Here is a 57671-nt window from a genome sequence, read left to right on the forward strand (position 1 = left end):
TCTGTATCTTATACGCCGATTGTATCAGTCTCAAGGGTTCAACAGACCCGCACTGCCAAATTCCGATATTTTGTCGCTGGAGTGCCAGTTGCGCTATCATACGGCCCAAACCGGCGAGCGGGCCCCGAACTGATCTCTCGCGTCTCCTGGCACGAGGGGAGTGCCGAGTTTACAGCCAGTCGTCGCCCCAATCGTCGAGCGCGTCGAACACTGGACAGAGGGCGTCGCCTTTCTCGGTCAGCGCGTAGTAGCTCGCGACCGGAGATTCGAACTCCTTGTGGTTGTCCACGAAACCTTCTGCTTCCAGGTCGTCGAGCACACGCGAGAGCGTGTACGAGCTGGCCCCAGTCGAACGCTTGAGTTCGTTGAACCGTTTCTCACCATCTCGCAAGTCGTTGAGGACGATGAGCTTCCACTTCGCCCCCATCTCCTCGACAGCACCGACGACATTACAGACGTCTGCATTCCGCTGCTCAACCTCGGATTCTTCGCCGGTGTCAGTGGTTGGTGGTTGGGTCGGCATTACTTGGTCATACTATTGTTGCCTGAGCTATAAATAGGTTTGGGAACAAACTAGGTAATGTAATGGAACTACAGAACGCGACGGTACTCGTAACCGGTGCCACTGGGAACGTGGGACCGTACGTGACGGATTCGCTCGTTGAACACGGTGCTGAAGTCGTCGGTACGTACGTCACCGACGCTAAGAGAGACGCAGTCGAAGAGAGTGCTGAGCACGCTGATGCGGTGTCGTACTACCAGGCCGATCTGACCGATCAGGCAGCAGCCGAATCCCTTGCGGAGCGGGTCGCAAACGAACACGGACGGGTCGATCACATCGTTGGCCTCGCCGGCGGGTTCTCGATGGGCAACGTTAGCAACACCGACGCTGATGCCTTCCGAGCAGCGTTAGATCGCCACGCGACGACGGCGTTTCTGACCGTCAAGGCCTTCGCGGATCAGCTCAGCCCGAGTAGTGGTGTCGTCCTGTTCAGCTCCGACCGCGCTATCGATCCTGTCGGTGGCACGCTCGCCTACGATGTCGGAAAGGGAGCGGTCCGGACGCTGGCTGAATCGCTCGATGTCGAACTCGAGGGTCGCGTCAATGCGATCGCGCCATTCCTCGTCGACGTACCGGGGAACCGCGAAGCGATGCCTGACGCCGACTTCTCCGAGTGGACCGCGCCCGAGGCGATCACCGATGAAGTAGTCCACCTGCTTTCGAACGAGGGCGTGCGGGGACAGACCGTCCAGATGACCGGTGGCCAGCAGGAGGTGGCGAACTGATGGCCCAGGCCGCATCACGTGAACAGTCATCCACAACGGCTGCACGGTGGAGTCCGACTATCGTACGCCTCGCCCTCGGGATTCCGATGGTTATCTCAGGTGTTGGCAAAGTGTTCGGAGTCGGTCCGAAACCGATGGGTCTCTCTGGCTTCGCGGGATTCTTGACGAGCCTTGGCGTTCCACTTCCTTCGGTTGCGGCGCTGGGTGTCGGAGTTGTGGAACTTGTCGGCGGCATCTTACTGCTGGTCGGCTTGGCCGTTCGTATTACGGCAGCATTGATCGCTATCGACATGCTCGTCGCGACGGTCCTATACCACCTCCCTAACGGGTACCCGGCCACTAGTGGTGGTATCGAATTGACGCTCACGCTTGCCCTGATTGCGCTCGCACTTCTTGTGAGTGGTCCGGGACCGCTCTCCATAGAACGTGCGCTGTTCGATCAAGGGGACCATCCCGCTGACTCTCACTCGAGCGGTACAGACGTGTAACCACTGCAGGAATGGATTGAAATGACACTAATGAACTCAGACGTACTCCCTAAAGAGACCCACATCGGCCGGACCGCACTCCGTGTCGCCGACCTCGACGAGCTGACGGAGTTCTACCAGAACGTCGTCGGCCTCGAAGTGCTACGCACAGCAGACACAAGGTCCGTACTGGGAGCTGCGGAGACACCACTCCTCGTGCTGGAGGCCGCTGAAGATGCTCCCGACCGACACCGATCAGGGGCCGGACTGTATCACAACGCGTTCCGGGTCCCCTCACGCGAGGCCCTCGGTGATGCGCTTGAGCGAATCCGAGAGCACTGGCAACTCGGTGGTGCCTCCGATCACTGGGTTAGCGAGGCGCTGTATCTCACAGATCCGGAGGGGAACGGCATCGAGATCTATCGGGATTACCCCCGCGAGGAGTGGCCGCTCGCTGACGACGGTCGTGTTCGGATCAGCACCGAACCGCTCGATCTCGACAGCATCGAAGCCGCTGCCACAGGTGGGAGTCAGGTGCCGCCCGGAACTGATGTCGGACACGTCCACCTCGAGGTCTCCTCGCTGGACTCGTTTAGAGAGTTCTACGTGGATGCCCTGGGATTCGAGGTACAGACAGCCCTGCCTGCTGCATCCTTCGTGTCTGCAGGCGGGTATCACCACCATCTCGGGGCCAACACGTGGCATCACCGGACTACACCGAGCAGTGGACGTGGACTGTCATGGTTCGAGATAGTTGTCCCCGAGTCCAGTATCCTCGAGGCAGTCCGAGAACGGCTTACAGACCATGGAATCTCGGTTTCGGAGAAGAGCGACCATATCGCAGTGACTGACCCGGATGGGATCGAGGTTCGACTTCGAGCGGCCTCAGGTCGGTAGCCGCTCACCGAAGTACTGCATCGACGTACTCACTGGCCGTCCGCCGTGCCGTTTCGAGGGCCCCGAGATCATCCAGCGCAACTGCTCTGGTTCGTGCGCCATCGACGATTGTCATCAGTGATCGAGTTACGTGGTCAGCGTCGACCTCGTTGAACACGCCCTCGTCTATCCCGTGATTGACCACTGCTTTGAGCATATATCGAATGTACTCGTCGTTCTGCTGGAAGCGTTCGCTGAACGCCTCCTTGTAGGGGGCCTGGCTCCGCATCTCCAACAACGCTATCGAGAGGTCGGGGTTCTCCTGTGGTTTGACGAGGAGTTCGTCGAGCAGCAAATCCAGACGTTCTTCCGGGTCAGTCGTCTCCACGTCGCGTATCGAAGTGACGAACTGTTCTAACAGGTAGTCGAGGAATGCAGCGAGTAGTTCGTCTTTCGTATCGTAGTAGTAGTGCACTGCAGCCGTGGATTTCCCGTATTCGTCGGCGATCCGCTGTATCGTGAGTTCAGCGTATCCGTGTTCGCGGAGGGCACGGTAGGTTGCCTCCATGATCGCCTCGTCTGGGCCCGAGAACGTCCGGTCCGATGGCTCGTCCATTAGGTGTCGGTTTTAGCTATGCTTGGATAACGTTTGTGACCCGGCTGACGAATTTTCCCATACTAATCAATTAGTTAGTTAGCTATTGAACGCTCAATTCCCCTCACAATCAGAGATTTGATAGACAGTCAGTGCTTCCGACAGGTTCTTAACTAACTAGTTAGTAAGTTAGGGTAGTAACCGAGATGGACGATGATACAGCAACGAAAATTTTGGAGGCGACGTATCGGGCCCTCTGTCAGCACGGGTACGCAGATCTCACTATCGCAAACATCGCTGACGAAGCAGGGCGGAGCAAAGCATCTATCTACTACTACTACGACAGCAAACAGAACCTCTACGTCGAATTTCTCGACTATCTCTACGAACGCTACACTGCACAGCTTCCGGCAGTAGACGGTGGAACACCTCATGAACAACTCGATGCGCTCCTGGAGACAGCCTACATTGACCAGGCGGAATCCCACGACCGAGACTTTCGCACGGTACTACTCGAAGTAACAGCGCAAGCGCCGTACAACGATGCAATCCAAGCTCGACTCGATGACTTCGAAACCGTACTCTCCGAGCGAGTGAGAGAGATCATCGCTGCTGGCGTCCAGACGGGCGAGTTCGACGAGCGGATCGACCCAGACGCTGTTGCCGAGTTCATCGTGACGGCCATCATCGGCTCCCATATCCGCCGTATCGCCCTTGACCATTCAGATGCCCACCTCCACGAGACGATGGCACGGTACAATGAGAGCTACCTCCTCGCAGACGAGTTCTCGGAGGCGACTCACTGATGGGCGTTCGAGCCCGCATCCGCTCCCTGTTCAAGGGCCCCGAAGAATTCGACTTGACTTCGGGTGACATCGGAAAGCCACTGTTCTTCCTGGCGATGCCCATCGTCGTGACGAATCTCTTCCAGACGGCGTACAACCTCGCGGACACGTTCTGGCTCGGCCAGTACAGCACTGATGCCCTGGCAGCGATCAGCTTCGCGTTTCCGATGGTCTTCCTGCTCATCTCGCTGGGGATGGGCATCTCCGTCGCGGGCAGCGTGCTCGTCGCACAGTTTACCGGAGCCGACGAGGAACGCGAAGCCGAATACGCCGCCTCACAGACGATGATGTTCGCCGTCATCGTGTCGGTCGGTCTCGGCGTCGTGGGCTACTTCAGTGTCGAATCGCTCCTGACACTGCTGGGCGCGTCGCAGGACGTCTTGCCGATGGCGACGAGTTACATGGAGGTCATCTCGCTGGGCTTGCTGTTCATGTTCGGCTTTCTCGTCTTCATCGCGCTGATGCGCGGGTACGGCGATACGATCACGCCGATGCTCGTGATGTTCGGGTCGGTCGTGTTCAATATCGTCATCGACCCGTTCCTCATCTTCGGGTGGACCGTCGTGGAGAACGCACCGCTCGTGGGGACACTCGCGTTCCCCGAACTCGGTATCCAGGGCGCGGCCATCGCTACGGTGATCTCGCGTGGCCTCGCTCTCCTGGTCGGCGTCGTGATTATGTTCCGCGGTAACCGCGGCGTTCAGATCCATCTCCATGACATGGTCCCGAATCTTTCGTATCTCCGCCGTCTGGTCCGCATCGGTCTCCCAGCATCTGTCGAAGGAACTGGACGGGCAGTCTCGATGAACCTCTTGTTGGTTATCGTCGCGATGTTCCCCGATACTGTCGTTGCTGCCTACGGAATCGGGACGCGTGTCTTTTCGGTTGCGTTCCTCCCTGCTCTCGCAGTTGCCCGTGGCGTTGAGACGATGACCGGCCAAAACATGGGGGCGGATAAGCCAGAGCGTGCTGAACAGGCAGCACGGTTGGCGGCGAAAGCCCTCTTCTGTCTTCTCACACTTGCTGGCATCGTCGCCTTCCTGTTTCCGGACCCCATCGTCTCGGCCTTCGTCAGTGCGGACCAACCAAACGCCGCTCAGGTGGTCGAGATCGGAGCGGAGTTCATCCGGTACGTCGCGCTCACGTTCGGATTCATGGGAATCATGCGGGCATACACCGGTAGTTTCCGAGGTGCTGGGAAGACGCTCACTGCCGCCGCCATCTCCGTGGTCACGCTCGGTCTGGTCCGCTTCCCGATTGCATGGCTCACTGCTGGCCCGCTCGGAGAACCGGGTATCTGGCTGTCGTTCGGACTCTCGAACGTGGCCGGAGCGATTATCACCTACGCCTGGTACCGTCGTGGCACGTGGCAAAACAGTGATCTGACCGAAGCCAGAATCGACCTCGACAAGGCAGGTCTCGAAGCTTCAGTGGATGACTGATACCGAGATCTGACTCAGCGGGTCAGTTACCCACGACTGAAGTCGTGGACTTCCTCCTTACGTCTCTGTGACAGAAAATCGTGGAAGGCCGCTGATTTCGGCCGGTATCGCGTTCGTATGGCGTATTTACACATCGATAGTGGGGGGGCTATCGGCTTGCCTGCTGTACCTTTCAGTATCAAATCGAATAGTGTGAGCACGGAAATTATATATCTCAATTCCGAACTTCGGTCACTGACTGTGGTAGGGCTGATTGGCGGCAGCCTTGTTGGGCTATCAATCGTATCAGGTCTTGTGAGTGGCGGGTTAGCGGTGTATCTATCCAGACACCGTGGGCAACCTGGTGGAACGTGGTTCATGATCTCGTTGACCGCACAGGGTATCTGGGCAGTCGCCTACGGGATCGGCCTCACACTGACTGAGCCTGAGCTCCGAGCGGCCCTCGAAGCGGTTGCCTGGGTAGGGATGAACTGTACAGGGCCGTTCTTTCTCGCCTTCGCACTCGAGTATACCGGACGGAGTACATTGACACGGAGTCGGTGGCTCCCTGTACTGCTTCTCTCCCCGGTGGCGACGCTGACACTCGGGGCAACACAGCCACTCCATACCTTGCTCTGGCGAGACTTCCAGTTTGCACCGGTATTCGATCTAGCCACGGTCCTGTACTCGATTCAACCACTGGGATACGTGACGGTCAGCCTGAGTCTCGCGATGGCGGGCATTGGTGTGCTCCTCCTCGTCGAGACCATGCTGGCATACGGGAAACTCTATCGCCGTGAGACCGTTGCCATCGTCCTCAGTCCCATCCCAGCGTCGGTACCGCTGCTCGTCTGGCTCGGACAGATCGGTCCATACCCCCAACTCAATCTCACGCCTGCACTGTTGCTCACACACGTTGTACTCGACGCGTATGCGTTCTCGAGCACGTCGATATTCGAGACCAATCCGGTGACACGGCGAGCAGCCGAACGCAGTGCTGTGGATGACTTGGATGACCCGCTTCTGGTAGTCGATACTGAGGATCGCGTTGTGAAGCTCAATGACAGCGCTCGGGACCTTTTCGAGACGTCGGGAGATCAGCTCCCGTGCGGATTTTCGTCCCTCGTCGGCACCGAGTTGACGTCACTCCGGAACGACGGTGACCTCTCATTCAACTCGCGAACCTATGGCGTCTCGTATACGCCATTGGAAACTGCCGATATCGGCTGTGTCGGGGGAATCGTTGTTCTGTACGATATCACGACAGAACGGAGGCAACGACAGCAATTGTCTGTACTCAATCGGGTGTTGCGGCACAACCTCAGAAACGAAATGACCGTCATCAGAGGCCATGCCGACTCGGTACAATCGAGGTGGACCGAGCAACAACTGGTCACACAGATGAATTCTATCATCGGAGCGAGCGACCGATTACTTTCGATTGCCGAGCAGATGCGAGAGTTCGAACAGATCGTAGACGGTGATCTTCAACAGCAGGAGATCGACTGTCGGGACTTTCTGGACACCGTCCAGGTAGAAATCCGGGACACATATCCCGAGTCGAGTGTGACCGTCGTGGCCGACTCGGCTCCCAAGTACATTCGGACCGATCCGACAGTCCTCTCGCTCGCGGTGCGCAGTCTTGCTGAGAATGCGATTCGGCATTCCGACGACGGCGTTCCAACCGTCGAATTGTCCTGTGTTGCTTCTGATGACCGCGAGACGATCGTCTTCGAAGTTCGTGATACCAACGACCAGATCCCCGAGATAGAGCTGGAAGCACTGGGTACAGATGAGGAACAGCCGCTGCAACATGGTCGCAGCATTGGCTTGTGGATCGTCGACTGGTCCGTCACGGCAGTCGGTGGACGGCTTGATTTCCAGTACGACGGAGGAAATGTCGCTACTATCACACTCCCTGCGGATTTTCATGCAGATTGATGTCGGTTTAGACACCGGGCTCGTCATCCGGTGAGTCGGATGCGCCTGATCCGTCCACTCGGAGATCTCGCGCTCATAGCAGTCATCATCGCTCGGGCGATCGTCTTCGAGTTTGTAGTAGCTGGTGTCCGGTCAATTGAATCTGGGAGATAGTTCAATCGCATTGCTTCTTCCCGCCCAAGAATGGCTTCGACAGCGTCGTAGTCGACACAAGCAAACGAGAAGCCGTCCATGTCACAAGAGAGCCAGCAATGGAAGAGGTGGTATGTATTAACCAACGTAGTCCGCCAACTGTTGGTTAAATTCAGTTAGCCAGTGCACCGATGCACATCGGGTTCCGATGATCATCGGCTTAAGGAATTCCCTTAATTTGGGGGGTACCACACACCACTGTTTCCGAAGCTTTCGCTCTCAATTGGAGTGAGCTATTATCACATTCACCCACCTCGATTCAACCGGAGATAGATGTCCCATCCACACACCACAATTTCCGGAGTAAATAGAGCTCATTTCGGCTGAGAAGGGTAGAGAAGGGGAAATCAATTACATCGGAAATTGTGGATTTGACCGGGTGAGACACACCACTGTTTCCGAAGCTTTCGACCGCATTGAGGTTCGGAAGTGTCGGATTCACTCTGGCCCGAAACGGCCAGCCATCTCCTCGGATCTCTGTAAATGGGGCTGTCGTGATCAGCAGGATCCTGAAATATGGAGATTGTAGGGTGAGAGAGTCAGGACGTGTCGTCACCGGTGACGGGGGTGGAGAACCCTCCACCGTTTCCGAAGCTATTGTAGCCCGGAAGTTGAGCTACCTTCAGACCTACCCTCACACCACTGTTTCCGAAGCTATCGGACAAATGTGTGGGGGGGAGGGGATAGGTTGCAGCAGCAATTGCCTAGTTCTGTAAGATCTAGTCTCTATAGACACCTGCTTCTCTAGCTTTTCTCTGTTTCCCTAGCTTTTCTGGAATGCTGATATTTCTGTTATACTATATTATACTGTACTACGGGTTAGGTTAACCACCTTAATAAATAAATCTTTTGTAGTTATACACTAGAATAGAATACCTCACCCATGCTGATATCGTGTAGCTTCGGAAATAGTGGTGTCTGTGTGTTATATAAACTATCGAGCTTAGGAAACCATGGTGTGGGAAGTGTTTATATACTCGTTAGCTCCGGACGCTCCGGAAGCTTAGGAACCGGTGGTTTTATGATATCATGCTGTGAGTGGATTTCACATGGGGATGTTTGAACGGGATCAGCAAGTGTTTGCTAATGCAGCTCCCCTCGACGACTCTTACGAACCTGAAGATATCCGGGAACGGGATGATGAGCTAGAAAAGTATCAACGGGCACTCCAACCGATTATTGATAACCGGCCGACATCCAACATCTTTCTCTACGGCAAGACCGGGACTGGCAAAACCGTCGCGACGAAGTTTATGTTATCCCATCTCGAGTCTGACGCCGCAGCTTACGACGACGTCGACCTGTCGACTATCTGGGTGAGTTGTGAGAACCTCTCTTCATCCTACCAAGTGGCTGTTGCACTCGTGAACGAACTGCGTCGTGGGCAAGGGAAAGATCGGATCAGTACGACTGGCTATTCACAGCAACGAGTATTCGATCTCCTCTACGACGAATTGGATTCTCTAGGTGGCACTGTCGTGATCGTACTCGACGAAATCGACAACATTGGGCAATCAGATGATATCCTCTATGGACTGCCGCGCGCTCGGTCGAACGATTACGTCGACGACGTTCGTCCCGTTATTGTCGGCATCAGCAACGATTTCCAGTTCCGGGAGAACCTTTCGCCGAAGGTCAAGGACACACTTGCGGAGAAGGAGATCTTGTTCCCACCGTACGATGCCAATCAGTTACGATCGATTCTCCAGCCCCGGGCTGAAAAAGCGTTTCACGATGACGTAATCGAGGAGGATGTCGTCCCGCTCTGTGCAGCGTTCGCCGCTCAAGACACCGGTTCAGCAAGACAGGCGATTCGGCTTTTACGTGAAGCGGGTGAAATCACGCAGGCAGAAGAAGCTGATACCGTGACGGGTGATTTTGTTCGCGATGCCCAGGACGAACTCGAAAAGAACCAACTGTACGAAGGCATGCAAGAACTCACGACACAGGGACACGCTGTCCTGTGTGCGCTGGCATACCACCAAGCACTTGCTGAAGTACCGGTCCGCTCTCGTGACCTCTACGATCGGTACATCAAAATATGCGACCGGCTGGATGCCGACAGCGTGAGTGAGCGGCGTGTGCGTGATCATTTGTCGGATATGAATATGCTCGGACTCATCAGCGTGTACGAGCGCAACGAAGGGCTGTCGGCTGGCCGCTATCACGAATACGAACTCGATGTCCCACTCAAAGCCGTTCTCGATGTCTTGCTGTCGACCTCGCGATTCGAAGACGTCGCGAATATCATCCAGTCGACGGCTGAAGACAACAACTTGCTGCAGACCAATCTCTCGAATTACTGAGTGCTCGCTGTCTCTCTGACTGACACTCCCGGAGTCATCTTGAATCCCTGTCGTCAAAAGCTTCGGAAACAGTGGTGTGTAGCTCCGGAAATAGTGGTGTGTTTCAGTTCGGTGTTACCGAGTGCAAATTTTCGATACCGTCGTGCTTCGAGTGACGCCAGATGGTCATAGAGCAAGCACCGATATCAACTCCGGCATCTGTGTCTCTGCAAGTTCGCGACAAATCCTCGACCGATTCCGAAGATTACGACGATGTTCCAAGTGGGGACTTCATCACGGTGAAGACTACAAAGGAGAGCGGTGACAAATCGTACCGAAATTTCTACTACCCCCCGTCATCGATGTGTAATTCCAGACGATTGTTGCAGACGATAGTTACAGACGATAGTTACAGACGATAGTTACAGACGATAGTTACAGACGATAGATGCAGACGCATAGTACAGTACGTCGAGTGTTCGGCCACGGATTCGGTTGCTGAAATTGTATCAGACAGTCCACAGATCGGCTTCGACCGGTCAGAGAATACCGGCCATCGCAGCGACTCCCACGAGGATGACTAGGCTGCTGACATTGACATCCTCCGCGCCTGTTCAGTGTATAATGATGCCCTTGGCTACCGTTCTCGACGGCCAGAAATCGTCGTCACGCCTACCACCATCTAGTGGTCAGAACGGGAGTCCACCGACAAGCTCTGCCCTTCAGGGCTGAGAAGGTGACAGGTCTGCGGAGGATTCGATCACTGGTGGCCGCTGGTGACGGCAACCGACGGGGGCCACTGACTGTGGGGGAGCGAGAAAGGGAGTGGACCGCCAGATATTGCATGCAAGGGACGCGGCCTCTGTATTGACAATCTTCAATACAGTGCGTGGGATTGAACGACACATCGCTGACTCTCATATGGACGGGAATGCTGCTGCCCCACGGACGGCCCAGCTCGACAAGGACGAACGCGAGCATCTCGAAGCTATCGTCACCGAAATGCGCGAGCGGTGTGAGGCGAACGTTCGCTACCAGCTCGAAGCACACGATCTCGAAGACCGTCCGCACGAGGACGTGTCTCTGAGCGACGACGAGGAAGCCCTCGTCGAGGCAATCGAACTGGAAGCCGTCGACGGGAACGACTGGGAAGAGGGGTACGAACAGTACGTCACCGGTGTGGGGTACACCATCGTCAATCGGCTGGCCGCCCTCCGCTGTATGGAAGTCCGGGACTTCGTCGACGACGAGGTGACGGTCTTCCGCGAGGACGGTCTGACCCCCGCCGCCGACCGGCTGGTCACGGAGGAGTTCATGCTCGAAGAAGAGGCCGTCCTCGAAGCCTACCGGAACGCCTGTGACGACCTCGCCGAGGAGATCGAGATCCTCTTCGACCGCTCGACGGCCTACAGCCTCATCGACCCCGACGACGACACCTACGAAGACCTCTGTGGGATGCTCGACGAGGTGCCCGACGAGGTCTGGCGCGCCGACGACGTCCTTGGCTGGGTCTACGAGTACTACAACGTCAAGCTGCTCGACGACCTCCGGCGGAAGGGCGACCGCGAGGGGCTGGAACCGGACGACGTGCCGCCCGCCAATCAGTTCTACACCCCCCACTGGGTCGTGCGGATGCTCACCGACAACTCGCTCGGGAAGCTCTATCTCGAAGACCGCGGCGAGCTACAGGACGCCGTCGAGCGACAGGATGCCCTCTCGCCGGACGAGCGCAAGAACCGCCCGCTCTCGCCAGACGAGTCGCCGGATATCGCCGATTTCTGTACCTATCTCGTACCCGCCGAAGAGGAAGGCGAGGCCCCCGCGTTCGACGGCCCCGAGGACATCCGGGTCATCGATCCCGCCTGTGGTAGCGGCCACTTCCTGCTCTATGCGTTCGACGTGCTGGAACGAATCTGGCGGGCCGAAACGGACCTGGACCCAGCAGCGATTCCCCGCGAGATTCTGCGACACAACCTCTACGGCGTCGATCTGGACATGCGGGCCTGCCAGCTTGCGGCGTTCAACCTCTATCTGAAGGGGCGCACGCGTGCCGAGGCCGAGGGTGCCAGCGGCTTCGAGATGCCCGAGGTCGGCATCGTCTGTGCCGATGCGAAGGTCGCCGACGTGGAGGGGGTCGAGGCGGTCTTCGACGAGGTGGCCGACGGCAAGGACGACGTGGAGGACGCCCTCCGGCGGATTCTCGACGCCTTCGAGGAAGTCCACGGCCTCGGGAGCCTGCTCGACGTGCGTGGGACGCTCGGCGACCTGTTCGACGACGAGGTCGATCAGGAGAGCGTCCAGATCACGCTGGAGGACGACCCCCGCGAGGATCATACGCTCGGCCAGATTCTCCACAGTCTTCGGGAGGCCGTGGATCAGCACCGCGACGACGATTCGTTCCTCGCGCAGGACTTGCGGAGTTTCGTTCGGTTGCTCGACCTGCTGGCGCAGGACTACGACGTGGCACTGATGAATCCGCCGTATGGTTCAAAAGGACGGATGCCGAATGTCGTCCAGCAGTATGTCAATTCGAGATATGAATATTCAGCTGAATATTATGTGAATTTCTTCGAAGTTTGTGACGAAGTTTGCAAGTCACAAGGTAGAATCGGTATGTTAGTTCCTCGAACATTCATGTTTAAGCGACGCTATAAAGATTTCAGGAGAGACTTCATAGGCGAGAAAGGGAGTTTTGATTTCTTAGCCGAATTCGGTCTTGGGGTTCTGGATAATGCAACTGTTCGAACTGTAGGGACTGTTGTTCAGTCTGGAGCGGCGCAGTCTCCAGCGGGGGATTTTATTCGATTACATGATCTTGAGGGTTCTGAGAAGGAGTCTGCATTTTTAAATGTAGTAACGAAACAAGCAGCAGACCAAGACCGACTTTTCCGAGTCGAACTGGAGGAATTCTTGGAGGCACCCTCCAGTCCTATTTGTTACTCAACTCCCGCTGAAGTTAGACAACTACATGAGAGGGATATTAAACTGGATGCCGAACAGGCGGAGACAGAAGGCAAATCTCTCTGTACTGCAGTGCCGGGGCTACAGACCTCTAATGATGACAGATTTGCAAGGTTCCATTGGGAATCAAACGACAACACCACATTTCAGCCGATCTCCAAGGGTGGAGAAGACGCATGGTTGTTGCCTACTATCAAGGAGACTGTTGAGTGGGACGAGAATGGAAAAGCAATACGCCGGTCTGCCAAATCTGTCAGGATACGGAATGAAGAATTCTACGATACACCCGGCCTTACTTGGACATATGTGAAAGCCACTGGAAGGAGGTTTGGTTACTATCCCGGAGGTCTATTTGGGCACGCAGGCGCGATGATGTTCCTGAAGGACGACGCATCTACGTCACTTTGGACTCTCATGTCTGCTCTAAATTCAAACCTCTATCATACCCTGTTTCTCTCTCAAACAACTGACCGATTCTGGAACGCAGGTGAGGTTGGAAGCCTACCTTGGTTATCCGAACTTGAAAATGCAGAGAAGCTTGACGCCCTTGCAAAAGAACAGTTCGAAACCAAGACAAAGCTTCAATTTGATAATCCGATCAGCCCCTATTATGTAGGTTCACCACTTCTACCGAGAGAATATAACTCTAGCTTCTTTCATAACCACCCACATAATGAAGATTCCAGATCAGAAATCACAATAGGAAGATCAAACCTCGATAGCAGCATCAACGAGCTTGCGCGACAGAGTGAAATCCAGAAACGCAAAAGAGCGAATCGTCTTGAACAACTTTCTGATGAGGTCGAGCAAATTGTATATCAAGAGGTTGGAATCTCTGACCAGACTAAATATGAGATTCGAAATGAAATCTTCCTCAGAACCGCTGAAGACCCCGAAGACCGCGAAGTCCCAGACCCGGAATCTGTCCCCGAGGTACCCGACAACATCGACGAGCAGGTCAAAGACCTCGTCCACCACTTCGCGATGGCGGCCGTCCGCGAGGAGTCGGATGGCATCATCCCACTCGACGGCGCGGACGAGCAGGCCGATATGCTCGACCGGATCGTCGAGCGGTTCGAGGACGCGTACGGCGAGTACGCCGAGAATCGCCTCGTCGAGGTCGACGACATCCTCGGGACCGAGTCCGCCGCCGACGAAGCCTATCCCAACCTCCGGGCCTTCGTCGAGGACGACCTGTTCGCCTACCACGTCGAGCGGATGGAGAACACGCCCATCCTCTGGAAACTCAGCACAGAGCGCCTGCTGGCCGACGCCGCGGGCGAGGGCTTCGCGTGCTTCGTCGACTACCACTCGCTCGACGCCAGTCTCTTCGACCGCCTGAGCAACACCTACCTCGAACCCCGGAAGGCCGAACTGCGCGAGCGGCGGTCGGCGGCCAATCAGCGTCGCAACGACGAGTCGCTGTCGACGGGCGACCGGGCCGACGCCACCGAGACCTTCGAGTTCTGTACGAGCGCGCTGGAACAGATCGCCGAGTTCGAGGACGTACTGCAGGACCTCGGCAGCGTGCGCGAGCGGGACTTCGACGCCGACGACCGCGAACTGGCCGCGACGCTCGCCCCGAAGGTGGCCGCGTTCCGCGAGGAGACCGCCGAGCGTATCGAGACGCTGGAAGCGTTGCGGGCGGAGAACGGTGCGGAGTGGTTCCAGGACACCTTCTCGGATGGGTTCTGGGACAAGGTCGACGAGTGGCGCGAGGAGTGGCTCGACGCCCTCGCGGAACTCGAACACGCCTGCGAGGAGTACGCCAAGCCCAGCGACGACCCCGTCGAGGCGCATCTGGCCGACCTCTTCGACTACTTCACCTGGCGGCTCAAGGGCTCGGATCACTACTCCAGCACGGGGATTCTGTTCATGACCTACTACTTCGAGCGCGAGGGGGGCGACCTACTGGACGACGACGGCGAACCACACGACACTCTGACCGACGACGAGCGACTGCTCGCCTCGCTGGCGACGGGGCTGGACGACGCGTCCGTCCTCGACGGCGCTGTCGACGGCGATGGGCTGGCGGAGTTCAAACAACTCGCCGAGGAGATCGAGGACCGCTGCCAGACCATCGACGGGCGTCTTCCCTCGGACTGGGCGGACCGGGCGCTCTCGGAGATCACGACCGCCGGCTATCAGCCCATCCACAAACACGGGGTTGCGATCAATATCACGCCGCTCGCCGAGCACCGCGTCGTCCCGGAGATCGTCGCGGACAGAGTGCTATAGGGCCGGCGCGTCTGCCGGCACCTGTTTGTCACTGGCGAGCGCGTACTACTGGTCGGTCGAGGACTGCAGCGACGCGAGCTGAAACGGAAGCCGACAGGCATCGGCTCAGTTGGTCGTCCGCTCAGTCTTCGCGTCCACCAGATCAGCGATGTCGCTCCGAGAGTGCGGCTCGATAGCCACACGGTCTCCCTCGGCAGTGTAGAAGAGACTCGTCGTGACACGTCGGTCGGGATTCATGCGTTTGCCCTGTCTCGTTTTCCGTGACGCCGGGTCGGTTGTCTATGCTGGATACGGTCTCGTGGGATATCCACTACGCCTGACATAACATGTTCTTTGAGGTGAAACTATATTTTACGATAAAAACACCTTCCAAGCGAGAATGGAGAGACCCTGATCTGGCTGAACGCTCACCTCGTAGGTCGGATATTCGGCCGATAAAACTCTCTTCGGTCGTTTTCTCGCAATCGATGGACAACTATCTCTCCCCCGCATCGATGAGGTCCGCTGCTGTCGACGAGTCCTTCCGGATCGCTGTCGGTCTCGGTCTCCTGTTCGGGGAGGAACGCGGCTACGAGGTGTCCTCGTTCGCAGCGGCAATCACGGCCATCACGTCAGCAGCAGACAGTCGGCCGTAGCTCTGTAGTTCTCGACCGCTGTCGTAGATATTGATCGCTTCCATGACCTCTTCGGGTGTGACCTCGCCGTCGTCACTGCGGTAGACACTCACGACCGACGGCTGTGCCGGGGATTCGACAGTGATTGTCTGTGACACGGGACCGACTGCGACGGTCCGGGTTCCGGCCCCTTCGAAGGTCACCTGGACTACGCGGGTTTCCGTTTCGCCGGCATCGACCGCTATCGGTTCCTCGGCGACAGTATTCCCGTTGACCGTCACTGATGCCTCGTAGGTCCCGTTCTTGGCACCCTGATTCCGAACGGTCACGACGAGCTGTTGGATCTCCCCACCGGTGACAGTCGAGGGAAGTTCTACTGAGACAACCGAGAACGCCGGGCTACCGGGCGTCGGTGTCGGGGTTGGCGTTGGAGTCGGAGTTGGCGCGGGTGTACTCGTCGCCTCGACAGAGACGGCACGCGTCTCTGTATCAGTGTGGCCTGCTGCATCTGTCACCCGGAGCGTCACCTGTTTTGTCCCAGCTGTCGACCAGGCGTTCGTGGTGGTGCTGCCGCCCTTCTCGTAGACGCCGTCACCATCGATGTCCCAGGCGTACTGACTGATACCGACGTTGTCGGTCGACCCGCGTCCGTCGAGGACGACCGACTCGCCCACCTGGACCGACCGAGTTACAGACACATCAGCGACAGGATCTGTTGTATCTTCGACGGTTATCTGGACCGTATCAGTGTCGGAGTTGCCACTCCCGTCAGTCACACGGAGTCGAACAGTGTAGGTGCCTGGTTCGTCGAAGGTGTGGCTCGCTGTTTCGCCGGTAGTATCGTAGCTTCCGTCGGCGGTCCAGTCCCACTCGTAGCTCGCGATATTTTGATCGTCCGCGGAGTCGCTTCCATCGAAGGTGACGGCAGTGTCCTCCGAGACGACCCGATCGGAGCCTGCATCGGCCGACGGTGTCTGGGCGTCGACGGTCAGCGCTGGCGACGCGACAGCCTGGCTGCCACCGTTGCCGAGCGTGTCGACCGAATCGACGGTCAGAGACTGGGCACCAGCCGTTGGTGACTGCCCGACACTGAACGTGGCGCTGTACTGGTCGTCGCCGCTCGCGGAGTTGGGCCCGTCGTCCGCCAGCACGACCGAGCCCGCGTCGAACCCGCCAGTCGTCGCCGTCACCGATGCGACACCGGTTGCGTCGGTCACCGTCGCCGTGACCTGGACCGTCTCACCGGCTCGAACGACGCCGTTTCCGTCCGTCTGGTCGCTAATCGTCACCCCACTGACCGCTGGGGCTGTCGTGTCGACCGAGAACGTTTCGTCGATGCCTGGCTCGGTCGTGTCCAACGCGTTGCCAGTGCTGTCGGTAATGTCTCCGCTCGCGAGATCCAGACCGAGCGTGCCGTCGCCGCCGACACCGTCAGCGGTGACTGTGATCGTCGCTCCGCTCGAACTGCTCACACTGGCGATGGTGGCCGCTGCCGGGCCGTTCGTGTCGAAGTCGTCGGGCGAGACGTTCGTGACACCCTCCGAAAAGCCCACGCTCCAGGAGACACTGCCAGCGTTGGTTGCTGCGGTCGTGGGTGCGGCCCGCGTAATCGACGTGACGGTCGGTGCGGTCGTGTCAGCCGTGGTGAAATCGAGTGTATCGTCCGTGGCGATACCGGCGAACTGCGTGGGTGAGTTCGCGGTGTCCTCGACCGCAGTGCTATCGATCCGGACGGCGTACTCCGTCACCGACTGGAGATCGGCGGTGGGATCGATCCGGAGTGTCGACCCCGAGACCGAGACTGTCCCGTCGCCGCTCCCGACGTCGGTTCCGACGTCGAAGCTCTCGGCGGTGGTTCCACTGTCGACATTCTTCAGGGTGATCGTGCCGCTCCCGAAGCCGACCGGTTCGCTGAACGTCAGCGTGATGTCGTCTGTCGGTGGGTGTCCGGTCCCGTCGTCGGCCGGATCGCTACTGGAAAGCGTGGGGGCCACGTCGTCGACGACGGAGATCGTCACTGCCGTCTGGACGGTGCCGCCGTTGCCGTCGTCGGCCTGCAGGCGGATATCGTACTCGCCTTCGGCGAGCGAGGCCGCGTCGTCGGCCCGGAGCGTCGTCCCGTCGACAGAGAACTCCCCGTTGTCCCCGTCACCAGCCCCACCGACCAGCGAGAACGTGTGGCTCCCGTCGTCGGGATCGGTTGCACCGAGCGTGCCGACCGCGGCGTCGGTCCCACTGGATTGCACGACGCTCGTACTCGTCAGGGTGATTGCTGTCGGGGCGTCGTTGGCTGCCGCCAGCGAGACCGTGCTGAGAACCGAGAGTGCCGCGGTGTCGTCCCCACCGGTGGCCGTGCCACCGCTATCCTGCAGCGACGTGATCGTCACCACACGGTCGATTCCAGTAGTGGGCGTGTCCCCAGTATGGCGGTACGTCGCCCCATCGAAGAGTGTCTGGAGTTGCGCGGCTGAGAGCGATCCACCCGAGACAGTGACGGTTGCCGTCGATCCGATGGCAGCGACGGAGACACTGAGACTGTTGTCCGCGGTCGTCAGGGTGTTCGCGTTCGTCAGCACCACGGCCGACCCGTCGATAGTGAGGTGTTCCTGGCTCGGTTCGGCGACGTTCGTCACAGTCATGGTGAACCCTTCGAAGGTCTGGCCGCCCTCGACGGTGGACGCCGAGGCGGACGTGTAGAGACCGACCGGACTCCCTCCTTCGGTGTAGGTCGGGTCCGTTCCGGTCGCCGTCAGCGTCGGCTCGTCGTTGACCGGCGTCAGCGACACCGTGCTGGGAATCGAGAGCGATGCGGTGTCGTCCCCGCCGTTGGCAGTCCCGCCGTCGTCGCCGAGCGAGGTGATCGTAACGACCCGGTCGCTGCCGGTGCTCGGATCGTCGCCCGTGTGGCGGTAGGTTAGTCCATCGAGGACCGTCTGCAGCGTCGCCGACGTGACGCCGCTCGGCTCGCTGACGGAGACCGTGGCCGTCGATCCGGCGACAGCGACGGCGACACTCAGACTGTTGTCCGCGGTCGTCAGGGTGTTCCCGTTCGTCAGCGCCACGGCAGACCCGTCGATGGTGAGTTGCTCCTGGCCAGACTCGGCGACGTCCGTCACGGTCACTGTGAAATCCGTGAGCTGCTGGCCGCTCTCGACGGTGGATGCAGCGGACGAACTGTAGAGGGAAGCCCCACTCTCACCCTCCGTGTAGGTCGGGTCCGTTCCGGTCGCCGTTAGCGTCGGCTCGTCGTTGGTTGCAGTCAGCGAGACGGTACTGGTTATCGAGAGTGCTGCGGTGTCGTCGCCACCGTTTGCCGTCCCGCCGCTGTCGGTCAGCGACGTGATCGTGACCACGCGGTCGACTCCCGTACTCGGCGTGTCGCCCGTGTGTCGATACGTCGTCCCGTCGAGTACCGTCTGGAGTTGCGCAGCCGAGAGCGTCCCGGACGAGACGGCGACGGTGGCCGTCGATCCGATGACGGCGACGCTGACACTCAGACTGTTGTCCGCGGTCGTCAGGGTGTTCGCGTTCGTCAGCGTCACGGCCGATCCGTCGACGACGAGTTGCTCCTGGCTCGGTTCGGCGACGTTGGACACCGTCAGCGTGAACCCTTCGAAGGTCTGCCCGCCCTCGACGGCGGACGCCGAGGACGAACTGTAGAGGCCAGCCGGACTCCCGCCCTCCGTATAGGTCGGGTCGGCGCCGGTCGCGGTCAGCGTCGGTTCGTCGTTGACGCCGACCAGCGAGACGGTACTCCCGATGGCGAGGGGTGCTGTGTCGTCGCCACCGTTCGCCGTCCCGCCGCTGTCTGTCAGCGAGGTGATCGTGACCACACGGTCGCCGGAATCAGTGGGCGCGTCGCCGGTGTTACGATAGGTCAGCCCATCGAGTACCGACTCGAGAGCCGCTGGCGAGAGTACTCCCGACGTTACCGAGACAGTCGCTGTCGACCCGGCCGTGGCAACCGAAACGTCGAGGGAGTTGGTCGCCGTCGTGAGGGTGTTCCCGTTACTCAGCGTCACGTCCGAGCCGTCGACAGTCAGAACCTCCGAGGACGGTTCGTCGACGTTGGTCACCGTCAGGGTAAATGCCTCGAAGGTCTGCCCGCTCTCGATGGTGTCGGCCGACGAGGAACTGTAGAGGCCAGCCGGACTCCCACCTTCCGTGAACGTCGGGTCGTCACCGGTCGCCGTCAGCGTGGGTTCGTCGTTGGCCGGCGTCACCGAGACGTAGCTGGTGATGGCGAGTGAGGCAGTGTCGTCGCCACCGTTTGCCGTTCCGCCGCTGTCTCGCAGCGACGTGATGGTGACCTCACGGTTCCCGACCGTCGGTGTATTACCGGTGTGTTGGTAGGCCACGTTGTCGAACAGCGTCTCGACTGCCGCTGTCGAGAGCGTGCCACCAGTGGCCGAAACCGTCGCCGTCGTTCCGACGACCGACACGCTCACACCCAGGCTGTTTGTCGCGGTCGTCAGGGTGTTCGCGTTCGTCAGCGTCACTGTCGATCCATCGATCAGGAGTTGCTCCTGGCTCGGTTCGGCGATATCCGAGACCGTTAGCGTGAATCCCGAGACGGTCTGGCCACTCTCGATGGTGTCGGCCGACGAGGAACTGTAGACGGTAGCCGGACTCCCGTCTTCACTGAACGTCGGATCGTCCCCAGTCCCCGTTAGCGTCGGTTCGTCGTTGACGCCGACGACCGAGACGGTGCTCTGTATCGCGAGTGCTGCGGTGTCGTCGCCGCCGTTGGCCGTCCCACCGCTGTCCTGAACGGAGGTGAGAGTGACGACGCGATTGGTCGTCGTCGGGTCGTCACCGGTGTGACGGTAGGTCGCCCCGTCGAGTACCGTCTGGAGTTGCGCAGCCGAGAGCGTCCCGTCCGTTACCGCGATGGTCGCCGTCGACCCGACGACCGTCACGCTCACAGTCAGGCCGTTGGTCGCCGTCGTGAGGGTGTTCCCGTGACTCAACGCCACGTCCGAGCCGTCGATCTGGAGAATCTCGTTGGTGGGGTCGTCGACGTTACTCACTGTCATCGTGAACCCCTTGAACGTCTGGCCGCTCTCGACAGTACTGGCCGCCGTCCCACTGTAGAGCCCCGCTGCACTCCCGCCCTCGGTGAACGTCGGATCGTCGCCAGTCGCCGTCAGTGTCGGCTCGTCATTGACGCCGGTGATCGAGGCGGTTACCGTGATGGTGTCCGTGGCTGTCCCATCGCTGACCTGCACGTCGAACGATTCCACCGAGGTACCGCTGAGGTCCGGGCCTGGCGAGTAGGTCAAACCGGAGGGGGTAACGCTGGTGCCAGCGGTCCTGGAATCCGGGAAGCCGCCGGTCGAGCCGCCGTTATCCGGGGGGCTGCTGACCGACCAGGTCAGGGTGTCGCCGCTGTCGCTGTCCGTCACAGCGAGCGCTGACGTGATGTCGTTGGCGCTGCTGTCTTCTTCGACGGTGATCGTCGTCGAAGCGCCGTTGTCGAAGGCTGGGGCGTTGTTTGCGAGAGAAAAATCGATATTATCCACGGCAAATAGGTGTGGATCTCGAGGGCTTGAGTCATCGTCCGTTATTGTGAAGCTTGTCACTCCAGAGAAACCAAGTGAAACATCATTCTTCCAGGTGCAACATGAGCTATAACTCAATGAGACAGAAGAACCCGTATTCGGGGTCACAGTAAACGTCGCTGGAGCGGATTCACTGCTACTACTCAACAAAAAATCAGCATTTGAGATATCGACTGGCTGATCAAATGTGAATTTATAGTTATATACCTGAGAACTAACCGCTACAACATCACTCTTACCGCTGACACTTCCAAATACATCGACGTTAGTTCCACCAGGGTCCGCATCTGTGGCTATTACTGTAACTCCATTCACGGTTTCAGTGACATCAGTGCCATCTGAGGCTGTCGAGAAATCGAACGTCGATGTCAAAACACCGTCGTAGCTGTCTATGGTGTCCGTCGCAGTAAACACAGACGTGACAGCATTTGAGCTTGAAGTTTGCATCCCAGTGGAATATTCTAGATTCCAGTCCCCACCCCGACTCGCGCTCCCGGTCAAATCGTCAGAGGCCGCCACGTCACCACCGGTCGCGTTCGCCACGTCGCCGACGAACGCCCGTCCGGTGCCGTTCTGGGCCACCCGACATCCATAGAGCAACACGTCGCCGTCGGGCGCGAGACTCGAATCGAGCGCGCTCGTCAGGCCGCTGTACTGGTCGAGCGTCCCGCGCTGGAGCGTGTCGTCGCCGATCTGGACTGTCCCGATGGTCCCGTGCGAGAGGACGTGAACCGCCGACAGGTTCGAGCGCCCGTCCAGCGCCGCCTGCATCCCCGCGGCGCTGGAGACGTACACCACGTCCATGCCACCCTCACGGGCGACACGCGCGAGCATTTCGTGATCTTCAACCGTCGTGTCGACGACGGCAACTTCGGCAGCGGTCGTATTCGGGGCAGAATCGCTCGCTCCAGTGGAGTTCGCGAGGCAAGCGGCGTCTGTCTCGGCGGAAATCTGGCCACCAGTTTCCTGGAACGGTGACTGGTGTTCCGATAGACACGCAGCGGAATCAGCAGCAACGGCCCCGCTGGCGGGTCCCCCGAGCAAGACTGCGAGAACTACGAGCGCGAAAATGTGTACGAAGAGGCGGTAAGCAAGTGTCTTCTCGCACGGCCAGGCGCCCATTACCCGGCCTCCGAAAGCGCAGCTGCAGACACTGTACTACAACACCATCGGAGTGGATCCTCCGACCCACTGTTTCCCACCGACCGGAATCGGGTCATTGTGACTCATTCAATCTAATATTATAAATAGAGTTCGCGTAAATCGCCTCCCGAGAGTGGTACAACAGCCTCACTACGATAGTAGCCATTGAAAGTCAATGCACACCCGATCGCACTGCCGTCGTGCGATCGGTGTGTAAACCGTTTCAATTGTTACTATAGATTCAAAAGTGACATCCTCTTGCGCCTGACGGCGGCGGAATCCCGACCGCAATAGGAATATTGCCGTTTGCAGGCTACTCCTCGTTCCTGCGGTTGGAATCCAGAGGACAAGTCCTCCAGACCCCCGGCTGTGCCACCCAGCCGGAACTCCTCTCCTCGTCCACACTGACCCCAGACTCGGCGTTGCTATCGTCCGTTCGGTCGTTCTGTGATCGTTATCTCGAAGCGGGTGCCGTCAGTATCGCGGTCGACGAGATCGATCTCCCACCCATGTGCTTCGATAATGGTTCTGACGATGGCCAGACCGAACCCGGAACTGTCGGTGGTACTCATTCCGTATTCGAAGACAGTGTCACGCTGGTCGAGACTGATTCCCGGGCCATCGTCTTCGATGAACAGCCCACGCTGACAGGGACCGACACGAACGGTGTTTGCACTCGACTGTTCTTGTAGCGTTCCCGGCTCACTCGCGTGGGCACACCCGTCCGTGGTCCCGTGCTGGACGGTGTTCCGGAAGATATTCTCGAACACCTGCTGGAGCCGTCGCCTGTCGGCGTGAAGGGCTCGTGTATCGGTGATCGTCAGGTCGAGCGTGCCGGTGTCGATGGTGTGCCAGGCTGCCTGTGCGACGGTCGCGAGGTCACATTCTTCGGTCGTCTCGACGTCGATGCTCTCACGAGCCAGTCGGGGGAGGTGATCTGCGAACCCCCGTAATCGGTCGTGAACCGTCTCCAGGTCCCTGAGTGACTGTTCGACGGATTCGTCTGTATCACCGAGGTCAGCACGGAGGAGAGAAAGTGTCTTTTCAGCAGTCGACAGCGGTGCTGCCAAGTCGTGGGAGATGACACCAGCCATGCGCTCCAGTTGCTCGTTTTTCCGTTGGGTCTGGGCGGAGAGCTGTTCGAGTCGCCGCTCACGTTGTTTTCGTTCGGTGATGTCGACCATCGTGAGGACCGTCCCGCGAGAGACGGCCTCGCGGCCAGGTTCGACCTGCTGTTGGCGGACGAGGTACTGTCGATCGTCTCCATCGTGGTCGATGGCGATCTCGACACGGTCTCCGTCGGCCAGCGTGCCGAGCGTCTGTCCATCGAGCAGCGTGGCCGGCAACACCTCAGTGACTGGCGACCCCTCTAGCCGACCGGGCGCGTCGAGGGCCCGCTGGGCGGCCTCGTTGGCGTCGATTATCTCGTCACCAGGCGAGACGATAAGGAGTGGATCGTCGAGCGAGCGAACGACCCGCTCGTGAGCGACCGGGAGAAAGGACGTCAGATCCGTCCGGACGACAATCGCACCCAGTGGGATTCCGGTCGCGATGAACGCGATCGGCGTCGAGTCGAACCACGGAAACGGTATTCTGGCGAGGTGATAGCTCATATTCACGAGCCAGGGAACTGTGACACAGACGATCAAGATAGCAGATTGATACCGGTAGAGCCGGCTATCGGAAAGCGCGGCCGCGAAAAGCAATCCTGTCCCGGCCAGCAGGAGCGAATAGGAGTAGACCACGTTCACGATGTGCCACGGCCCTGCGGTTGTCTGCAGGAGTGGCTGGGCACCCACGGTCACCACGTCGATCGTCGTGTAGAACAGTGAGTGGTGCTGTGCAGTGAACACCATCACGAGCGTCACCGCTGGCACAACCGACAGGAGGACGAGACGGCGGGACGAGAGCCACTCGCCACGGTCGACGTAGCGGACTGCGAACACGAGCCAGGCGATGGGCGTTGCGACAACCCCCACGTACGAGAGTTGTGTGAACAGCAAGAGCCACTGCAGACGTGCCGAGAACAACGTTCCCAGATGCGTGGCCGCCCAGAACGTGATGACTAGGAGGAACAGACCGAACGCGAACGCCGAACTGGCCGGGTCGTGACGGGTTAGCAACCAGAGTGCAGCGGTGCCACCGGCGACGACCGAGAGGACGACCGCGAACACTGCGATATCGTACATTGTCGTCTGTGCTCGTTCTGTAGATTTGCGCCAGGTCGAACGGCTGTATCGAACCCCGCGATAGCTCCCGTGCCCACCAGCGGCCACGCGGTTGCGTCCGCTTCTGGTGCAACTGCATGTCAACCAGGCAGATAAACCTAGTCGTTTCCTGGGGACTCGTCAGTCCTCGCAGCGCTCGTCAAACAGTCGAGTAAAGACCTTCCGCTGGGCAGTGCGGAGATGCTGGCTGATCGTCGCTCGCGATCGGTCGAAGTGGGCAGCGAGCTCGGTCGCAGTCGTCTCCCGCGGCCGCTGGAAGTAGCCGACCTCGAGTGCGTGGCGAAGGACTTCGCGTTGGCGGTCCGTCAACGGAGCCGCGACTTCTCGGTCCGTGACTGACGAGTCCTGGCCCTGTCGTGTCCAGACCGTCGAGACGGTGGCGTCCTCGAATTCGGCACGGAGAACGTCCTGTACCGTCGAGACCAGCTCGCCGTCGGGAACCGAGAGGTCGAGCGTCGTCGTGTCAGTAGCGAGTGTCGTCCCCTCGACGACCACACCATGGTCGGCGAGGCAACTCTCGGGCGTCGGTGCGTCCGCGACGAGTTCGCAGCGGGTCGGTGATGTCGACCTGTCGACCGAGAGCGATCGGATCCCATCAGCTTCGGCCACAGCGGCCTCGAACCCACGTCCGGAGACGCCATCGACTGTCGTAACGTAGAGTGTCGTCCCGTTGTCCCGTGGAACGACCGAGAGCACGTCGACGGCAACAGCGTCAGAGAGCGCCTCAGAGAGCACGCCCAGTGGCACGGCGTCGCTGTCGATGTCGACCCGGACCTCGACTGGCCGAGGCGACATCAGGGACCGTTTGCGCTCGGCGTTGGTGAGTGCATACCCGACCGTCTCGGCGTACGCTTCGATGGCCGCCTGTTCTTCGCCGTCCAGCACGGACCCGTCGTCCGTGTAGGCAGCGAGCACTCCGAACCGGACACCGTCGTGACGGATCGGGACGGCGACCGCCCCCTCGAAGCCGTGGTCGGTGGCCAGTGATTCCCACTCCGTCCTGGCAGCTGACTCCCGGTACGCCGCCCCATCGAGTCGTGTGAGAACGCTCTCGTTTCGGTCGAGCGCCCTGCGTGCAGGTTCACCCGACGGCAACGGCTCCCCCGGCGCGTATACCGCGTCGTAGTACGACTCCTGACCGGCAAACGCGTCTGGCACCGGTGGGCTGGCACTGGTCTCGCGAGCGATGACGGCACAGGCGTAGTCGCGCTCTGTGACGAGGCGCGCACAGAACTCCTGGGAGAGGTCCGCCTGTGCTGTCGTGCCAGTCAGGATATCGAGCAGCGCAGTCTTGCTCCGTCGTTCGCGTTCGAGCGCACGCTCGGCTCGGTACGACCGAACGGCCCCCTTGATACGACTGGCCAGTAACCCGGCTTCGTCGTCGTCCTGCTCTTTGCGGATATAGTCGGTGACACGCTGGCCGATTGCCTCACTGGCTACGCCTTCGTCACCGCGGCCAGTCACGAGCAGAAACGGTCGCTCGGAATCCACCAGGCGGACCGTCTCAAGTAGCGCCAGGCCGGTGCCGTCACCGAGCTGATAGTCACAGACGACACAGTCGGGGTCGAGACGCTCGAACGTCGTCCGTCCCTCCGCCAGGCTGTTCGCTATCGTCACGTCCAGTGCGTCGTTGTTCGTCTCAAGGAGTCGGCCAGTCACTCGTGCCCAGGTCTCGTCGTCGTCGATGAGGAGGACCGTTACGCGGTCCAGCGAGTGACCCACATCCGCTGTCGACTGGGACTGGGCTGTCATCATTCGTCTGTCACTGAGTCCATACACTAAAACCCCACACAGGGTCCGTTGACTGTTTGGTCCACGCCGCTACACTGAACCTGAGAGCACTGTCACCCGACCACACCGCCCTGTCGGAACCGGTCTCTAGCATATGCTGGGTGTACCTTTAGGTCACTATCCGGTGGTGGACCTGACAATGATGGTGGCAGGGTTCGGGGGAGAGAGATGAACAGTACTTCGAGAGATCGGCACACGCCGAGCAATCTACGGATTCGGACGAGGGACTCGAGTCCAGACGGGGGAAGAGCGAGAACGGATCGGGTAGGAGTGGCGGACGACGGATGAGAGAGCTCGAGCCTGTACCCGAAGTAGACGAGCTTCTGCTAGCCGAGGGGGAGACGTTCACCGTTCGCCGCGAGGATGGCGACGACGTGGAGTTGGAACTGCTGACAGTGGACAGACCACAGAATGCCGGTACAGAGTGGGAGCGGTTCACGCTCCGATTCGGACCAGTCGATGGCGACCACATCGGACAGGACCTCTACCGGATCACCCACCCGAGGCTGTCGGGGTTCGACGTGACGCTGTCGCCGACACCGACGACCGACCTAGACCCACAGGCAGTGGTGTACGAGGGAATTATCAACCGAAATCGGCAGGAGAGCGAGAACGCGAGCGGGCGTGGGCCACGAATCTCGCGACGGGGGATACTCGGCTCGCTCCTCGGTGCTGCTGCCGGCTGGAGTCTGCTCGGTGACCTGTTCGGCGACGGGTCCTCTGGACCGGTCGGCGTCGCGAGTGCGGCCGGATCGAGCCCGTATCTCGGAACGATTGGACTCTTCGGATTCGACTTCGCACCGCAGGGCTGGGCCAAGTGCAACGGTCAGACATTGCCGATCGCCAACAACCAAGCTCTCTTCTCGTTGCTCGGGACCTACTACGGTGGGGACGGGCGGTCGACGTTCAAACTCCCGAACCTGCAAGGGCGAGTTCCGATCCACAGGGGCCAGGGTCCTGAGGGAAACCAGTATTACATGGGAGCCACTGGTGGGAGCGCGACGGTATCGCTCTCTGAAAACCAGTTGCCCGCCCACAGCCACGGTCAGACGCTGAACCTCCCCGTGAGCACTGCTGAGGGTGAGGCGACCAACCCGGACGGCAACGCGCTGGCAGCACAGCCGGACGCCCGTGGTACGGACCCCACCTACACCAGTGGGAGTACCGACGGGTCGATGGATGTCACCGGGAGCGTGACGGCGACCGGCGGAGACCGGGGACACGAGAACAGACCTCCGTACCAGACGGTCAACTACTGCATCGCTCTCCAGGGAGTTTACCCGAGTCGATCCTGATGTCCCGAACCACACAGTCCCGACCGGAGGAACCCGGGGTGGGACTGACGACCGAGTGCGACGCTACACGGCCAGCGGGTGATACTCGCGATGACTGACGACGTCGAAGAGCGTCTCGAACGGCTCGAATCGCTCGTAGAGTCCCAGCAGGAGACGATCGAGGCCCAGCAGGCAACGATCGACCAGCAACGCGAACGACTGGCAGATCTGGAAACGACCGCGGACGTACCCAGAGATCAGGACACGCCGGTGACCGAGACCAACGACGAGGCGACAGGGGACCAGACGGGTCTCGACGACAGAGCCGTCGAGCGACTGCTCGACCGCCGGACGCTCACGAGTGCCGGTCTGCTCGGAGTTGCCGGCTTCGGAACGGGGGCTGCCACGGCCCGGATGAACGCCAACTCCCCGACTGTACAGAACGTCTCCCCGCAAGGCCAGGTCGGGACGAGTAGTCAGCCCCTCAAGGCACTGTACACCCGGAAGCTCGATGGCCCGATCACCGACGACGCCGTGACGAACCTGCAGGGGGACGGCCTCACGGTTGTCGGCGATGCCCTGACGGCCGACGTCGCCACGGGTCTCGAACTCGTCGGCGGCGAGATCGGCCTCGATCTCGACGCTATCGCCGGTGAGAACCTCACCGTCGATACCACCAACGACGAACTCGACGCTGCCGGCGGTGGGCCCAGTGGGACGGCATACGACGGTGCCTCGGCCTATCTGACCACCGACCAGAACACGACTGGCGAGACGAAAGTGGGGCTCGATGGCGTGGTCTTCGATACGGGAACTGACTTCGACAACACGAACGGATCGTACACCGTCCCGGCAGACGGCTACTATGCGGTCACGTTCAAAGCGTACACGGATGCACATCTGGTGTCGATCCACGTCAACGGCTCCGAGCGCGTGAACGGGGAACCGCCCATTCTGACCAAATCCCTCCAGCTCTCGGTAGGCGACACCGTCACTGCACACGTCGACGGCGGTGGGACTGTGTACGCCGGTCGGACAGAGACGTATCTCACCATCGACCGACTCGGATGAGCCGACTACACACGGGTCCAACACCACGGGACACCCACGACGACCGGAGACTGTTTGCAGGCACGGACCTGCGGATGGAGAGCGCCGATACGGGCGTCGCATTCGCCGCTTCGGCCGTCCTGGACCGGACGAGTGCCAATGTGGACGATGGACGGGACGATCCGGAGGAAGCATGACGGACACAGCATACAAACTCGGTGCGGTGTACGCTGTCGCACTCCTCGTGTTCACCACGGTTTCGGGAGGACTCTTCGCCGGATTCGGTGTCGCAGCGGCTGGCAACCAGGGTGTTGGCCTCTCGTGTGTCGGGGATCCGGGCGGTGCAACGTACGTCACCGGCTCGGGACTGACTGCTTTCGAGAACGATCCGGACGTGTATTACGGGACCTTCGGTGCAGCTGGCAATTCCGTCACCTTCGGTGATCTCACGCTCTCGGCGGCCGGTAACGCGGAGGCTCGTGTCGACGATGCGAACGGTGACCGTGCCTGTATCGGATCCATCGACGCGAGCGAGAACCCAGTCACAGTCGACCTCAGTGGCGCTGAGCCGATCGTGATCGAGTCGGACGTCTCGGCGTTCTCCTATCGCGACCCAGTCTATGCGGCCAGCGACGACGGCGCCGACGTGGCAGTTGCGGCCACGGAAACCGTGACGGTCGTCGTCGAATCGACTGGTCTCGCCAGTGGGGAAACCGTCGTGGCTGCCGACGCGGGAAGCCAGACCGAACTCGACCGCGCAACGGTCGCCGACGATGGCTCGCTGACGATTTCGGTCCCGAGTGGGAGTTACAGGGTCGACCTCTACGATACCGGCCAGTCAGTGACACCATCACCAACTCCGACGCCGACGGCTACACCGACTCCGAAACCGACGGCAACGGCGACTCCGAAACCGACAGCAACACCAACGGCTACACCGACTCCGACGCCGACAGCAACGGCGACACCGACGGCTACACCGACGCCGACAGTAACGGCGACTCCGAAACCGACAGCAACACCAACGGCTACACCGACTCCGACGCCGACAGCAACGGCGACACCGACGGCTACACCGACGCCGACAGTAACGGCGACTCCGAAACCGACAGCAACACCAACGGCTACACCGACTCCGACGCCGACAGCAACGGCGACACCGACGGCTACACCGACGCCGACAGTAACGGCGACTCCGAAACCGACAGCAACACCGACACCGACGCCAACACCGACGCCGACACCGACAGCAACACTGACACCGACGCCGACACCGACGCCAACACCGACGCCAACACCGACAGCAACACTGACACCGACGCCAACACCGACGCCGACACCGACACCGACGCCAACACCGACGCCGACGCCAACACCGACTCCGAAACCGACAGTAACGGCGACACCGACACCGACGCCGACGCCGACAGTAACGGCGACACCGACACCGACGCCGACGCCGACAGTAACGGCGACTCCGAAACCGACAGCAACACCGACACCGACGCCGATAGAACCGGCGACGCCAACACCGACAGCAACACCACCTTCGACTTCGACGCCCACGCCGTCGGTCACACCAACCGCTACGCCCACGCCAACGCCAACACCCTCGGTCACCCCCACATCGACGCCGCCAGAGGCACCGTCTGACGGCGACGACGGGGATGACGACGAAGACGACGGTGGGGGCGGGTCCGGAGACAGTGACAGTGACGCTGTACTCGGTGGGACAGACGACAGCCGAGGTGACAGCACTGAGCCGACAGTGGTCGTACAGGAGACGTCCCTCTCGGCGACGAGCGTTCACGTAGGTGACACCGTCACAGCGACGATCACCCTCGGAACCGTCGGTGATCAGTGGGGGAACTACTCCGTCACACTGCGCGTCGATGGTGAACCCGTACAGAATAGAACGATTTCCCTCCAGCCCAGCCAGCGTCGGACGGTCACCGTGGCACAAACGTTCTTGGCCCCCGGTGAGTACGCTGTTACAGTCGGAGACGAATCCCTCGGGACCGTTACAGTCAGTTCACAGCCTACGACAGCGTCGACAGACCTGACGACGAATACCGAAACGACCGTCGTGACGGCACTCAGCGACACTACAGCCACTCCCACCCGATCTGCTGGAACGCTGACAACCACGGACGGGAGCGGGCCAGGGTTCACACCCCACCTCACGATACTGGCACTCTTGGGAGCCCTGCTGCTCCTGTATCGCCAGCGCTGAGTCGTTTCCCGACCTATTTCCCCGCCCGATCGAAGTCGACTCCGCTACGGGGCCGACTCTCTCTGGAAGGTGAGCGTTATCTGGTTGCCGTCGTCGTACTGGAACTGCAGCTCCCCGTCCAGTGCAGCGACACACCGGCTGACTGTCCAGAGACCCAGCCCTGCCCCGTGCTGGAGCGGTAGTTCCTCGTCGGCCTCCAACGATGCCTGCTCGATGTTGGGGATCTGGGCATTGTTGTCCTTGATTGTAATGCAGTACCTGTCTGCCTCTCTATCAGTAAGTGTGATCGACACTGTCGGCGTCTCGGACTCGGCATGGACGATGGCGTTCTCGACGACGTTCTGCAAGGCGAGTTTGAGTGTCTCCGGATCGGTCGTGACCTGGCTGTCGGACAGTGTCGCCACGAGATCGATGGACGCCGCTGGATAGCTGTCGGTCAGATCCGCACAGACTTCCTCGATGACTGACGGGAGATCGACAGTGATCGACTCTGGTTCTCCATCGAGTACACGCTCGGATTCGCGGATGTTCCCGACGATCGAGAGCAAGCGATCGCTCGCAGCGACGATCGAATCGGCGTTCGGTACGGGATCGGCCTCCGTCTCCCCTCGAATGACCTCGGCACGCCCCTGGATAACGTTCATCTCGTTGCGGAGATTGTGTCGCAGGACCCGATTCAGTACGGAGAGTTGTTGCTCTCGCTGGCGTTGCTCTGTAATATCGTACAACACGAGAAGCTCGCCGACAGATCCACTGAACCGGTCGGTTAACGGTGTTTGCGAGACAGCGAATAGTTGGCCATTGAGAGTGAGTTCTGCTGTCTTGAGGAGCTCTGTCCGACCAACTCCGGTCAGGTTCGCTATCGATATCGGGAACGTCTGTGAATCATCCCATCCGAACAGTTCCCTAGCACGGGCGTTGAGATTCACGACAGCACCGGAGGAATCCAGTACGAGTAGTGGTTCGTTGAGGCCGTCGAGGGCACTGCGTTCCGCTACACGCTGGGTTGCCGGACTAGTCTCGAACATGTGTGTTCCCACGAACGCGTAACTGTCACAGGCCAGATGGCCGAGCATGAGCACCGACGTCAGATGGAGCTGTGGCACCGGTCCGGCTTCGAACAGCCACAGCAAGACGCCCGTAATCACCGGAACTGTGCTGAGAGCGACTGCAGTCGCTTCCCGGCGGTAGAGTCGTCCGTAGCTAACGATTGCGTCGATCAACACCAGCGACCCGATACCGCCGGTGACTACACTGACCACGACCGCGGACACGGCCCACGGTTGGAGTGTATACTGGACAGTCGCGGCTCCGAAGACCGGGACGAATCTGAAGCGGTGCCACACGAGCCCGTGGAGCGCGTTCGTAGCGACCAGCAGCGTCGTCACAGCCGGCACAGTTGCGACTACCACAGATAGTGGTGTTCGCAGAAACGCACCGCGGCCAGTGTATTCGAGGCCAAACGCGAGAAAGAACGGCCCCATGAAGCACAGTGCGACGAAGGCGATGCCCTCGAGAACCTCTCTCGGGAACGGCTGATACACAACCAAACCAACCCCATATGCGAAGCAGAAGATCGCAACAGCCGCGATATTTCCCATGAACCACCTGGCACCGGGCTTTGCCCGATGCTGATAGAGATAGTACAGGAGGTATAGCGCGACTCCGCCGGCGCTCACAGAGCCACCGACCAGTAGTAACTGGGGGAGTGTCCGTATCATCAGCGATCACCGTGTCATGCGGAAGCTACTCTGGATTCGTGCCCGAAGGATCTGGACGGGTAGCCATCTGAGGTACAATCAGACTATAGCTGTACGTATGTGGAACAACGTTACATACTCTGTGGTTCGGATGTCGGTACGACTGGCTGTCGTAGCTGACAGTTGCTATCCGATCCGCCGCTCGCCCTTCGAATACGATCGTCTCATCGAGAAACACGTTGCATAGCCAGCACACGTCGGGGTGAGACAGAGGAACGACTTGTGGGTTCTCCTGTATCGACAGGTACCCAGCCGGCGCGTCGATGAATGTGTTCTCGCACGATTCTTCGACCACTGCGTTCAGTATCGCAGACAGGGTCTGGAGCTGATCTATCAGCCCTGCTGTGGGGTCGCAGGCGGCGTGATAATCACGTGATCGCGAACCGATTCGAGGACACCTGCCGGGAGGCGAACACGCCCTTCGGGTCCGGACTCGATACCGAAGATCTCGGTCCGCTCGGTCTCGACGATGACCGACTCCAGCGCACCGGTGTCGGGATCCATCGTCAGATTATGGAGCGTGCCAACCTGTTGACCGTCTGTACTCATCACCTGTTTCCCGGAGAGGGAACTTGCTAGCATTGGGGGACCACATTCACCACTGTGATTGAGAGCTAAATAAATCTGGCTCGCCTCGTCGACATCGCAGACGGTCAGCGCTGGGCGATCGTACCGACCGTGGCGCACAGAGACTCCGAGACATCGTCGGAACGGCACGCCGACGGTCGCGGGCGTGAAGCGTACCGACGAAATTCGGGGCTGGTGTTCCGCAGCGCCGACTGCTACAGATACGCTCACGACGGTGGTTCGGAAACACGCGGCGTCTGCACTCCGCTCACCATATCAAATAAGTATCCGCGCTGACTCGACTGGGTGTATGAGCATACGCGGAGACGGGGGGGCGAACCCCGTACCTTCACTTGATTCGTCGTTCTCACACGACGAGGTTTCGATGGATCTCACTATGTGCGGGCTTCTCGTCGACCGTGCCGAGGAGATGGCGAGCCTCTATGCGACCCACAGAGACTGGACTACAGTCGAAGACCGCTGGTTCGAGGAACGAATGGACGACCGCAGTACGCGCGGGAGTTCCCGGAAGGTCTACCGAGTTCTGAGTTCACGGTTCAAGACGGCGGACAGCGCTCTCCCGTCGATCTCTCGCCTCCCATCGGTCTTCGACCAGTGTGAGATGGACCGAGACAAGGCGCAGGTACTCTACTTCTATCTCCTGGAGGACGATGCGCTCGTGAAGTACCTCGTCCACGAGTACGTTCGGCGACTGCAGGACAGAGGTGTAGCTGCACTCGACTTTGCACAGGATGTCGTCGAATCGATTCTCACCAGATTCCACTTCGCAGACGGCGAGAAGTACGACTATGCAGCATCTACGACGACACGATGGGGCGAGGGTATCAGGAGTGTCTTCCGTGACATCGGCGTCCTCGAATCCCAACAAGCGGTCGAGGGACAGGCCCCACCCCTCGGTACCGTACCGCTACTTGTCGCGTCGGGATATTCGTGGGAGAAAAACGGGACGGAATGGCTCACACAGCCGCTCGGATGGCTGTATCTGTTCCAGCCAGACCAATACTGGGATTCGCTGGCAGAACGTGTCGGCCAACACCAGAGCTGGGAAGCGAGCGGTATGCACGGCGAGCTCCGGTTGCGCCCCGTCGAGGAGACGTATGGGTGGGCTGAGCCGGCGGAGGAGATCGCATGACGCGTAACACGTGGTTCACAGCCGATGTCGGGGCGGACTTCGAAGAGTCCGTTCGTATCGATCGCACAGACAACGGTCGAGATCATCGCCTGGAGTCCATCGACACCTACCACGTGACTGATGAAGCCGAGAACTTCCTGCGTGACTTTTTCGCTCGGTTACGGGGTCGCTCCGAGGACATGCGGTCGGGCGCAAACTACTGGCTCTACGGGTACTACGGGAGCGGGAAGAGCCACCTGTTGAGTGTGCTCCGGGGCCTGATGGACAGCCAGTGGCTCCGCGGACGGAACGACGCCTGGAGTGCGCTCACCGATGGACAGGAATTTTCGACAATGCAAGGGACGTGGGAGTCGATCCACGAGGAGTACGAAGTCATCCCGATTTCGGTGAACTTGCTCAAGTATCAGGGACAGAAGACCCGGAGTTTCAGTGAAATCGTCCTCCGTGCGGCACACACCACCGACCATCTCACGGGTGTCGAAGGAGGGCTCTCGTCTCAACTCGACGTAGCCTACTTCGAAGACTGGTATCGAACGACAGACGCGTGGGACAGCCGGACAGAACATGCTCGATCGGCACTCGAGAGTCTCGTCGATTCTCCCGAGGCGTACGATTGGACTGACATCCAGCAGTACAATGCACTCGCTGACGTAGTGCTCCCGACGCTGTTCGAAGAGCAGACTGGGACGGCTGACGGGTTGGACGACCTCACTCCCTCAGATATCGACCCGGAGGCGATGGTTCGTCGTCTCGAACAGTTGCGACGAGACAGAGCGGCACAGATCGGGAAGCAAGTCAAAGTCGTCCTCCTCCTCGACGAAGTGAGCCTGTTCATCGGGACCGATTTCGACCGCCTCACCGAACTCCAGACGCTCGCGGAAAGCGTCGACGAAATCGGCGACGGGAATATTCAACTGGTGGCTACTGCACAGGCCAAGATCGAGGACGTCCAGCCACAGTTCGCGGCTCACGGTGCCGATTTCAGTATCGTCAAGGATCGGTTCCCGCATCGGTTCGGACTGCCGAGCAGACACGTCGGCGAGATCTCCACGCAACGGTTGTTGACCAAGACGCCCGCGGGCACGGACGCGATCGAACGTGTCCTCGATCGCACGAGCAACGAACCGGAGACGCTGGTAGTGTATTCCGGCATCGAGCAGAACACTGATCCACCGCTCGACGAGATCGACCGCGAGCGTCTCGCCGATTTCTATCCGTTCCTTCCGTATCAGCCGGCGCTGTTCCTCGAAATCCTGTCCAACCTCCGGGAGAAGTCGAACGACCCTGCAAAATCGATCTTCTCGGGGACGGCGCGGGCGATTCTTGCGCTCGTTCACGGCCTCTTGCAGAACTGGCTCGAGAAAGACGAGGTGGCGCACGTCATCTCTCTGGTCGACTTCTACGATCTCATCGAGCCCGAACTCGATGACATCACCCCCAGAGACGTGGAGGTCATCGAGGAGATCAATTCGAGGCACGACGCCGGGGAGCTAACCGAAACGGACGTTGCGGTAGCCAAGGCCGTGTTGCTGCTACAGCACGTCCCGGAGCAGATCCCGATGACCGAGCGGAATCTCGCCGTGGCTATACTCTGTGATCTGGACGGCCCGACACAGTTCCAGATGGAGAATCGGGTCGAAGAGTCCCTGGAGCGTCTCCGCAAGTTCGTCCGACCAACGCACGACGAAACCGGCCCGAGATATACCTTCGCCAATCAGATCGAACGCGAGATCTACGAGGAGACCGAATCGAAACTCGCAGATCCACAGTGGGATTCGATCATCGGGACGCTCGATCGATATCTCTGGAGTGATATCGTTCGAGACCTCTCGTTGCCCACGTCTGCAGAGTACGGTGACACTGGCGACCAGTATCCGGTTCGCTACGAGTTTTCCCTCGATGGGATTGCCCTCGAGACAACGGTCGACGCCGACGACGCACTCGACGTCGATATCGCTATCAGTGGACTGTCGCCCACAGCGACGGTAGCAGACAGTAGCCACAACCCATTGGAGTGGGAGATCGGTGCCGATGGGCTCGATGATCTTCGGGACACTCTCATCGAGTGGTGGGCACTCAGATCGGCTGTCGGGGAAACGGGCCTCCCACAGTCTGTCGGCCGTGATCTTTCCGATCGCGCGAGCCGTGTCAGAAGCAAACTCGCCGAGGCACTCAGGAGCGGGACCTTCTCCGTGAAAGACCGAACGGACATCAGGGGGATGACGGCTGCCGTCACGGAGTTCCTCGACGTACGGTATCCGGCCGATTTCCATCCCCTGATGCTCCAGATCGACGAGCAACACCTACAGGAACTGCAGCACCTCGACGCACAGGACACACTTCCGGAGTGGGCACAGCAGATCGAGGTCGCGACAGAAGACCCGGAAACCCACGGTGGGTCGATCCAGAACAACGTTCGCGCGTTCACCGGACAGCAACTGCAACAACGCGGCGGTCACCTCTCGATGGGCACCATCCTCGACGATATTATCGACCGCAAGCCGATCTACGGAGAGACTCGGCCCGCGCTCTGTGCGATAATCTGGGGACTCTGTCGGAAAGGGGACTTCCGCCCCGTCGACGAAACCGGGGATTCGGTGGCACTGGACGACGTGATCGACATGGACAGGCTGGCACGGACACGATTGAAAATCGCGCCACGGAACGGTGTCCGTGAGGCCCTCGAAAGCGGCGGCTTCCTCGAAACGACCGAGACAGTACCCGACGGACTGGTGACACTCCAGCAGGCAAACGAGACGCTCGCGGGCCGTCTGGGGAGCCTCGCCGAGGACGCGGCGCTGGTCGCCCAGAGTGACATCGAGACACCGGAGATACGAACGCTGCTCGACTCGTTCGTGGAGGCCCTCGAATCCGAACAACAGGCGGCACTGCAACGTCAGGAGGCCATTAAGTCAGGTGATACGGATTGGGAACAAACCGTCGCAGACACGACCGACGCACAGACGTGGTACGGGGATGTCATGGAAGTGTGGAACCTGCGTTTGCCGGCGCTGACACAGCTAGACGCATCTCTGGTACTCGCCACGCAGGCGTACGACTGGCTGACCGACGAGTGTGAGACGGCCAGCCAGACGCTCAGCAACCGTCTTGACGACTACTCCGGCGAATGGTGGACACACGACGGGTGGGATAGATTCAACGACGTTCGGACTGCTTCGCCGTCGCTGAGTGACGCCATCGAGGACGCGTGGGACGAATTCCACGAGTCGACGGATATCGATTCGCTCGTCGACGAACTGCAGTCCCATCCGTGGGTTCGCCCGCTGAGTGAGTTCGAGTCGAACGTGCGGCCTGCATTCGAGGGCAAATACATCAAGCCACTCTATCGAATCACCTCCTGGTACGGGAGTATTGGGGCGGCAGTCGAAACCATCACCGGCGGGATGACGAGGCAGGAAGCAGACGAGTTCATCCGAGCGACGAACACCATCAGCGACACGTCTCCCCTTGCAGTCGCTGCTGGCAGCGACGTGAGCGAACTACGGGCGCTGTTCGACGAGTTACGGGAGATCGTCGGCGAGCGGTCGCCATCGGATGTGACAGCTGTCGGTGTCCTGCCGTCGGACCGCGAGTCGCTGGATTCCGAACTCGAACGGCTGGCCGAGCGGCGTGATCTCGATATCGAGCGAACGGAAACGGGGGCGGTCGTTCGATGACGTCCGACCGACCCTTGCAGGAGTTCAAAGAACGATTGGCTCAGTTCGCCGACGGACGGCGGGGGATTCGGAATCCGTTCGTTATCGTCCCCGTCCAGCCGAAGTACGAGCGACGGGTAGCCGAACACCTCGGCAGCTGGGCCGAGCGTCCAGCCCAGACAGGTGGCTTCCCGGACGAAGGGAGTGTCCAGATCCTCCGGCTGGATGAACTCCTCTCCGAGACAGATGTATTCACTCTCGCAGTCGATCTCGGGGAACACGCCGACCCAGAAACGGTGACAGATACGATGCAAGACCGATTAGCCGAAGAACTCGTGGGAGCGATGCTCACCGAGATAGACGCACCTGCCAAACAACACCACGTCGTCCTCCTGACGCATCTGGGGAGCCTCTATCCGTTCACGCGTGCCTCGGAGTTACTCGACGAACTCGACCGTCACAACGTCCAATCGACTGTCGGTATTCCCTTCCCGGGCGAGATCGTCGGCGGGAAGCTGAGTTTCTTCGGCGAAGAGTCGCGCAACTACTATCCGGCCCATCAAATCCCCGGGCGGATCGAACGGAGGCCCGACCAATGACGGAGACACGTCTCGACGACATCTTCCAGCAGTCACCGACGCGTGCTCTCGAAGAAGTCCAGAAGGTCAACGCACGAGCGCGGGCTGAAAACGACGTTCGCGAGTTCTACGAGACAGAGAGCGCACGGAACGTCCTGACGACGCTCGGCGATCTCGTCGACAAGTACCCGCACGAAGACCCACGCTTCCTCTATATCTCCGCGACGTTCGGGTCGGGGAAGACGCACCTCCTGAAGCTGATCGGATTCGCCGCCGATACGGAGTCGGAGTTTGCCGATCTCGGGGAAGCGCTCGCCGGTGATTGGCCGGGTTTCCTCCAGTTCCGCCAGAGCGTCGCGGATTCCCACGTCGACCGTCTGAAGCCGGTTTTCCTCAACCTCCTCAACCGAGACGCATCACAAGAGCCGCCACTGCCGTATCTCATCTACGAAGCGATCGGTCGTGAACTCGGCTATCCGACCGATCCGAACTGGCTGCTGGAATGGGCCTGGCAACAGGACATGGGGCACGGGGACTGCTGGGCGCAGTTACAGGAGACCGAACACGGTGGCAAGACCTTCGACGAGGTACACGCCGAGCGTGCGTCGCTCCGTAGCTGGCTCTACGAGGCCGTCCCGAAACTGGACGACTCCCCGTACGATTCCGCAGGAGCGGTGAAAGCGTCTATCGACGAGGCTATCGAGCAAGTCGACCCCGACGACTTCGGTCCAGACCAGCTCGTCGACCGTATCGAGGAAGCACAGGACGCGTTGAGTACGTCGGAGCGAGAGACCGAGCTACTCCTCGGCCTCGACGAGGTCGCACTCTTCATCGGTGATGGTCGGCGTCGGTACCGCGAGTTTCAGGAGACGATGACGGCGCTGACCGACGTAGCGACCGGCCCGAACCCGCCGATCATCGGGACCGGGCAGTATCCGCTGGACAAGATTCACGGCGAATTCGAAGACTCGGAGGTCGATGTCGAACCGTGGTATGGGGCACAGGAGCCACTCGAAGGGGCGGACACCGAGATCATCGTTCGGAAACGGTGGCTCCAGAAGCATGTAGACGGGACGAACGCGGTCGAATCCGCGATTCGGGACCTCCCCGACCTCACACTCGACACATACGCGGATATCACCGGTGCCGATCCCGACGCGGTCGAGTCGTATCCGTTCCGTGAGTACGATCTGGGACTCTTGCGCTCGGTGATTCAACAACTCATGCCAGGTGGACGAGTGACCGAAGAGGAGTACGTCCAAGGGCGGGCGCTTCTGATCCTCGTGCGGTCGCTGTTCACGCGCTTCGACTGGGGCGAACGTTTCGTCGGCGCTCTCGTGACGTGGGACGAGTTGTTCGATCTGCTCGTCGAAGAGACGACCTACGTCCCGCTCTGGGTGCAGGAGATGGTCGACAAGATCGACGCCGGAAGCAACGAGGGGCTCTCGCGTGTGTCGGTCGCCAAGGCGCTCTACCTGCTCAATCAGGTGCAGTCGGACGTGCCGTCGACACCGGAGAACCTCGCACGGCTGCTGGTCGATTCAGCCGACGCGTCCGTCGACGCCGTCGTCGACGACGTGGAAGCCGCGCTGACCGATCCGGATGACGGCCTCGTCGAGGATCGATACGTCCTGACGGAGACAAACGACCACGGTGACGAGGAGTACCTGCTCGTCTCGGAGGAACAGGAGGACATCCTGACTCGTGCACAGACGCGTGCCCAACAGATCTCCTCACACCGGCTCGCAGCCAAACTCGAGACATATCTGCAGGACAGCAGTGACAAACTGCTCTCGGCGGGCAGCCGTCACGAGGTCGATCTCGACGGGGAACGCCGGGTGCCACTTCGGTTTCACTACTCCGTCCTCGACTCCATCGCGCGAGCACCGACACCGGAGTTCGACGCCATCCGGGTACGGCTCGTCGCCGACGAGTCGGAGCCACTGAACGAGCACGTCGACACGTGGCAATCGACCACCGACGGGCGCGACGGCGGCGAACACGTCCTCGTCGCAGTGGAGATTCCGACCTCGGTCGTCGAACGGCTCCGAGAGATGATGGGGATGGGTGAAATCCTCTCGGAGGAGACGGAGACCTATCCGGATCTCGAAGCCGATCACCGTGACGAACAGCGAGCACTCGAATCGTCCGTTCGAGAGGAACTGGCCGACGCGGACGTGTACGTCCGGACTGGTGGCTCGAACGGCCGGTACGGCGACGTCTTCGAGCGAATCGTGGTCGAAGAGGTCCAGTCGGTCTTCGCGAACTCGCGATACGTCCTGACCAGTGGTATCACGCAGGTCACCGACGCAAAGCAGCTGGCGCAGTTCTTCCGCGGTGTCGCCGAGTGGCCGCTCTCGACAGCCGACGCGGGTATGCTCGGCGTCGATCCGGAGACGGCCGAACTCACCGACGGCTGGTGTCGGGAGTTCCTCGACAGATACGACGGGCGGCAGTCGCTCCGTGCCGAAGACCTGCTGGCCCAGACCGTCCAGCGTGGCGGTGCCTACCGGGGAACGCCCCACGAGTCCATCTCGGCCCTGCTGATAACGCTCGCGACGGCCAACGAGATCGCACTCCGGCGTGACGACGATTACATCACCGACCCTGGTGAGATCGGGCGAGCGGTGCGGAACAAGACGAACCTGACCGATATCCAGATTCGGTTCGAATCGCTGGATGGCATCGACCCCGACCAGATTCGGGAGACCGTGGCGACGCTCATCGGTGAGTCGCCCTCGGGGAGCGATCCGGACGCGTGGCTCTCGGAACTTGCCGACTGGGTCGGGGAGAACAGCGTGCTCGTGAAACAAGTGATCCGGGGCGTCAGCAGAGCGTTCGATACCTCGCTGGATGCCCTGGCGGACGCACTCGAACCCGCGCTTGCTGGAGAGGCCCTCGACACAGAGGACTTCGCGACCGAAACAGTCGAGAAACAGGCCGAGCGATTCGCCCGCGCGGTCGCGCTGTTCGAGCCGAACGGCGAGGGCGAGACGCTCTGGGAACAGTTCACAGCGCGGACGAAAGAGATGGAGCGGCTGTACCCCGGCGCAGCGGTGAAAGGGGAGATGGAACAGTTCGTTGGTGGTCCGGAGGTTCCCGAGCCGGCGACGCTTCGGTCGAAGCTCGACGCGGCAGAGCAGCATCGAGCAGCGGTCGTCAGGAGCCAGTACGAGCGCATCACTGGCGAGGCGCCGGCCGACGACGAGCCCGAACGTATCGTCTCCAGTCTCGGGACCTGGCTCTTCGCGCACGACGGCAGTAGCAAGGAGATTGCCGACCGAGTCGCCGTCGAGTTCGAGGGTGTGAACATCGACGACCTGTACGAGCTCTTCGAGACAGCGTGGGACGGCGGATCGTTCACCGAGGCCGATCTCGTCGACCCGACGGTCGTCCAGCAGGCCGAGCGATACGCGACGGCTCGACGCCTGCTCGACTCCACCGACGGGAGCGCGAGCCTGTGGTCACAGCTTCGGGACGCGTCGAAACGACTGGACGAGGAGTATCCGACGCACCCGACGACGAGCGACGTCCAGGAGACGCTCGGTCGCTCACAGCCACCGGCTGTCGACGAAGTACAGCGGCTTCTCGAAGCGGCCGAAGACCCGTTCACACTTGCGGAGCGATTGGCTGCGCTCGCCGACGAACTGCAGGCCGAATATCCCGACCACGAGACGACTGCCGACGTCGTGGCCGCTGTCGAGAGTGATAGTCCACCGAGCGACGAACGCGTGGGCGAACTGATCGAGGCGGCCGAGCGACTGCTCGACAGCGGGGGGAGGCAACTGCGGCGGATTCAGGAGACGATGGACGAACTGGAGGACGGTTCGGTCGTGTTGGTCGAGGAACTAGATTAGATAGTGACCCAACCGGTCTCGAACCAACACTAAGATGAGCTGGTAGCAGTACGACGAACCACCCCAAACAATTTGTCACCTCGCAGATAGTGATTCGATACTCATGCTCAGAGTCGGGGCAAAAGAAGATATTTCCAGGCTCACACCGGTATCACTCCAAGAGAAGGGGTTTCGTGAAGACGACCTCCGAGAATGGATCATCAATAGTCCAGAGAGCATCCTCGGGGAGGATTTCCTGTTGCTCGGAAGAGAAGTGTCAGTCAAGCATATCGGAGATGCTATCGATCTGCTAGCGATCGACAGGGATGGAAACGTCGTTGCTATCGAACTCAAACGGGGTGCCCTCAAACCGGAAGTCGACTTTCAGGGGTTGAAGTACGCTGCGTACTCTTCGCACTGGGACTACGCACGACTTAAAGAGCAGTTCGAGAAGTTCAAATCTACCAGATGGGGCAACGAGATGTATGCGGGCGAAACGACGTTCACCGAAGTCCTTGATGACTTTTGCAACGAGGATTACACCCTGAACCAGGACCAGCGAATCGTCTTCGTTGGTGAGTCCGTGCGGGAACGGCTTGATATCGTTCTTCGGTGGCTCAGTGACAGAACGATCGACATCACCGTCATCGAATTTCAGCTACTTGAGGACGACGACCGCCTCTATCTCGATGCCGAACAGACGATTCCGACGCCAGAACACACAGTAACCGACGTGAGTCCCGATACGTCAGAAGAGCCGTGGAAGGAAGACGGACAGAGCTGGCATCTCAACGAAAGATCCGACGAGGATACTGCTGAACTGCTGGAGGAGGTTACGTCGGCACTACAGGAACTGGAGTTTCTCGATGGGCCCGACTGGGGCCAGAAACACTACGTCTCGTTCAAGCAGGGCCGCAAACGCCGGATCGCGATTCGGACGAAGCGAACGCTCTTCCACGTCGACCTGTACGATGTCGATCCAGATGGGCTGAATGGCGAGAGTATCGCCACTGTGCTCGGTGTCTCGCCGGATGTCGTCGCAATCGAAGCGGATATGCGGGGAAGCGGTCGCAGTGGTGTTCGAATCACCTGCAAACCGGATCAGGAGTTCGATGTCAGTGCTGTCGCCAAAGCAGCGCGACGGATTCTCAGTGGTGACGAAGACTGAAATTTCATCGCGGTCATCTGTACGAACCCGTCAACTATGGGGGTCGCGGCTCACACCTCACGTATGCACCGATGGGACGAATTCGACCCTGAGATTCGCTCTGGCGATTCCGACCGGGTCAACAGTGTCATCGACGAGGTCGAGGCGATGGATATCGGCGATCGGGTCGACGCGTTCGACAACTGCTTCGACGGGCTGGCCGCACTGTATGTAGAGAGCGACGACGGCTACGTCCGGCAATCGTGTGTCCGCCTCGCGGACCGACTCGCACCCGGACTGGCAGCCGCAGTCAATTTCCTGGACGAGCAGTCAGCGAGCGACGTCGGGACGGAAATCCACGATCAGACCGACACACTCTGTGGGTTCTTCCTCGAAGCGATGACTGACGAGGACGGCCGGGTCAGACAGTCTGCCCAGCAGGGATTACAGGATGTCTTTCGGACGTACGACGCACTCGAAGACCAGGAGACGATCGAGGCGGTACTCGTCGAACTGGAGGAGATGGCTACCGAATACACCGGAAAGCGACGCGAGCACCTCCTCGACGCGGCGGACGACGCCAGGTTCGCACTCGGTTCCGGCGTCGGACAGATGGTGCGGGAGGTCGGAAAGAACCGAGACGAATCGTAACTTCGTTCGGCACCCCGTCCGCCGGCAACTCGGGCATCCGTCAGAGAGGTGAAAATCTTCAAGACATCTCGGTGGGACGCAACGAAACATCGCTGACTCTCATATGGACGGGAATGCTGCTGCCCCACGGACGGCCCAGCTCGACACGGACGAACGCGAGCATCTCGAAGCTATCGTCACCGAAATGCGCGAGCGGTGTGAGGCGAACGTTCGCTATCAACTGGAAGCACACGACCTCGAAGTCCGTCCGCACGAGGACGCGTCCCTCGGCGACGAGAAAGCGGCACTCGTCGAAGCCATCGAACTCGAAGTCGTCGACGGGAACGACTGGGAGGAGGGGTACGAACAGTTCATCACCGGTGTGGGGTACACCATCGTCAATCGGCTGGCCGCGCTCCGCTGTATGGAAGTCCGGGATTTCGTCGACGACGAGGTGACGGTCTTCCGCGAGGACGGACTCACGCCGGCGGCTGACCGATTGGTCACGGAGGAGTTCATGCTCGAAGAAGAGGCCGTCCTCGAAGCCTACCGGAACGCCTGTGACGACCTCGCCGAGGAGATCGAGATCCTCTTCGACCGCTCGACGGCCTACAGCCTCATCGACCCCGACGACGACACCTACGAGGACCTCTGTGGGATGCTCGACGAGGTGCCCGACGAGGTCTGGCGCGCCGACGACGTCCTTGGCTGGGTCTACGAGTACTACAACCGTCCTGTTGTCGAGGCACTCGACGCGAAGAACGCGCTCGAACCGGCGGACGTGGGGCCGGCGAACCAGTTCTACACCCCTCACTGGGTCGTGCGGATGCTCACCGACAACTCGCTCGGAAAGCTCTATCTCGAAGCAACCGGACAGGAATCTGCAATACCGGCGCCGGAGGCCCGCAGTCCCGCGGAGCGCAAGGAACGCGTGGTCACGCCCGAGCACAGCGCCACCGTTCCCGAACTCTGTACGTACCTCATCCCGGACGAGGAGGCCGGGGATGCGCCGGCGTTCGACCACCCTTCGGAACTGCGAGTTATCGATCCGGCCTGCGGGAGCGGGCATTTCCTGCTCTATGCGTTCGACGTACTGGAACGCATCTGGTGGGCTGAAACCGATCTCGGCCGCGCCGAGATTCCGGCGAAGGTGCTGGAGCACAACCTCTACGGCGTCGACATCGACCTGCGCTCGTGTCAGCTCGCGGCCTTCAATCTGTATCTGAAGGCTCGGATGCGTACAGAGAAGGAAGACGGCACGTTCGAGATGCCCAACGTCGATATCGTCTGTGCGGACGCCCGCGTAGCGGAGGTCGAGGAGGGCGCCGAAGTGCTGGACGAGATCACCGGCGAAGGGACTGATCTACGCGATGCGCTGCGTGAGATTATCGACACCTTCCAGCATACCGAGGCCCTCGGGAGTCTGCTTGACGTGAGCGGGACGCTCGCGGACGTGTTCGAGAGTGGGCAGACGGGTCTCTCGGACTGGGGTGACGGGACGCATCAGTCGCTGAATTCGTTCCTGAAGGCACTTCGAGAGGCAGTTGACGAACGCTCGTCGGATTCGTTTGGCGAACAGAACCTCAAGAGCTTCCTGAATCTGTTGGTGGTACTGAGCCAGGAGTACGACGTCGCGCTGATGAACCCGCCGTATGGGGCCCGTGGTCGGATGCCTGACGCTGTTCAAGAGTACGTAGAAGAGAACTACGAGTACACGACAGAATATTATATCAACTTCTTCGAAGCGTGTGACCGTCTCGCTCAAGTTGATGGTCGTATTGGGATGCTTGTGCCGCATTCATTTATGTTCAACAAGTCCTTCCAATCTTTTCGTGAGGACTTCGTTGGAAGCCGGGGTGCGTTCGACTTCTTTTCTGAGTTCGGTTATGACATCCTCGATAACGCAACGGTCGGAACTGTTGGAACTGTCGTGCGGTCAGAAAGTGAAAGTGGGCAGACGGGGACGTTCATTCGCCTCCCAGACGTAGAGAAGGGAGAGAAAGAGTCAGCCTTCCTTGATGCTGCATTCAAGCAAAGCACCGATGTGAAGCGGCTATATTTGCGGGACTTGGCGGAGTTCGAGATGATTCCCGGAACGCCGCTCTCCTACTGGGTACCAAAAGAACTTCGGCAGCTATACGAATCCGAAACAGTCCTCGATTCAGAGAATGCAGGCTTAGACAGGCAAAGCCTGGGATCGATAAAAATTGGGTTACAGACCGGTGACGACAGCCGTTTCACGCGTGCATTTTGGGAGCGGGAGGAAGAAGGATGGCTTCCGCTGGCAAAAGGTGGTCAGGACTCTTGGTTACTTCCGAGAGTTAAAGCAGTTGTTAACTGGTCAAACGACGGAAAGGAGGTACGTCGATATGCAGGTTCCTATCCCCGTAATATGGATTTCTATCTACAGGAGGGGATAACGTTTAATCGGGTAAAGCGTTCTGGGAGACGTTTCGGTTATTTCCATTCTGGATCGATATTTGGAGACAAGGGCCCTGTAGTGTTTCCAAAGAGAGAAAAATGGGCCTCACTATCGTACACCAATAGCCGATTATTCACCTATTTAATGCTCGCACAGACTGCCGAGCGAATGTGGGAAGCCGGGCAGGTGTCCAAGACGCCTTGGCGTGAAGAACTGGAAGGAATAGATGCCCTCGAAACACTCTCCAAAGAAGCCGTAGGCCACCTCATTTCGAAGCGTCAGTACGACTTTATTTCTCCTCACTATAATGGCCCAGTTCTACTGGATGCTTTGGGTGATGATGATCCTCTCCCGCAGTATGTCCATCCTCACCGAGAACTCCGGGAGGAACTTGAACTGACGACCCCTTCAGAAGCGGGAGAACCATCTGATTCACTTAAAGAACTCGGGACGGAGGCTGCAAAGCATCTTGAGCGCGTCGAGCAAAACCTCCAGTCATGCGCGGACGACATCGACGATGCCGTGTTCGACTGCTTCGGTATCTCCGCTGCACAGCGCGAAACGGTACTGCAGGAGATTGCTCTCCGAACGATCGAGGATCCACGCGAGCAGACGGAGTACGATCCTGCAGCCGTCACAGAACCCTCGGAGGACTTCCCGGAACAGGTCAAGGATCTCGTACTCCACTTCACGCTCCGAGCGATCCACGAGGCCGACGACGGCATCATCCCGCTCGCCGACATCGAGGGCAAGGACGACCTCCTGACCCACATCGAGGCGGAATTCCAGCGGGTCTGGGGCGAGCACGCAACCGACCGGCTGGCGGAAGTCGACGAGATACTTGGAACCCAGAGCGCGAGCGAAGAGGCGTACCCGAACCTCCGCGCGTGGCTCGAAGACGATCTGTTCGAGTATCACGTCTCGACGTTCGACCGGACGCCGATCCTCTGGCGGTTCTCGACCGAACGGCTCGTCTCTGACCCAGCCGGCGAAGGATTCGGCTGTCTCGTCGACTACCACCAGCTCGACGCAAGCTTCTTCGACCGCCTGCAGAACCAGTATCTCGAACCGCGACGGACCTCTCTCCGTGAACGACGGGCCGCGGCAAACAGCCGTCGTACCGATGACTCGCTCTCTCCCTCGGAGCGGGCCGAGGCTACGGCGGCGTACGAACGGTGCGAGAGCGGGCTCGAACAGCTCAGCGTGGCTGAAGAACAGCTTGGCGAACTCGCCGAGACCACCCCCCGCGAGTGGCCCGAACAGCGGCGGGAACGCGCCGCCGAGGCAGCCGACCGCGTGGCGGAGTTCCGTGAGCGGACAGCATCACGGCTGGAGACGCTCGACACACTCGCCAATCTGGAGGACGTGGATATGGAGTCCCTGTTCAGTCCCTCGTTCTACGAGACTGTACAGGAGAACAAGGGCGAGTGGATCGACGCGCTCGCGGACCTGCAGACTGCCTTCGAGGCATACGCCGCGGATGGTTCCGAACCGGTCGAGGCGCATCTCTACGACCTCTTCGAGTACTACGACGATCTCGTCGGCTCGTCTCACTACGCGAGCAACGGTATTCTGTTCATGACGTACTACTTCGACCAGTTCGAGGACGCCGGCCAGACACAGATCGGCGATGCTGGCGTCTCCGAACGACAACGACTGCTCTCGGAACTCGCCGCCAACGTCGACGAGTACACGCAATTGGCCACCGATATCTCCGACGACTGTGACGAAATCGCGACAGATATCCCCAGCAATTGGGCGGACCGGGCGCTCTCGGAGATCACGACCGCCGGCTACCAGCCCACCCACAAACACGGGGTTGCGATCAATATCACCCCACTCGCCGAGCACCGTGTCGTCCCCGAGATCGTCGAGGATACAGTACTCTAGTTTTGGAGCGTCCGCCGACACCAGTCGTTGAGATCGGATTCGAATTCTCTGAAGTGGTTCCGGTGGAAGTCAGCTATATAACTTCTCACCACTCTACAGATCACCTTTGTTATGATTATACAACATGACGTAAGCCCATGTTTATCAGCGGACAAGGCGAATACTCCGAGGCTTGACCTCGGGGATGAAGCCGACACGCAGGGAAACAAACCATTAATTGAACACATCGATAATCAAGAGACAGCGATGGAACACAGTCACCGCTACCAAGCCTACCCCACCGAAGAGGTAGCGGACGGACTGGAAGACCACCTCGACGTCCATCGCCAACTCTACAGGCGGAACAGGCCGAGTGCCTCGGGGCTTGACCCCGAGGCGGTTCACAACCACGTCCGCTGGGACTACGAGAACAGCCCAGAGGACGATAAGCCGAGTGAGTACGACCAGAACAACAAACTCCCCGAATGGAAGCGGAAGTGGCCGGTGTTCAGCGAGTTACACAAAACCGAGGAGAAAGCCCACGACTTCACAGTAGTTGCTGAAGTGGGAGAAGTCACCACCGCCAGGTTCCTGACCACGCCACCATCAAAGAGGTCACGTTCAACAAGGCCAATACGGTGTCAATCGTCGGCAGGCGATGCCCCGTCCGTGTCGTCGGCAGCCACGTCAGTCGCTTTCGCGGCGGCGTAGAAGTCTCTGGCCACCTGTTCGAAGTCCTGCCCGGTGGCCTCGGCAACCTCTTCGACGGTTGGGGCATCAAATGTCACCGTATCAACAGGTAGCTGACGAAGCTATTACAATCTATGCCCCAGAGTTGTTTGACAGCCACAGTTCCACGCTTCGATATATTCATGCAAGCTAGCAAACCCCTCCCCGACGCCGCGAAAGACGTCATCCAGCGCGAGTTCGACAGGGCCGAATCTGACTCCCCGATTGTTCTCTGGTGGGACGACGGCAATTACCTCGAAGACATCATCGAGCAGGCGTGTGCGGACCTCGGCCTCCCTGCGCCGAAGATCGCCGAGAGCACACCGTTAGAACTCCGGGACGCCCCCCGAGAGGGCAAGCAGGTCTGGTACGTCCCACACGCGAAAGCGCCGGACGACGTCGCGGGCGAGTTCGACTGGTTTCGGGATATCGAACACACCGGCGGTGAAGTAGAGAAGAGCATCGAAGACCTCACTGTCGAGGTGTTCGGCGGCGAGACACTGCAGGCGTGGGAACTCAAGAACGTCACAGCGGCGGACGACCCCGAACGCCGCCGTGAGGTCGCGCGGATTCTCCGCGACGGACTCACCGGAACGCGTCGCCTGACACTCGAACAACTCCGTACACGGATCGTGACCGGCGGACACACCGACCCCGTGGCGTTCCTCCTGGAGAACGGCTGGGCGGACATCGACCGGAGCAAGGTCGACGAGATAAAGACGTTGCTGACGGACGAGGGGATCGATGCCGTCGCAGACGAGTCAGAACCGAACGGAATCGTGACGGTCACGCGTCGGTGGGCCGTCGCCGAGTGGCTGATTCACGCCGGCGTGGATGCTGCCCAATTCCCGCCGGAGTACCGGGCCGAGACCGCCGGGGCACACGACCTGCCGAAACTCAAGTCCGTGTTGAACAACACCGCGACCGCCGGCCGGATTGCCGACAGATATCTCGGATCGGAGGGCTGGCCTGGAGTCGTCAGCGACGTGGCCGACCCGTGGGAACTCGCGGACTGTCTCGTCGACGGGGCGCTGGAACACCGGCTCTGGGACGAGTGGCACGACTCGTTCGAAGCCGGGAACTACGAGGTGTGTCTCGACCGCGCCCGTACTCGCTTCGAGGCACTTCGGGGAAGCGAGGGGTACCACGGGACGTACAGGGGAGCGTATGGCCGGGACAACGCGTGGACGAAGACGTGGGAGCAGGCAGCCGAGGTCGCCCGGCTCGCTCACCGCCTCGACACGTGGGACGAGGGCAACACCGACGATGTCGTGTCACTGTATGCCGATACAGACGACGGCACGTGGCAGATCGACAACGCTGTGCTCAATCTCGTCGTCTCCGGCGAACCCGAAACCGATCTTCCGAGCGACCATCCAGCGACAGAGTCGCTCGCTTCGCTGCGCTCGCATCTGGAGTCGGAGTACCTGCAGTATCTCGAAGATCTAGGCGATCTCGTCACAGAGGCCGTCGAAGCGGGTGCTCCGTTCGTGGACAACGACCACGCGTACCAGTTCTTCAGCAAGGAGTCTGCCGGGCTGGAGAGCGGACAGACCGTCGCACTGTTCGTTATCGATGCCCTCCGTCTCGACCTCGCTCGACAGCTCGCGGACGAGTTGCGTGAACACGTCGGAATGCTGCCTGCGGAGGCGCCCGAGTTCAGTGTCGAAGAGAGCGTCTGGGTGGGGGCGCTCCCCTCCGAGACGGAGTTCGGGAAAGCTGCCCTCACGCCCGGCGAGGTCCAGATGTTCGATATCTCGCTCGTCGACGGCGACCTGCAACCTCGTCGTAACGGAACACACGTCACGACGAACCGCCGAAATAGCCTGCTCGACGGCGACGGCTGGACGGTAACACGTGACGAAGAGGATGGCTGGCAGTCGACGCGTGTTGCCTACTTCAAGAACGACATCGACGATATGGGCGAAACGGAACTCAGCCAACTCGAATCGAAACTCGACCAGCGCGTCGAGACGCTCGCCGAGTTCATCGGCGACAAACTCGAACAGGGCGAGTGGGATCAGGCCTACGTCCTGACAGATCACGGGTTCGTCCTGTTGCCCCCCAGCGCGAGTACCGAAAAGATATCCCGACCGGCAGAAGCGAGCGACGCTGCCCGTCGCTGGATCGCCGGCGAGGAGGTCGACGATGCCTCACCGGGCGTCCTTCTCGACTCGAGTGCGCGGCTCGGGTATCTCGATGCCACGGTGAGTATCTTCGCCAGCCCACTCAAGCGATTCAGCAAACAGGGCGTCGGTGACGCGCGGTTCTATCACGGTGGCCTCCTCCCACAGGAGTTCGTGCTGGAGTTCATCAGCATCACGCAGGGCTGATACCAACCTCGTTGGACGGAGTCGACCTGTCCACGGTGTGATCACCAGCGCATCCGCGTCTGGACGACCCTGATCGTATCTGGTCCCGGAACCGCGATCTGCCTTTGGTCGTGAAACGTAGCGTTCGACGAGGCTAGACTGTCCGACCCTGTTCTAGCAGTTCGCGGATCCGTCGCAGTTCGCCGAGCATCTCGCTGGACTCCGCGTCGTCGTCCGGAACGACGACCGGTTCCGCGATATCCTCTCCCTCGGTCGCCTTCGGCGGCCGCTCTCTGACTCGTCCCAGGATCTGTTCCTGGATGTCCTCGAAGTCACTGACGCCACCGATGGTCAGTTCCGCACCCATCTGGCCACCGTACCCAGCGGTATGGATGCCGACGGCGCCGGCGTTTACGAGGCGCTCGATGGGCCCCTGCGAGATGCCCACGTTCGTGATACGGTTGTAGGGGACAGTCGTCTTCTGCTGGAAGAAGACGCCGCGGCGGTACTCGACCTCGTCGTCGGTGAAGCGGTAGCCAGCGGTCCGGTAGAACGCTGGAATCCACCACGTCAGATAGCCAAAGACGGCCAGGACGACCGCGCCGCCGATCAGCGGAACCAACGGGTTCATCGCCGTCAGGATGCCTGTGGCGGCCAGGATTCCGACGACCGCGAGAACGATCACGACCGTGATCGCCTCGTAGGTGAAGTAGTAGCGGCGCAACTGTTCGGGTTTGAACCACTCGTTGTGCGGTCGCATACGTAGTGAGAGGACCGCAGAGGTAATGAAAATTGACTAACACTCTCGGCAGGTGAGAATCCACATCGCTGTCGGCGTTCTCGGTGCGTGACTACAGCCCGACCCATATATGTGATCTCGTGATCATTTTCCAGGTATGCCCTCGACGACCACTGACAACCCGCAGGACTCGCGGCGGGACGTCTCTGTCCCCGTCATCGTGGGGCTGCTCGTCTCGTTGTTCGGGGCCACACTGCTCGGGTGGATCGATCTGCTACACTGGGTAGACGCGACCGCGACACGGTCCTTCCTGGCGAACTCGCTGTCGAGTTGGCTCCTCGTCGGCCTGGTGTTCCTGATCGTCCGGTACGGCGAACGACGACCGCTGCGTTCGATCGGGTTGCAGACCCCCACTCGCAGGGAGACGGTAGTCGGGGTCGGTGCGGGGCTGCTCGCGGTCGTCCTCGGTCTGTTCGTGACCGGGGTAGCCGTCGTCGCCCTGCAACTGGAACAACCGGAGACGCTCTCGGCTCTGAGCCAACTCTCGATACCCGTCCAGTTGGTGATCGTCGGGACGGCCGTCGTCGCCGAGGAGATCCTCTGGCGGGGCTACCCCATCGAGCGCCTGAGCGAGGTGACCGGACGTATCTGGATCGGCGCTGCGGTCAGCGGGACTGTCTTCCTCGCTGTCCACTTTCCGGCCTGGGGACTGGTCGGTGCGATCCCACAGGCGGTGTTCACACTCGTCCTCGTGGGCGTCTACGTGTGGTCTCGTAATGTCGTAGCCTGCATGCTCACACACGGCGTCATCAACGTCCTCATGATCATGGTCTTGCCCGCGGTCCTGTGACCGACTGTTCGTCTCCCCAAAGTGTGAGAAAACCCACACGATATTTCACCACGCCCTACGAACATATCGTCGATTCCCGATGAACGCGTCCCTCACTCGCCTGCTCTGGAACGACGACACGGACCGTCTCAGGCTCCCCTGGCGATTGTTCGTGTGGTTGGTGGTGCTCGTCGTCCTCGGACTGGTCGCACAACTCGTCATCGTGTGGATTCGGAGCCCGTCGGTCCAGCCCCTGCTCGTGGTCGTCACGCCCGGGTTGTCTGCCGACAGGGCGTTGAACGCCGTTCTCAACGTCGTCTTCCTGATCTCACAGCTCGTGGTGATGATCGGGAGCGTCTACGTCGCCGGGCGGTTCCTCGACCGGCGAGCGTTTCGGGATTTCGGCTTCCACGTCGACCGAGGGTGGTGGGTGGACCTCGGCTTCGGACTCGCACTCGGCGCCATCCTGATGACGGCTGTCTTCCTGTTCGAGCTGGCTGTCGGGTGGATCACTGTTCGGGACCTCTTTTTCGTCTCCCGCAGTGGCTCCCCGTTCTGGCCGTGGTTCCTCTGGGGACTCGTCTCGTTCGTCGCCGTGGGTATCTACGAGGAACTCCTCTTTCGCGGCTACCTGATCACGAACCTGGCGGAGGGATTCACGTGGTTCGAGCGCGTCGGGCGGACTGGTGCGGTCGCCATCGCAGTGCTCGTGACCTCGCTCTTTTTCGGCGTCGCCCACGCCGGGAATCCGAACGCGACGCTGGCGAGCACGGCCGGCATCGTCGTCGCTGCACTCATGCTGGCGGGCGGCTACGTCCTCACCGGCGAACTCGCGATTCCAATCGGCATCCACATCACGTGGAACTTCTTCCAGGGGCCGGTCTACGGGTTCCCGGTCAGCGGAACGAACGGCGGTGTCGCGCTCGTCGCCACCGAACAGGCCGGTCCAGTGGTGCTCACTGGCGGGAGCTTCGGCCCGGAAGCCGGCGTCATCGGCCTGGTAGCGGCCGGTCTCGGGCTCGGACTCGTCGCCCTGTGGGTCAGGTGGCGTGAGGGCGATCTGCGTGTCGCGTCGGCGATCACCCAGGTCGAGCGTCTCGGCGCGGAGATCTCACGATGAGGTCCAGCCGACTGCTGCGTGAGGCTGCAACCGCTGGCGGTATCGCCGTCCCGGTCGTGGCTGGACTGCGACTGAATCGACGCTACCAATCGGACATGGAGGCAGCCTACGCCGCCATCGAGCATGCCCCCACGTCTGTCGCCGAGACGTCAGTCGGGCGGATTCAGTATCAGACTGTGGGCAGGGGCGTTCCGGTACTGGTCGCACACGGGATCGTCGGAGGCTTCGATCAGGCCCTCCAGACGGGAGCCCACCTCCTCGATGCCGACACGACAATCCTCGGCGTCTCTCGCTTCGGGTATCTGGGATCGGAACGACCGGCGGAGCCAACACCAGAGGCCCAGGCACAGGCATATGTCGATCTGCTGGACGAACTCGCTATCGAGGCGGCTGTCGTCGTCGGGACGTCGGCAGGCGGTCCGGCAGCGATCAGGTTCGCGCTCGACTATCCCGACAGGACTCACGGCCTGGTACTGATCGGCTCCGCCGCACCGAGCGACCACCCTGTCGGGGGCCCGACGGGACCGCCGCACGCGATGCTGCGAGATCCAGTGTTCTGGGCCCTCGTGACCTACGTGCCGTGGGTTCTGCACAGGCTGTTCGGAATCGACCGCGGCGAATACCGCACAGCCTCGCCTGTGGCACGGCGGCGCGTCGCGGAACTGCTCGAGACGATCCTCCCTGTCGAACCCCGTGTTCCCGGCATCCTCGCCGACGAGTCCGTGACGAACAGAGCGATGATCGAGCGCTCCGACGAGTACCCGCTGGAAACACTGGACGTCCCCACGCTCGTCGTCCACGCGGAAGACGATCCACTGGCCTCGTTCGAGGCCGCCAGGCGGATGGTACGACGGCTTCCGAACGTCGAGTTCCTGCAGTACGAGACCGGCGGACATCTCGTGTTCGGGCACGGTGACGAGATCCGACGGACGGTCTCGACGTTCGTAGAGCGGTATAGCTAATTGGCACACTCACCCATCCATACGGCCCGAATATCCGGATTTCATTCTCGTCGAACGAGAACCACCCGCTCGATTTATACTGTTATCTAGAGAACAGTAACGCGGTGAAAGACAGATGAGTCAACTCGAATCCACCGCGGATACGGCATTCTCGATTCGGGGAGTGACGTTCGCGCCCCGGACACTGGCGGGTGTCTGCTTCTTCGCGCTCGCTGCACAGTTCATGACCGTCATCATGCTCGCAGCGGCGATGGTTCCCGGCTACGACTTCCGCGGGGGCGCCATCAGTGACCTCGGGGTGTTCCCCGAGACGGCGCTGCTGTTCAACGTCTCCCTGGTCGTCGTCGGCCTCCTGAACCTCGCCGGTGGGTACTTCTTCTACCGGATCCACGGAAAGCGCTGGTTGCTGGCGGTCTTCTCGATAGCAGGCATCGGCGCCATCGGTACTGGACTGTTCCCGCTCGACACTGGCGGCCTCCACGGTCTCGCAGCGTTGCTCGCGTTCGTGTTCTTCAACGTGCAGGCCATCGGGAGCGGGACCCGACTCGGTGGCGGAATGCGAGCCCTGTCCGTCCTCGCCGGTGGACTCGGCCTCGTCTTCGTCGTCTTGATGGCACTCGGTGACGCGGGCAACGCCGCTGCCTTCGGCCCGATCGGTCACGGCGGCACCGAGCGGATGATCGTCTACCCCGTGATGCTCTGGCTGATCGCCTTCGGCGGCTACCTGCTCGGGAAGGGTGACCGTCCGAGCGACGTCCGACAGCCAGCCTGAGGCCCGTCTCCAGGCCCTCCCGCCGCCGCGATGTCGGTGCTACGCGGCCTGTACTCGCCTGGTCCCTGTATCGCCCGCCGACTGACCACTGCCCACCGAGATACCGTGCAACACCGATACATCCATTCCACCGTCGTGCTCGCCCTGATCGTCGCGCTCGTGAGCGCACCGATCGGAGCGACAGCACCCCCTACCGACACCTCCACCGAGCCAATCCCTGTCCAGGCAGACCTACATGATCGGACTGCGACCGAGGCCTGGCTCGACGAGACGATGGCCCAACAGCTCGAAACACACAACGTCCCCGGTGCGGCTGTCGTCGTCGTCAGCGACGGCGAGGTGGTTCTCGCGAAGGGCTACGGATACGCGGACCTCGAATCGCAGCGCCCCGTCGACGCCGACGAGACCGTCTGGAGCGTCGGTTCGACCGGCAAACTCGTGACCTGGACGGCCGTGATGCAGGGCTTCGAGGCGGGGCGACTCGACCGTGACCGTGATGTCACCGACTATCTCACCGACTCGGCGGTCTCGGTCCCGAACACGTACCCCGAGCCCATCACGCTGAATCATCTCGGGACCCACTCGGCGGGGTTCGAGGACAGCTTCGCGGGAATGGTCGCCGACGATCCCGACGATATACGGCCGATGGAAGAAACGCTCGCCGCCCACCAGCCGGCCCGTGTCAGGCCCCCTGGCGAGTTCGTTGCCTACTCGAACTACGGGACGGCCCTGGCTGGACACGTGGTGGCTGAACAGTACGACACGCCGTTCACCGAGCACGTCGACGACCGCATCTTCACGCCGCTAGCGATGGACGATACGACCTACGCCCAGCCGCTCCCAGCCGGTCTGGAATCACGCCGCGCTCTCGGCTACACCTACCAGAACGGCGCGTACCAGTCACACGACCCCGTGATCTGGACGCTCCCGCCGGAAGGGGGCTCCCTTCGCACGACCGCGACGGACATGAGCCGGTTCATGCTCGCACACCTGAACGAGGGGACGTACGGCTCGGAACGCATCCTCGAAGCGCAGACCGTCCGTGAGATGCACGCTCGCCAGTTCACGAAATCCGAGACGGTACCGGAGTTGAACGGGATGGCCTACGGCTTCATCGAGATGGACCGCAACGACGAGCGGATCGTCGGCCACTGGGGCGACACGCCACGGTTCACGAGCCTGCTCGCTCTCTACCCCGAACGTGACACGGGGCTGTTCGTCGTCTACAACAGTCCGGGCGGGGGCCGTGCGCGGTTCGAACTCCTCGACGCCTTCACGGATCGGTACTACCCGGACTCGGAGACGCCGGTCGTCGAACCGCCAGCCGGGGCCGCCGAGCGAGCCCGGGAACTGACGGGTGACTACCGCTCGCTGACGGTCTCCGAGTCGTCCTGGGAGCGCGTCCTCGGCGTGATGACGCGAACGTACACCGTCCGAGCAACCGACGAGGGGTATCTGACGACCGACCGACTCGGCGCGGAGACACAGACCTGGGTCGAACGACGCCCCGGGGTCTACGAGGAAGTGGGCGGGAGTGATCTGCTGGTCTTCCGCTTCGACGAGACCGGTGACGCGACACACGTGTTCC

The 57671-nt window shown here is 60.5% G+C and carries 34 protein-coding genes and 2 pseudogenes (1 of these 36 running past the window's edge); 27 read left to right on the forward strand and 9 right to left on the reverse strand.

The genetic code is table 11. The annotated features are described in order from the left end of the window. Nucleotides 1–169: 169 nt before the first annotated feature. Entirely contained in the window at nt 170–523 is a 354-nt protein-coding gene (locus tag Hhyl2_RS21500) for a winged helix-turn-helix transcriptional regulator (RefSeq protein WP_483552833.1), read from the reverse strand. Nucleotides 524–585: 62 nt separating this feature from the next. On the opposite strand from Hhyl2_RS21500, the gene Hhyl2_RS21505 reads away from it, so the two are divergent. From Hhyl2_RS21505 to Hhyl2_RS21515, 3 genes are read left to right on the forward strand one after another with little or no spacing between them, the layout of a single operon-like run. After that, on the forward strand, nt 586–1287 hold the full coding sequence (locus Hhyl2_RS21505; RefSeq protein WP_483552834.1) for an SDR family NAD(P)-dependent oxidoreductase: 702 nt from the start codon (nt 586–588) through the stop codon (nt 1285–1287). Beyond that, nucleotides 1287–1775 (forward strand): DoxX family protein, encoded by a 489-nt coding sequence (locus Hhyl2_RS21510; RefSeq protein ID WP_483552835.1) that lies wholly within the window; start codon nt 1287–1289, stop codon nt 1773–1775. Before Hhyl2_RS21505 ends, Hhyl2_RS21510 begins: the two co-directional genes overlap by 1 nt. Nucleotides 1776–1805: 30 nt before the next feature. Further along, on the forward strand, nt 1806–2651 hold the full coding sequence (locus tag Hhyl2_RS21515) for a VOC family protein (protein ID WP_483552836.1): 846 nt from the start codon (nt 1806–1808) through the stop codon (nt 2649–2651). 4 nt (nt 2652–2655) lie between these two features. Here Hhyl2_RS21515 and Hhyl2_RS21520 read toward each other — a convergent pair whose 3' ends face one another. After that, entirely contained in the window at nt 2656–3246 is a 591-nt protein-coding gene (locus Hhyl2_RS21520; RefSeq protein ID WP_483552837.1) for a TetR/AcrR family transcriptional regulator, read from the reverse strand. A gap of 185 nt (nt 3247–3431) precedes the next feature. Between Hhyl2_RS21520 and Hhyl2_RS21525 the strand changes: the two genes are divergently transcribed. From Hhyl2_RS21525 to pglX (Hhyl2_RS21545), 5 genes are all read left to right on the forward strand, one after another. Further along, a complete protein-coding gene (locus tag Hhyl2_RS21525; RefSeq protein ID WP_483552838.1) occupies nt 3432–4031 on the forward strand; it encodes a TetR/AcrR family transcriptional regulator in 600 nt (199 codons plus the stop codon). Next, a complete protein-coding gene (locus Hhyl2_RS21530) occupies nt 4031–5512 on the forward strand; it encodes an MATE family efflux transporter (RefSeq protein WP_483552839.1) in 1482 nt (493 codons plus the stop codon). Before Hhyl2_RS21525 ends, Hhyl2_RS21530 begins: the two co-directional genes overlap by 1 nt. A gap of 117 nt (nt 5513–5629) precedes the next feature. Beyond that, nucleotides 5630–7432, forward strand: coding sequence for a histidine kinase N-terminal 7TM domain-containing protein (locus tag Hhyl2_RS21535; RefSeq protein ID WP_483552840.1), 1803 nt, complete (start codon nt 5630–5632; stop codon nt 7430–7432). A 1241-nt stretch (nt 7433–8673) separates the two neighbouring features. Further along, a complete protein-coding gene (locus Hhyl2_RS21540; RefSeq protein ID WP_483552841.1) occupies nt 8674–9930 on the forward strand; it encodes an orc1/cdc6 family replication initiation protein in 1257 nt (418 codons plus the stop codon). Between the two features lie 900 nt (nt 9931–10830). Continuing rightward, nucleotides 10831–15108, forward strand: coding sequence for a BREX-5 system adenine-specific DNA-methyltransferase PglX (gene pglX / locus Hhyl2_RS21545; RefSeq protein WP_483552842.1), 4278 nt, complete (start codon nt 10831–10833; stop codon nt 15106–15108). A gap of 568 nt (nt 15109–15676) precedes the next feature. Here the strand turns inward: pglX (Hhyl2_RS21545) and Hhyl2_RS21550 are convergent. Both Hhyl2_RS21550 and Hhyl2_RS21555 read right to left on the reverse strand, forming a co-directional pair. After that, on the reverse strand, nt 15677–21244 hold the full coding sequence (locus Hhyl2_RS21550) for a beta strand repeat-containing protein (protein WP_483552885.1): 5568 nt from the start codon (nt 21242–21244) through the stop codon (nt 15677–15679). Nucleotides 21245–21715: 471 nt separating this feature from the next. Further along, nucleotides 21716–22117, reverse strand: a pseudogene (locus Hhyl2_RS21555) (DUF4347 domain-containing protein); the annotation flags it as partial. Between Hhyl2_RS21555 and Hhyl2_RS21560 the strand changes: the two are divergent. Beyond that, complete coding sequence (locus tag Hhyl2_RS21560) at nt 22010–22261, forward strand: hypothetical protein (RefSeq protein WP_483552886.1); 252 nt, start codon at nt 22010–22012, stop codon at nt 22259–22261. The pseudogene Hhyl2_RS21555 and the gene Hhyl2_RS21560 overlap by 108 nt on opposite strands. A gap of 590 nt (nt 22262–22851) precedes the next feature. On the opposite strand, the gene Hhyl2_RS21565 is transcribed toward Hhyl2_RS21560, so the two are convergent. Next, the gene (locus Hhyl2_RS21565; RefSeq protein ID WP_483552843.1) at nt 22852–24615 is read right to left on the reverse strand and encodes a histidine kinase N-terminal 7TM domain-containing protein; all 1764 of its coding nucleotides are present in this window, start codon (nt 24613–24615) and stop codon (nt 22852–22854) included. A gap of 159 nt (nt 24616–24774) precedes the next feature. Further along, complete coding sequence (locus Hhyl2_RS21570; RefSeq protein WP_483552845.1) at nt 24775–26406, reverse strand: bacterio-opsin activator domain-containing protein; 1632 nt, start codon at nt 26404–26406, stop codon at nt 24775–24777. A gap of 323 nt (nt 26407–26729) precedes the next feature. On the opposite strand from Hhyl2_RS21570, the gene Hhyl2_RS21575 reads away from it, so the two are divergent. From Hhyl2_RS21575 to Hhyl2_RS21590, 4 genes are all read left to right on the forward strand, one after another. Continuing rightward, complete coding sequence (locus Hhyl2_RS21575) at nt 26730–27740, forward strand: phage tail protein (RefSeq protein WP_483552846.1); 1011 nt, start codon at nt 26730–26732, stop codon at nt 27738–27740. A 90-nt stretch (nt 27741–27830) separates the two neighbouring features. Beyond that, nucleotides 27831–28790 (forward strand): hypothetical protein, encoded by a 960-nt coding sequence (locus Hhyl2_RS21580; RefSeq protein ID WP_483552847.1) that lies wholly within the window; start codon nt 27831–27833, stop codon nt 28788–28790. Beyond that, nucleotides 28787–28966, forward strand: coding sequence for a hypothetical protein (locus tag Hhyl2_RS21585; RefSeq protein ID WP_483552848.1), 180 nt, complete (start codon nt 28787–28789; stop codon nt 28964–28966). The genes Hhyl2_RS21580 and Hhyl2_RS21585 overlap by 4 nt, the downstream gene beginning before the upstream one ends. Continuing rightward, on the forward strand, nt 28963–31002 hold the full coding sequence (locus tag Hhyl2_RS21590) for a hypothetical protein (RefSeq protein ID WP_483552849.1): 2040 nt from the start codon (nt 28963–28965) through the stop codon (nt 31000–31002). The genes Hhyl2_RS21585 and Hhyl2_RS21590 overlap by 4 nt, the downstream gene beginning before the upstream one ends. Before the next feature lie 44 nt (nt 31003–31046). Here the strand turns inward: Hhyl2_RS21590 and Hhyl2_RS21595 are convergent, their stop codons facing one another. After that, a complete protein-coding gene (locus tag Hhyl2_RS21595) occupies nt 31047–32723 on the reverse strand; it encodes a sensor histidine kinase (protein ID WP_483552850.1) in 1677 nt (558 codons plus the stop codon). A 372-nt stretch (nt 32724–33095) separates the two neighbouring features. Then, nucleotides 33096–33344, reverse strand: a complete 249-nt coding sequence (locus Hhyl2_RS21600) for a PRC-barrel domain-containing protein (RefSeq protein ID WP_483552851.1) — start codon at nt 33342–33344, stop codon at nt 33096–33098. A 370-nt stretch (nt 33345–33714) separates the two neighbouring features. Here Hhyl2_RS21600 and Hhyl2_RS21605 point away from each other — a divergent pair, with 370 nt between their 5' ends. The 9 genes and pseudogenes from Hhyl2_RS21605 to pglZ all read left to right on the forward strand — a co-directional run bounded on the left by Hhyl2_RS21605 (nt 33715) and on the right by pglZ (nt 51682). Further along, the gene (locus Hhyl2_RS21605; protein WP_483552852.1) at nt 33715–34482 is read left to right on the forward strand and encodes a hypothetical protein; all 768 of its coding nucleotides are present in this window, start codon (nt 33715–33717) and stop codon (nt 34480–34482) included. Then, the gene (locus tag Hhyl2_RS21610) at nt 34479–38159 is read left to right on the forward strand and encodes a hypothetical protein (protein ID WP_483552853.1); all 3681 of its coding nucleotides are present in this window, start codon (nt 34479–34481) and stop codon (nt 38157–38159) included. The genes Hhyl2_RS21605 and Hhyl2_RS21610 overlap by 4 nt, the downstream gene beginning before the upstream one ends. Further along, nucleotides 38156–38737 (forward strand): BREX protein BrxB domain-containing protein, encoded by a 582-nt coding sequence (locus Hhyl2_RS21615; protein WP_483552854.1) that lies wholly within the window; start codon nt 38156–38158, stop codon nt 38735–38737. The genes Hhyl2_RS21610 and Hhyl2_RS21615 overlap by 4 nt, the downstream gene beginning before the upstream one ends. Beyond that, nucleotides 38734–42573, forward strand: a complete 3840-nt coding sequence (locus tag Hhyl2_RS21620; RefSeq protein WP_483552855.1) for a hypothetical protein — start codon at nt 38734–38736, stop codon at nt 42571–42573. Before Hhyl2_RS21615 ends, Hhyl2_RS21620 begins: the two co-directional genes overlap by 4 nt. Before the next feature lie 103 nt (nt 42574–42676). Then, nucleotides 42677–43720, forward strand: coding sequence for a hypothetical protein (locus tag Hhyl2_RS21625; RefSeq protein WP_483552856.1), 1044 nt, complete (start codon nt 42677–42679; stop codon nt 43718–43720). Between the two features lie 63 nt (nt 43721–43783). Next, a complete protein-coding gene (locus Hhyl2_RS21630) occupies nt 43784–44350 on the forward strand; it encodes a hypothetical protein (RefSeq protein WP_483552857.1) in 567 nt (188 codons plus the stop codon). Nucleotides 44351–44453: 103 nt separating this feature from the next. After that, a complete protein-coding gene (gene pglX, locus Hhyl2_RS21635) occupies nt 44454–48641 on the forward strand; it encodes a BREX-5 system adenine-specific DNA-methyltransferase PglX (RefSeq protein WP_483552858.1) in 4188 nt (1395 codons plus the stop codon). Nucleotides 48642–48887: 246 nt separating this feature from the next. Beyond that, a pseudogene (locus Hhyl2_RS21640) lies at nt 48888–49160 on the forward strand (hypothetical protein); the annotation flags it as partial. 332 nt (nt 49161–49492) lie between these two features. Beyond that, nucleotides 49493–51682 carry a BREX-5 system phosphatase PglZ gene (gene pglZ / locus Hhyl2_RS21645; RefSeq protein ID WP_483552859.1) on the forward strand — a complete coding sequence of 730 codons (2190 nt, stop codon included), beginning with the start codon at nt 49493–49495 and terminating at the stop codon, nt 51680–51682. A 133-nt stretch (nt 51683–51815) separates the two neighbouring features. Here the strand turns inward: pglZ and Hhyl2_RS21650 are convergent, their stop codons facing one another. Next, a complete protein-coding gene (locus tag Hhyl2_RS21650; RefSeq protein WP_483552860.1) occupies nt 51816–52421 on the reverse strand; it encodes a PH domain-containing protein in 606 nt (201 codons plus the stop codon). A 136-nt stretch (nt 52422–52557) separates the two neighbouring features. On the opposite strand from Hhyl2_RS21650, the gene Hhyl2_RS21655 reads away from it, so the two are divergent. The 5 genes from Hhyl2_RS21655 to Hhyl2_RS21675 form a co-directional block, all read left to right on the forward strand. Beyond that, entirely contained in the window at nt 52558–53250 is a 693-nt protein-coding gene (locus Hhyl2_RS21655; protein ID WP_483552861.1) for a lysostaphin resistance A-like protein, read from the forward strand. Nucleotides 53251–53329: 79 nt separating this feature from the next. Further along, nucleotides 53330–54349: a lysostaphin resistance A-like protein gene (locus Hhyl2_RS21660; protein WP_483552862.1), complete on the forward strand. Its 1020-nt coding sequence runs from the start codon at nt 53330–53332 to the stop codon at nt 54347–54349. Beyond that, nucleotides 54346–55311: an alpha/beta fold hydrolase gene (locus Hhyl2_RS21665; RefSeq protein WP_483552863.1), complete on the forward strand. Its 966-nt coding sequence runs from the start codon at nt 54346–54348 to the stop codon at nt 55309–55311. The genes Hhyl2_RS21660 and Hhyl2_RS21665 overlap by 4 nt, the downstream gene beginning before the upstream one ends. Nucleotides 55312–55426: 115 nt before the next feature. Next, nucleotides 55427–56083: a DUF998 domain-containing protein gene (locus tag Hhyl2_RS21670; RefSeq protein WP_483552864.1), complete on the forward strand. Its 657-nt coding sequence runs from the start codon at nt 55427–55429 to the stop codon at nt 56081–56083. 105 nt (nt 56084–56188) lie between these two features. Further along, nucleotides 56189–57671 carry the 5' portion of a serine hydrolase gene (locus tag Hhyl2_RS21675; protein WP_483552865.1) on the forward strand. 473 nt of this gene lie beyond the right edge of the window, so 1483 of the gene's 1956 nt are visible here — the first part of the coding sequence; its start codon is at nt 56189–56191; the stop codon falls past the right edge of the window.

The organism is Haloarcula sp. H-hyl2 (assembly GCF_056934385.1).

Coding starts and splice junctions, on each gene's coding strand:
- Hhyl2_RS21500 (WP_483552833.1), bottom strand. CDS start 523: ATGCCGACCCAACCACCAACCACTGACACCGGCGAAGAATCCGAGGTT.
- Hhyl2_RS21505 (WP_483552834.1), top strand. CDS start 586: ATGGAACTACAGAACGCGACGGTACTCGTAACCGGTGCCACTGGGAAC.
- Hhyl2_RS21510 (WP_483552835.1), top strand. CDS start 1,287: ATGGCCCAGGCCGCATCACGTGAACAGTCATCCACAACGGCTGCACGG.
- Hhyl2_RS21515 (WP_483552836.1), top strand. CDS start 1,806: ATGAACTCAGACGTACTCCCTAAAGAGACCCACATCGGCCGGACCGCA.
- Hhyl2_RS21520 (WP_483552837.1), bottom strand. CDS start 3,246: ATGGACGAGCCATCGGACCGGACGTTCTCGGGCCCAGACGAGGCGATC.
- Hhyl2_RS21525 (WP_483552838.1), top strand. CDS start 3,432: ATGGACGATGATACAGCAACGAAAATTTTGGAGGCGACGTATCGGGCC.
- Hhyl2_RS21530 (WP_483552839.1), top strand. CDS start 4,031: ATGGGCGTTCGAGCCCGCATCCGCTCCCTGTTCAAGGGCCCCGAAGAA.
- Hhyl2_RS21535 (WP_483552840.1), top strand. CDS start 5,630: ATGGCGTATTTACACATCGATAGTGGGGGGGCTATCGGCTTGCCTGCT.
- Hhyl2_RS21540 (WP_483552841.1), top strand. CDS start 8,674: ATGGGGATGTTTGAACGGGATCAGCAAGTGTTTGCTAATGCAGCTCCC.
- pglX (WP_483552842.1), top strand. CDS start 10,831: ATGGACGGGAATGCTGCTGCCCCACGGACGGCCCAGCTCGACAAGGAC.
- Hhyl2_RS21565 (WP_483552843.1), bottom strand. CDS start 24,615: ATGTACGATATCGCAGTGTTCGCGGTCGTCCTCTCGGTCGTCGCCGGT.
- Hhyl2_RS21570 (WP_483552845.1), bottom strand. CDS start 26,406: ATGACAGCCCAGTCCCAGTCGACAGCGGATGTGGGTCACTCGCTGGAC.
- Hhyl2_RS21575 (WP_483552846.1), top strand. CDS start 26,730: ATGAGAGAGCTCGAGCCTGTACCCGAAGTAGACGAGCTTCTGCTAGCC.
- Hhyl2_RS21580 (WP_483552847.1), top strand. CDS start 27,831: ATGACTGACGACGTCGAAGAGCGTCTCGAACGGCTCGAATCGCTCGTA.
- Hhyl2_RS21585 (WP_483552848.1), top strand. CDS start 28,787: ATGAGCCGACTACACACGGGTCCAACACCACGGGACACCCACGACGAC.
- Hhyl2_RS21590 (WP_483552849.1), top strand. CDS start 28,963: ATGACGGACACAGCATACAAACTCGGTGCGGTGTACGCTGTCGCACTC.
- Hhyl2_RS21595 (WP_483552850.1), bottom strand. CDS start 32,723: ATGATACGGACACTCCCCCAGTTACTACTGGTCGGTGGCTCTGTGAGC.
- Hhyl2_RS21600 (WP_483552851.1), bottom strand. CDS start 33,344: ATGCTAGCAAGTTCCCTCTCCGGGAAACAGGTGATGAGTACAGACGGT.
- Hhyl2_RS21605 (WP_483552852.1), top strand. CDS start 33,715: ATGGATCTCACTATGTGCGGGCTTCTCGTCGACCGTGCCGAGGAGATG.
- Hhyl2_RS21610 (WP_483552853.1), top strand. CDS start 34,479: ATGACGCGTAACACGTGGTTCACAGCCGATGTCGGGGCGGACTTCGAA.
- Hhyl2_RS21615 (WP_483552854.1), top strand. CDS start 38,156: ATGACGTCCGACCGACCCTTGCAGGAGTTCAAAGAACGATTGGCTCAG.
- Hhyl2_RS21620 (WP_483552855.1), top strand. CDS start 38,734: ATGACGGAGACACGTCTCGACGACATCTTCCAGCAGTCACCGACGCGT.
- Hhyl2_RS21625 (WP_483552856.1), top strand. CDS start 42,677: ATGCTCAGAGTCGGGGCAAAAGAAGATATTTCCAGGCTCACACCGGTA.
- Hhyl2_RS21630 (WP_483552857.1), top strand. CDS start 43,784: ATGCACCGATGGGACGAATTCGACCCTGAGATTCGCTCTGGCGATTCC.
- pglX (WP_483552858.1), top strand. CDS start 44,454: ATGGACGGGAATGCTGCTGCCCCACGGACGGCCCAGCTCGACACGGAC.
- pglZ (WP_483552859.1), top strand. CDS start 49,493: ATGCAAGCTAGCAAACCCCTCCCCGACGCCGCGAAAGACGTCATCCAG.
- Hhyl2_RS21650 (WP_483552860.1), bottom strand. CDS start 52,421: ATGCGACCGCACAACGAGTGGTTCAAACCCGAACAGTTGCGCCGCTAC.
- Hhyl2_RS21655 (WP_483552861.1), top strand. CDS start 52,558: ATGCCCTCGACGACCACTGACAACCCGCAGGACTCGCGGCGGGACGTC.
- Hhyl2_RS21660 (WP_483552862.1), top strand. CDS start 53,330: ATGAACGCGTCCCTCACTCGCCTGCTCTGGAACGACGACACGGACCGT.
- Hhyl2_RS21665 (WP_483552863.1), top strand. CDS start 54,346: ATGAGGTCCAGCCGACTGCTGCGTGAGGCTGCAACCGCTGGCGGTATC.
- Hhyl2_RS21670 (WP_483552864.1), top strand. CDS start 55,427: ATGAGTCAACTCGAATCCACCGCGGATACGGCATTCTCGATTCGGGGA.